This window comes from Streptomyces sp. NPDC057136 (genome assembly GCF_042670885.1).
Taxonomy (GTDB): domain Bacteria; phylum Actinomycetota; class Actinomycetes; order Streptomycetales; family Streptomycetaceae; genus Streptomyces.
In genome coordinates this window covers 283,112-339,004 of the sequence record NZ_JBHUUV010000005.1, presented here as the reverse complement: position 1 = coordinate 339,004, position 55,893 = coordinate 283,112, and the positions used below count along the sequence as shown (strand labels likewise).

Below are 55,893 nucleotides of genomic sequence, written 5' to 3'. Positions count from 1 at the left end.
ATCGCCGCACACGACCGGTCCGTCCGGCTGTTTCCGCCAGGCCGGGCCGTCGCGGGGCAACTGCCCTTGCTCATCCTGATGATCGCGTACACCATCGGAGGGCTGACCCTGCTCATCGCCTGACGGGCCGTAGGTCACCGACTGCCCCGGAGACCCACCGGAGACCGCCCCGGAGAGGAGGCCTCACGGCATCATGGAGCCCGTGCCCCCTGCGAATACCAGCCTCCGCCGCGCCCCCGTGCAGCAGCGCAGCGCCGAACGCCTCGCCCGGATACTCGACGCCTGCGCCCAGCTCCTCGACGAGACGGGTTACGAACAGCTCTCCACCCGGGCCGTCGCCGTGCGCGCCGAGGTGCCCATCGGCTCCGTCTACCGGTTCTTCTCGAACAAGCGGGCCCTGGTCGACGCCCTCGCCCACCGCAACCTGGACAGCTATGCCGAGCGCATCACCTCCCGGCTCTCGGCCATCCCGGCCGACGACTGGCGCGCCGCCATCGATGCCGTGCTCGACGAGTACCTGGCCATGAAGCGTTCGGTCCCCGGCTTCACCCTCGTCGATTTCGGGGCCCCGGCGCCCGCCCAGGACCCTGGCGGCGACGCCAACGTCCGGGTCGCCGGACGGCTGGCCGAACTGCTCGGCGCCCACCTCGGCCGCATCCCGGACGAGGACCTGCTCCGCATGATCCTCGTCTGTGTCGAGGCCGCCGACGCGCTGTTCCAGCTGGCCTTCCGTATCGAACCGACCGGCGATCCGGCCATCGTCGATGAGACGCGTCACCTGCTCCGCTCGTACCTCGCCCCCGCCCTCGACCGACAGGGCCCCGAGCCCCAGGGGCACCCGACGGGGTAGACGAACCGAGCACGTCCGCAGGATTGGTGCCGCCGACACCTCCCCACCATCCGTACCGGTCGGTATGCTCACCCCTGTCCGTGTGCCGCCATTGCTCACCGGGGAGGACCCATGTCCACCAACTCCCGTACCGCTCTGCGTATCTGCCCCCTCTGTGAGGCCACCTGCGGACTCACCCTCACGATCGAGGGGACCTCCGTCACCGGCGCCAGAGGTGACCGGGACGATGTCTTCAGCCAGGGGTTCATCTGCCCCAAGGGAGCCGCCTTCGGCGGGCTCGACGCCGACCCCGACCGGCTGCGCACACCCCTGGTCCGTAGCGACGGGGTTCTGCGGGAGGCGAGCTGGGAAGAGGCGTTCGACGCGATCGCCGCCCACATCCCGGCGCTGATCGAGGAGTACGGGCCGCAGGGTGTCGGAGTCGTCCTCGGCAACCCCAATGTGCACACGATGGCCGGCGCGCTATACCCGCCCGTCCTGCTCAAGACGCTCCGCACGCGCAACGTCTTCACCGCGAGCACGCTCGACCAGATGCCCAAGCACGTCGCCTCCGGACTGCTCTTCGGTGACGCCAACGCCATCGCGGTGCCGGACCTCGACCGCACCGACCATCTGCTGCTCATCGGCGCCAACCCGCTCGAATCCAACGGCAGCCTCTGCACCGCTCCCGACTTCCCGGGCAGGCTCAAGGCCTTGCGGCGGCGTGGCGGCACCCTCACCGTCATCGACCCGCGCCGCACCAGGACCGCGCGGCTCGCCGACCGTCACCTCGCGATCCGGCCAGGCGCCGACGCGCTGTTCCTCGCCGCACTCGCCCACGTCCTCGTCGAGGAGAAGCTCGCCCACCCCGGCCCGCTCACCGAGCACCTCGAAGGCCTCGGTGAACTCACCGAAGCCCTCAAGGACTTCACCCCGGAAGCGGTCACCGCGGTCTGCGACATCGACGCCGCCACCATCCGTACGATCGCCCGCGAACTGGCCGCCGCCCCCACCGCCGCCGTGTACGGGCGCATCGGGAGCTGCACCGTCGAGCACGGCACCCTCGCCAGCTGGCTCGTCGACGTCCTCAACATCCTCACCGGCAACCTCGACCGCCCCGGCGGCGCACTCTTCCCCCTCGCCGCCACCGCCCGGGCGCCCCGCCCCGCCGCGCCCGGCAAAGGCTTTGCCCTCGGCCGCTGGGCGAGCCGGGTCTCCGGGCACCCCGAGGCCAAGGGTGAACTCCCCATCGCCGCACTCTCCGAGGAGATCGAGACCCCGGGGGAGGGCCGTATCCGCGCCCTGCTCGTGCTCGCCGCCAACCCCGTCCTCTCCGCCCCCGACGGCAACCGCCTCGACCGGGCGCTCGCCGAGGGGCTCGACTTCATGGTCAGCGTCGACCCGTATCTCAACGAGACCTCGCGCCACGCGGATGTCGTACTGCCGCCGCCCCCGCCCTCGCAGAGCGCCCATTTCGACTTCGCGTTCAACTCCTTCGCGGTGCGCAACCAGGTCCGCTACACCCGCCCGGCCGTTCCCCTGGAGGCGGACCGGATGGACGAGAGCGAGATCCTTGCCCGGCTCGTGCTCGCCGTCGGCGGGATGCACGGCGCTCCGCCCCACGCGGTCGACGACCTGGTCATTGACACCGCCCTTGCCGCGGCCGGGGCGCCGAAGGAACTCGCGGGCGACCTGTCCGGATCGACCGGACCCGAACGGCGCCTCGATCTGATGCTGCGCCTCGGCCCGTACGACCTCACCCTGGACCAGCTCCTCGCCCATCCGCACGGCATCGACCTCGGCCCCCTGGAGCCCCGCGTTCCGCAGCTCCTGAAGACCCGCAGCGGGCGCATCGAGCTGTTCCCGGCGCCGATCGCCGCCGATCTGCCCCGGCTCCGGCGGGCGCTGGACCAGGAACCGGCCGGGCTCGTCCTCATCGGCCGCCGTCATCTGCGCTCCAACAACAGCTGGATGCACAACGTCGCCGCCCTGAGCGGTGGCTCGAACGTCTGCACGCTTCAGATCCACCCCGACGACGCGGCCCGCATCGGCCTCGTGGACGGCGCCACCGCCCGTATCACGGCGGCCGGAGGCGAGATCGAGGCGCCGACGGAGATCACGGACGCGGTACGGGCGGGTGTGGTGAGCCTGCCGCACGGCTGGGGGCACAACCGGCCCGGCACCCGGATGTCCGTCGCCTCGGCCGCCCCCGGCGTCAATGTGAACCAGCTGCTCGACGGCACGCTCCTCGACCCGCTGTCCGGCACCGCCGTACTCAACGCCATACCGGTGTCCGTGACCCCCATTGCCTAGCATCAAGTCGTTGACCTGGGGTTTTGCTCGTATTGCTCACACGTCAACATCTTGTTAACGCCGTAACGGGAGCCCTAACGTCATCCGAACCGCCGACTCCGGTGGGAGTTCAAAGGTGAACGTGAGGTACCCCACATGCTGACAATCCTCGGATTTGCCATGATCGCGACCTTCCTGGTCCTGATCATGACGAAGAAGATGTCGCCGATCGCGGCGCTGGTTCTGATCCCCGCACTGTTCTGCGTCGCCGTCGGACAGGGAGCGAAGCTCGGCGACTACGTCATCGAAGGCGTCGGAAATCTCGCGCCGACCGCGGCGATGCTCATGTTCGCCATCGTCTACTTCGGCGTGATGATCGACGTCGGCCTCTTCGATCCGATCGTCCGGGGCATCCTGCGGTTCTGCAAGGCGGACCCGCTTCGGATCGTCGTCGGTACGGCGGTGCTGGCGGCGATCGTCTCGCTGGACGGCGACGGCTCCACCACGTTCATGATCACCGTCTCGGCGATGTATCCGCTCTACAAGCGCCTCAAGATGAGCCTGGTCGTGATGACCGGTGTGGCGGCCACCGCGAACGGTGTCATGAACACCCTTCCCTGGGGCGGGCCCACCGCCCGCGCCGCGACCGCCCTCAAGCTGGACGCGGGCGACATCTTCGTGCCGATGATTCCGGCGCTCGCCGTCGGACTGCTCGCCGTCTTCATCCTGGCGTTCGTGCTCGGACGCCGTGAGCGCAAGCGGCTCGGCACGCTCTCCCTCGACGACGTGCTCGTCACGGAATCCGAGACCGTGCTGGTCGGTGCGGGCGGCGGCAGCGACCGGCTCAGCAAGGGCTCCGAATCGGGCTCCGGCGGTACGGACGCGGAGCTGCCGGCCACCGGCGCGGCAGACGAGGGCAGTGAGGACGAGGACGACGAGGAGTTCAAGGGCCTCGATCCCAACCGCGCCACGCTGCGCCCCAAGCTCTACTGGTTCAACGCCGGTCTCACCGTCGCCCTGCTGACCGCGATGATCATGGAACTGATGCCGATCCCGGTGCTCTTCCTGCTGGGCGCGGCGCTCGCCCTCACGGTCAACTTCCCCCACATGCCCGACCAGCGGGCCCGCATCGCCGCCCACGCCGACAACGTCCTCAACGTCGCCGGCATGGTCTTCGCCGCCGCCGTCTTCACCGGCGTCCTCACCGGCACCGGCATGGTCGAGCACATGGCCGACTGGCTCGTCAGCGCCATCCCCGAGGGCATGGGCCCGCACATGGCCATCGTCACCGGTGTACTGAGCCTTCCGCTGACGTACTTCATGTCCAACGACGGCTTCTACTTCGGCGTCGTCCCCGTCCTCGCCGAGGCGGGTGCCGCCCACGGCGTCTCCCCGCTGGAGATCGCCCGCGCCTCCCTGGTCGGCCAGGCACTCCACATGTCGTCCCCGCTCGTCCCGGCCGTCTATGTCCTCGTCGGCATGGCGAAGGTCGAGTTCGGCGACCACACCAAGTTCACCGTCAAGTGGGCCGCGCTCACCTCGCTGGTGGTGCTCGGCGCCGGAATCCTCTTCGGCATCATCTGATGGACGCCCGATCCGGGCCCGGCAGGAGCTGGCTGCTGCGCCTCGTCATCGCCTTCTCGTTCGCGCAGGGGGCCGTGTCGATGGCGCGGCCCGCCGTCTCCTACCGGGCCCTTTCGCTCGGTGCGGACGAGCGGGCGATCGGCGTGATCACGGGCGTGTACGCGCTGCTTCCGCTCTTCGCCGCCGTACCCCTGGGCCGCCGCACGGACCACGGCCGGTGCGCCCCGCTGCTGCCGGTCGGCGTGATCCTGATCGCGGGCGGCTGCGCGCTCAGCGGTACGGCGGGCTCCCTCACGGCGATGGCGGCCTGGAGCGGGGTGATGGGGCTCGGTCATCTCTGTTTCGTGATCGGCGCGCAGTCGATCGTCGCCCGGCAGTCGGCCCCCGCCGAGCAGGACCGCAACTTCGGGCACTTCACCATCGGGGCCTCGCTCGGCCAGCTCATCGGCCCGATCGCCGCCGGTTACGTCATCTCCGCGGGCGACGGCGTCATGGCCCGTACCAGCGCACTCGCTCTCGTCGTCTCGGCGGCCGTGGCCACCCTCTCCTTCGTCTCCCTCTGGCGCATCGAACACCGCGCCCCCTCCCGGCCCCCCGAGGACCGGGCGGCGAAGGTACCCGTCGGCCGCATCCTGCGTACGCGAGGGGTTCCCGCGGGCATCTTCATCAGCCTCGCCGTGCTCTCCGCCACCGACATCCTCACGGCCTATCTGCCCGTCGTCGGCGAGCAACGCTCCATCGCGCCCGCCACCATCGGCCTGCTCCTCAGCCTCCGGGCCGCCGCCACGATCGCGTGCCGTCTGGTGATGACGCCGATGCTCCGGCTCCTCGGCCGCACGGCCCTGCTCACCACGACCTGTCTGCTCGCCGGACTTCTCTGCGCGGGCATCGCCCTGCCCGTCCCGGTGTGGGTGCTCGCCGTGATGCTCGCCGTACTCGGCTTCTGCCTCGGTGTCGGACAGCCCCTGTCGATGACCACGGTCGTCCAGGCCGCCCCGGAGCGGGCCCGCTCCACCGCGCTCGCCCTGCGGCTGACCGGAAACCGGCTGGGGCAGGTGGCGGCCCCGGCGTCCGCCGGGCTGGTCGCGGGATTCGCGGGCACCGCGGCGCCGTTCGTGATGCTCGGAGCGCTGCTCCTCGGAGCGGCGGGCCTCGGTGTACGGGGCGGTGGCGGCCGGTCCGCCGGTGGGGAGCCCGCCGGGCCCGTACGGCACACCGCGCACACCCCCACGAACCGGAACCCCATCTGACACTTGCGGCCCGCCGGATCACGCTTGCCCCAACCTTCGCGCGAGTCATTCCCACACCCCGTCCAGTGGGCTAACTTCAGGCCACGCAGCCGCTCTCTGCCGCGCGTTCCCTTCACCCTGCCGGGCGGACAACCCATGACTCGCGCCATCTCCCTGCACCATGTCAGCAAGGCCTACGGACGGGCTCCGCGCGCCGTCGACAACCTCTCGCTCTCCATCGAGCCCGGGGAGTTCGTGGTGCTGCTGGGCCCCTCGGGCTGCGGGAAATCGACCGTGCTCCGCATGATCGCGGGCCTGGAGGAGGTCACCGACGGAGAGCTGCTGCTCGACGGTGAACCGGCGAACGACATGCCCCCGAGCGAGCGCGGCATGGCCATGGTGTTCCAGAACTTCGCGCTCTACCCGAGCATGACCAATCGAGCCAACATCGGCTTCCCGCTGAAGCTGGAGCATCCCCGCCAGGACCACAGCGAACGCATCGAGTCCACGGCCCGCATGCTGGGCATCGAGAGCGTGCTGGACCGTTACCCGGCCCAGCTCTCCGGTGGTGAGCGCCAGCGCGTCGCCATGGGGCGGGCCATCTCGCGCAGACCGTCCGCCTTCCTGATGGACGAGCCGCTCTCCAATCTCGACGCCAAGCTGCGCAACCATCTGCGGGCCGAAATATCGCAGCTGACAGCCGAGTTGGGTGTCACCACGGTGTACGTGACGCACGACCAGGCGGAGGCGATGTCGCTCGGGCACCGGGTGGCCGTGATGCGCGGGGGAGTGCTCCAGCAGGTGAGCACACCGCGCGAGGTCTACGCCCTGCCGGAGAACGTGTTCGTCGCCGCGTTCATCGGCACCCCGCGCATCAATCTGCTCCGCGCCGTGGTCCACGCCCCGCTGGAGGGGCGCATGTCGATCGATCTCGGCCGGCAGCGGCTCGCGCTGCCCGAACCGCTCAGTGCCGACCATCAGTTGCTCCGCATCCAGCAGGGCCGCGACATCATTGTGGGGCTGCGCTCCGAGGCGGTGCGGATCGCGCCGCCCAGCCATGCCCGTCCCGGCGAGGTCGCCCTCAGCGGCATCGTCGAGCATGTGGAGTACCAGGGGCACGAGGCGCTCGTCCACCTCAACACCGGATCGCAGCCGGCCGTGGTGCCCGAGCTGGAATCGGCCCGGCCGCAGCCGAGTGTGCGGCGGCGTCGTGCGGGTGGCGGTGGCGGTACGGGCGTGGGAGTTCTGGAGCGGCTTCGGGAGCGGGCCACCGGGCACGTCAGCGGGCCCGTTGTCGTCCTCGACGAGCCGGAGCCCGAGCGGCAGGCTCCGCGCAGCCCCGACCGGCCGGCGCTCGCGGCCGGCGACCTCGTGGTCCGTACGGGGCCCGATATGCGGTTGCGGCGGGGTGGGCAGGTGCCGCTGCTGGTCGACCTGGCGCACCTGTACGTCTTCGATCAGCAGGGGCGACGGATCTGTCCGTTGCCGCGGGATGTGCCGGGACTGGACGTGTAGGGCGGGTGTGGCGCGGCCCGTGGCCGGCCGTTGTTGTCGCACGGGGGCCGGGAGTGACGGGCGTCTCCGGCGGGTCCCTGGCGCCCAAAAACTAACGGCGCTAGTTTGGGGTCGGACGGCGGCCGTACGACGGACGACTTCGGCGGTACGCGGCGCGAACCCGGGAGGAAACCCATGAAGGCCCATGACGGGATGTACATCGGCGGCCAGTGGCGCCCGGCCGAGGGGCCGGACACGATCGCGGTCGTGAATCCGGCGGACGAGCAGGTCATCGGCCATGTCCCGGCGGGCACGGCGGCGGACGTCGACGCTGCGGTACGTGCCGCCCGCGCGGCATTCCCCGCCTGGGCCGCCACCCCGCCCACCGAGCGCGCCGCACGGATCGCCGCCCTGCGCGACGTCCTGGCCGCCCGGAAGGACGAGATCGCCGAGACCGTCACCGCGGAGCTCGGCGCACCGCTCGCCCTCTCGCAGGCGGTGCACGCGGGGGTACCGGTCCTGGTCGCCGGTTCGTACGCCGAGCTGGCCGCCACGTACTCCTTCGAGGAGAAGCTGGGCAACTCCACCGTCCTGCTGGAGCCCGTCGGCGTCGTCGGCGCCATCACCCCCTGGAACTACCCCCTCCACCAGATCGTCGCCAAGGTCGCCCCCGCGCTCGCGGCAGGCTGCACGGTCGTCCTCAAGCCCGCCGAGGACACCCCGCTCACCGCCCAGCTCTTCGCCGAGGCCATCGAGGAGGCCGGGCTGCCCGCCGGTGTCTTCAACCTCGTCACCGGTCTCGGCCCGGTCGCCGGCCAGGCGCTCGCCGAGCACGAGGGCGTCGACCTGGTCTCGTTCACCGGGTCCACGGCCGTCGGCCGGCAGATCGGTGCCACCGCGGGCGCCGCGGTCAAGCGCGTCGCGCTGGAGCTCGGCGGCAAGTCGGCCAACGTGATCCTGCCGGGCGCCGACCTCGCCAAGGCGGTCAACGTGGGCGTCGCCAACGTGATGTCCAACTCCGGCCAGACGTGCAGCGCGTGGACCCGGATGCTCGTCGACGGCGAGCGGTACGAGGAGGCCGTCGCCCTCGCGGCGGCAGCGGTCGCCAAGTACGTCCCCGGTGAGCGGGTCGGACCGCTCGTCAACGCCAAGCAGCAGGCCCGGGTGCGGGGCTACATCGAGAAGGGCATCGAGGAGGGCGCCAGGCTCGTAGCCGGCGGCCCCGAAGCGCCGCACGCGAGGGGCTACTACGTCAGCCCCACCGTGTTCGCCGATGTCACTACCGAGATGACCATCGCCCAGGAGGAGATCTTCGGCCCGGTCCTCTCGATCCTGAAGTACGAGGACGTCGACGACGCCCTCCGTATCGCCAACGACACCGTGTACGGGCTGGCCGGGGCCGTCTGGGCCGCCGACGACGCCGAAGCCATCGCCTTCGCCCGCCGGATGGACACCGGGCAGGTCGACGTCAACGGCGGCAGGTTCAACCCGCTGGCCCCGTTCGGTGGTTACAAGCAGTCCGGCGTCGGTCGCGAGCTGGGCCCGCACGGTCTTGCCGAGTACCTCCAGACCAAGTCCCTCCAGTTCTGACCTGTCCGTCCGCCCGCCCTCCCGATCATCGAGGAGACTGTTCGTGGTCCGCGCCGCTGTACTGCCCGCCGTCGGAGCTCCGCTGGAGATCACCGACATCGAACTCCCGGAGCCCGGCCCCGGCCAGGTGCGGGTGCGCCTCGCCGCCGCCGGGGTCTGCCACTCCGACCTGTCCCTCTCCAACGGCACGATGCGGGTCCCGGTCCCCGCCGTCCTCGGCCATGAGGGCGCCGGAACGGTCGTCGCGGTCGGCGAGGACGTCACGCATGTCGCACCCGGCGACGGTGTCGTCCTCAACTGGGCGCCGTCCTGCGGGAGCTGCCACCACTGCGGGATCGGCGAGGTCTGGCTCTGCGCCAACGCCCTGAAGGGCGCGGCGAACATCCACGCGCGCACCGCCGACGGCACGGAACTCCACCCGGGCCTGAACGTGGCGGCCTTCGCCGAGGAGACCGTCGTCGCCGCGAACTGCGTCCTGCCGTCCCCGGCCGGGATTCCGCTCACCGACGCGGCCCTGCTCGGCTGCGCGGTCCTCACCGGATACGGGGCGGTCCACCACTCCGCCCGGGTCCGCGCGGGCGAGAGCGTCGTCGTGTTGGGGATCGGCGGGGTCGGTCTCGCTGTGCTCCAGGCCGCCCGGATCGCCGGAGCGTCGAAGATCATCGCCGTCGACGTCTCGCCGGAGAAGGAGGACCTGGCCCGGCGGGCCGGAGCCACGGACTACGTCATCGCGTCCGACCGGACCGCGAAGGAGATCCGTGGCCTCACCGCCGGGCAGGGCGCGGACGTCGCGGTGGAGTGCGTCGGCCGCCCGGCCACCATCCGCGCCGCCTGGGACTCCACCCGCCGCGGCGGCCGGACCACGGTCGTCGGCATCGGCGGCAAGGACCAGGAGGTGACCTTCAACGCGCTGGAGATCTTCCACTGGGGCCGGTCACTGACAGGCTGCGTGTACGGGAACAGCGACCCGGAGCGCGACCTGCCCGTCCTCGCCGAACACATCCGCGCGGGCCGCTTCGACCTCTCCATGATGGTCACCGAACGGATCGCCCTGGACGGCATCCCGGCGGCCTTCGACAACATGATCGCGGGCAAGGGCGGCCGGGCCCTGGTGGTGTTCTAGACCTGCCCGGTCCGGGCCCTCAGGAGCCTTGCCCCACCTCGGCCAGGCCAGGGGTGAGCAGCCGTGCGTCCATCTCGCCCTGCTCGAAGAGCCGGGAGGCCGGGCCCACGATCAGCGGGTCCGGCACGCCGATCGCGGACACGTCCCTGCCCGGGTAGTCGAAGCGGGCCAGGACGTGCCGCATCGCTTCGAGCCGGGCGCGCTTCTTGTCGTTGCTCTTCACCACGGTCCACGGGGAGTCCGCCGTGTCCGTGTGGAAGAGCATCAGCTCCTTGGCCTCCGTGTAGGCGTCCCACTTGTCCAGCGAGGCGAGGTCGACCGGGCTCAGCTTCCACCGCCGTACCGGGTCGCTCTGACGGACCATGAACCGCTTGCGCTGCTCGTTGCGGGAGACCGAGAACCAGAACTTCACCAGGCGGATGCCGTCGCGCGCGAGCATGCGCTCGAAGCCCGGTGCCTGGTGCATGAATTCCAGGTACTCGCGGGTGGTGCAGAACCCCAGCACCCGTTCCACACCTGCCCGGTTGTACCAGGAGCGGTCGAACAGCACGATCTCCCCGGCGCTCGGCAGATGCGCCACATAGCGCTGGAAGTACCACTGGGTCCGCTCGCGCTCCGTGGGCTTCTCCAGTGCCACCACGCGCGCCCCACGAGGGTTGAGGTTCTCGGTGAACCGCTTGATCGTGCCGCCCTTGCCCGCCGCGTCACGCCCCTCGAAGAGGATCACGAGCCGTTCGTCGTGTTCCTTCACCCAGTGCTGGAGCTTGAGCAGCTCGATCTGCAGGACGCGCTTGGTCTTCTCGTAGTCCCGCCGGGTCAGTTTGCGGTCGTACGGATAGTTCTCGCGCCAGGCGTCCCTGTCGGGCCCGTCGGGTGTCACCAGCGCCGCCGGGCTACGGCCGGTCGGCTTGCTCTCGCTCGGCGTCATGACGAGATCCCTCCACCGGCCGGGCCGGATTCGACGGCTTCAGGCCAGTCTGCGGACGCCGCCGGGAGACCGCCACCCCGGCCAGGCAGAGAAGGCCGCCGCCGATGGTGAGGAGCGCGGGCACCTCGTCGAGGAGCAGCCACGCCATGAGCACCACGAGCGCGGGCACCGCGTAGGTCGTCGCGCCCATCCGCCCTGCGGTGGTGCGGGCCAGCGCGTAGGCCCAGGTGGTGAAGGCCAGCGCGGTCGGGAAGACACCCAGATACACCATGTTCAGGGTTGCCGACAGGGGGGCGTCGGCGGCCTCGGAGACCAGCACACCGGAGAACGGCAGACAGGCGACCGTACCGATCAGACAGCCGAAGGTGGTGACCTGGAGGGCGGTGCCGTGCCGGAGCGCGGGCTTCTGACTCACCACACCACCCGCGTACGCCACGGCGGCCAGCAGACAGAGCAGCACCCCGAGCACCGACGAACGACCGTGCCCCGACATGGAGAGCCCGACGACCGCGGCCCCCGCGAACGACACGCCCATGCCGACCAGCAGGCGGCGCGGCAGCCCCTCACCGAGCAGCCGGGCACCCAGCAGCGCGATCAGGATCGGCCCGATGTTGACCACCATCGCGGCGGTCCCGGCGTCGACCTCCTGCTCGCCCCAGTTGAGCACCACCATGTACAGCCCGAACCAGAGCAGTCCGGACCCGATGATCCCGGGCCACGCGGCACGGGAGGGCAGCCCCTCGCGGCGTACGAGACAGATCGCACCCAGCACCAGCGTGCCCGCGAGCAGCCGGCCGAGCGCCAGCGCGCCGGGCGAGTACGCCTCGCCCGCGCTGCGGATGGAGACGAAGGCGGACGCCCAGAGCAGCACCGTGGTGCAGGCCGCGGCGGGGGCGCGCCAGTCGCGGGCGGATATCGTCCCGGCGGTCGGCGGCGCGGTCGGTGTCGTTGTCATGCGCTCGACGGTAAGGCCCGGACGCTTCGGCACCTACCGAATAGTTGCCGCCTCGATCCCGAGCAGCTCGGCCAGGGCCCGTTCCCCGTCCGGCGTCGCCTTCACGGCGCGCCCCGAGCCGATCCGTACGCACCAGCCGGTGTCCAGCGCGTGCCGGCACAGGGCGGCGCCCGCGATACCGGCCAGATGCGGCCTGCGCTCCGTCCAGTCCAGGCAGGCCCGTACGAGCGGCCGACGCGTCCCCGACTCCAGGCCGATACCCAGGGAGCCGAACCAGCCGAGCCCTTCGTCGGTCAGCGCGAACCCGGTGTCCTGCCGCAGCAGCCCCCGTACGGTCATCGCTTCGGTGATCCTGATGCCGAGCCGCCCCGCGAGATGGTCGTAACAGGTGCGGCCCCGGGCCAGCGCGCTGCTGACACTCGCGGCGCGCAGGGTACGCGGCCGTTCCCGGCCGTCAGGGACGACCTGGGCGGCGAGCTCCTCGACGAGGTGCGCGACGCGTTCGTCGGCCAGGCGCACATAGCGGTGGCGGCCCTGCCGCTCCTCGGCCAGCAGTCCGCCCGCGACCAGTTTCCCCAGGTGCTCGCTGGTGGTGGACGGTGCCACTCCGGCGTGGCGGGCCAGCTCACCGGCGGTCCAGGCGCGCCCGTCGAGCAGGGCGAGGCAGAACGAGGCGCGGGTCTCGTCGGCGAGCAGCGCGGCGAGCGCCGCCAGCCGGGGCGCGGCCGGATCGGGGGGTGTCATGCGTGCCATACGACCAGGATGCGTCAGCCGCGGTTCGGTGAGCGCCGAACCGTGCCACCGCCCTGCACCATCTGCTCGTACTGGAGGGCGAGACCGTCGAGCAGCGCCCGCAGACCGGTCTCGAAGGCGCCCTCGTCGACCTGCTGGCGGCGGTCGGCCAGCAGGTGGGCCTGGCCCAGGTGCGGATAGTCGGTGGGGTCGTACGCCGTCTCGTCGTCGACGAATCCGCGGGCGAACGAACCGAGCGCCGAGCCGGTCACGAAGTACCGCGTCAGCGCGCCGATGTACGTCGCCTGGGCGGGCGGCCAGCCCGCGCGGACCATGCCGCCGAAGGCGGCGTCGGCGACCCGCAGACCGGCCGGGCGGCGGCCGGGGCCCTGGGCGAGTACCGGGACGATGTGCGGATGCGCGGCGAGGGCCGCGCGGTAGGAGACCGCCCAGTCGTGCAGCGCGGCGGCCCAGTCGCGGGGATCGGACTCGTCGAACATCGACAGATCGACCTGCGCGGAGACGCTGTCGGCCACCGCGTCGAGGATCTCGTCCTTGTTGCGGAAGTGGTTGTAGAGCGAGGGCCCGCTGACCCCGAGTTCGGCGGCGAGGCGTCGTGTCGAGACGGCGTCGAGCCCCTCGGAGTCCACGAGAGCGCCCGCGGCTTCGATGATGCGTTCTCTGCTGAGGAGGGGCTTGCGCGGTCGGGCCATGCGGCACATAGTAGGGCCTGCAAGCAAGAAACTAGCAGTGCTAATTAAAAGTGGAGTGGCGCAGGATGAACCTGGAGCTGAGCGAGGAGCAGGAAGCGGTCAGGCAGCTCGCCGTGGACTTCGTGGCGCGCGAGATCACCCCGCACGTCGTCGAGTGGGACCGGGCCGAGAATGTCGACAGGTCGATCGTGAAGAAGCTGGGCGCCCTCGGCTTCCTCGGGCTGACCGTCCCGGAGGAGTACGGCGGCTCGGGCGGCGACCACCTGGCGTACTGCCTGGTCACCGAGGAGCTCGGACGCGGCGACTCCTCGGTGCGCGGCATCGTCTCCGTCTCGCTGGGCCTGGTCGCCAAGACCATCGCCTCCTGGGGTGACGAGGAGCAGAAGCGGCAGTGGCTGCCGCGGCTCACGTCGGGCGAGGCGATCGGCTGCTTCGGCCTCACCGAGCCGGGCACGGGCTCCGACGCCGGAAACCTGGCGACGAAGGCCGTGTTCGATGGAGGGGGCACCTCCCGCTCGAGCGGAGCCGGGAGTGGGGGAGACTACGTCATCAACGGCACCAAGATGTTCATCACCAACGGCACCTGGGCCGACGTGGTGCTCCTCTTCGCCCGCACCAACGACACCCCCGGCCACAAGGGCGTCTCCGCCTTCCTCGTACCCACCGACACCCCCGGGCTGAGCCGTCGCACCATCCACGGCAAGCTCGGCCTGCGCGGCCAGGCCACCGCCGAAGTGGTGCTGGAGGACGTCCGGGTGCCCGCGTCCGCACTCATGGGCCCCGAGGGCAAGGGCTTCTCGATCGCCATGAGCGCGCTGACCAAGGGCCGGATGTCGGTCGCCGCGGGCTGTGTGGGCATCGCCCAGGCCGCCCTGGACGCGGCCGTGCGCTACGCGGGCGAGCGCGAGCAGTTCGGCAAGCCCATCGCGGGCTACCAGCTGGTCCAGGAGCTGATCAGCGACATCTCCGTGGACGTCGACGCGGCCCGCATGCTGACCTGGCGGGTCGCCGACCTCGTCGACCGCGGCCAGGACTTCGCGACCGCGGCGTCCACGGCCAAGCTCTTCGCCTCCGAGGCGGCCGTCCGGGCGGCCAACAACGCCCTCCAGGTCTTCGGGGGTTACGGCTACATCGACGAGTACCCGGTCGGCAAGCTGGTCCGGGACGCCCGGGTGATGACGCTCTACGAGGGCACCAGCCAGATTCAGAAGCTCATCATCGGCCGCGCTCTGACAGGGGTCTCCGCCTTCTGACCGCCGTATACGCCGGCGCGCCACTCGAACGGCCGTCTGAGTACCGGGCTGAGTATCCGGACCGATGTGGTCCGTGTCACCGCCCCCGAAGCTGGGGCACATGAGTGAGACAACTTCGGTCAAGCAGCAGGGCACCGCGGCCTTCTACGGTCAGGCCGTCGCCTCCTTCGGGGTGGCGATGGGTTCGGTGGCCCTCGGAATCTTCTTCCTCGACGCGGACGGCTGGGTGCGCGGCTTCCTCGCCATCGGCGTCCTCTACCTCGTCACTTCGTGCTTCACTCTGGCCAAGGTCATCAGGGACCGCCAGGAGGCGGGTCAGCTGGTCAGCCGGGTCGACCAGGCCAGGCTGGAGAAGATCCTCGCCGAACACGACCCCTTCCAGAAGCTCTGACACTCCAGACCCCTAAGCGCTTGCTCAGGATCGGGGTATGGTGTTCGTCCTGCCGATGGAAGGGGCAAGTGACGATGAGCACGGCGGAGGACACCGGCGACGAAACGCCGTGGGGCGAGGTCACGCCCGAGGCGGCGCGGCGACTTCTCGTCGCCGCCGTCGAAGCCTTTGCCGAGCGCGGGTACCACGCGACGACCACCCGTGACATCGCCGGCCGGGCGGGAATGAGCCCGGCCGCCCTCTACATCCACTACAAGACCAAGGAAGAGCTGCTCCACCGGATCAGCAGGATCGGTCACGACCGCGCCCTGGCTCTCCTGGAGGTCGAGGCCGGCAGTGACGGTTCGGCGGCGGAGCGGCTCGCAGGCGCCGTACGGTCCTTCGTCCGGTGGCACGCCGAGCGGTACACCACGGCGCGCGTCGTGCAGTACGAACTCGACGCGCTGGCCGACGAGCACCGCACCGAGATCATCGAACTGCGCAGGCAGAGCGACGCCGTGGTGCGCCGGATCATCAGCGAAGGCGTGGCGGCGGGGGAGTTCGACGTCCCCGACGTCCCCGGCACCACGCTCGCCGTGCTGTCCCTCTGCATCGACGTGGCGCGCTGGTTCAACGCTCAGGGCAGCCGGACGCCCGACGAGGTCGGCGCACTCTACGCCGACCTCGTCCTGCGGATGGTCGCGGCTCAGAAGTAGTAGCGGGACACCGACTCCGCGACACAGGCGGGCTTGTCGCCGCCCTCGCGCTCGATCGTGACCACGGCGGTGACCTGCACGCCGCCGCCCGCCTCCTCGACGCTCTTGAGCACGGCGGTGGCGCGCAGGCGCGAACCCACCGGGACGGTCGAGGGGAAGCGCACCTTGTTGCTGCCGTAGTTGATGCCCATCTTCATGCCCTCGACACGCATGACCTGCGGGACGAGCGCGGGCAGGAGCGAGAGCGTCAGATAACCGTGCGCGATCGTCGTACCGAAGGGCCCGGCGGCCGCGCGCTCGGGGTCCACGTGAATCCACTGGTGGTCGCCGGTGGCCTCGGCGAACTGGTCGATCCGCTTCTGCTCGATCTCCAGCCACTCACTGTGGCCCAGCTGCTCACCCACTCCGTCGCGCAGCTCCTGTGCGGACGTGAAGATCTTCGGCTCTGCCATGTTCCTGGTCCCTGCCTTCCGGCTCACTCGCCCTGGACGGGCGCCCTGATGTCTAAGCGCTTGCTCAGCATCCTTGGGTGAGTGCTGTCCTGTCAACGGACGACCAGTAGGGTTCGAGAGGTGCCACAGATCCCGCAGACACTCCACGAACTCACGGTCGGCCAGCTCTCCGCACGTAGCGGCGCCGCCGTCTCGGCCCTGCACTTCTACGAGGCCAAGGGCCTGATCAGCAGCCGGCGCACCAGCGGCAACCAGCGCCGCTACACCAGGGACGCTCTGCGCCGCGTCGCGTTCGTACGCGCGGCCCAGCGCGTCGGCATTCCGCTGGCCACCATCCGGGACGCGCTCGCCGAACTGCCCGAGGAGCGCACCCCCAACCGTGACGACTGGGCGCGGCTCTCCGAGGCGTGGCGCACCGAACTGGACGAACGCATCAAGCAGTTGGGCCAGTTGCGCGACCACCTCACCGACTGCATCGGCTGCGGCTGCCTCTCGCTGGAGGCCTGTGTGCTCTCCAACCCGAACGACATCTCCGGCGAGCGGATGACGGGCTCGCGCCTGATGTCCGAGCGCAGGAAGCCGCAGCCCGCGAAGGGTGCGGGGGAGGCGTGCGCATAGGGGGTCACGACGCCCTCTGGTAGCGTCGTGCTCTTCGGTCGGCGGCAGTCGTGTCCGGAGTCCCGTCAGGACAACTCCTGTGTCCTCGCACTCCCTTGACCGGGCCATCGCCCGCGTACGCACCGTTTTCGCCGGAATGACGAGCCCGACGGAGACCGGCTGCGGCCGGTGCCACCTGCCGTCGGAGACCGAGCTGCTGCGCACCCCGGACGTGCCGGTGCCGCCCGATGTGCTGGCGATGTTCGGCAGGGAGGTGGCCGATCACTTCGACGACCGGGACGCGTCGATACGCAGACTGCTGCCCGATCTTGTCGTGCTGATCGCGAGCGGGGAGATCGACAGTGACTACGGTGGCCTGAACTCGATGGGCGGTATCCGCTGGAGCGAATGGCCCGTCGAGCAGCGCGAGGCCGTCTTCGGCTTCTTCGAGGCGTGGTTCACGCAAGCGCTGCGTACGCCGCCGGAGGCTTCGGCGGCCGGTGTGTCCGTTGCAGGACCCGCCTTCGACCAGGTGCTCCAGACGTGTGTCTCGGCCCTCAGCACCGCCACCCCATTTCTCGCGCTCTGGGCCGCGGAGCCCCTTGGTTCCGTCGCCGACGCCCACCTGGAGTCATGGGTGGAGCTGAATACCTACGACATCATCAACGACGAGTGGCCGTTCGGCTGGTGGTGCGACTACAGCCGCGACAAGCCGGTCGCCGAGGTGCAGGCATGGCTGCGCGAGCACGCTTCCACTCGGCTGCGTGCCCAGGGCGCGGACCCCGGGCTGCTCTTCCCGATCGACCTGCTGGACCTGCCCTACGACGACCGCCGGCCCGCGTTGGAGGCCCGGGACGAAGCCCTCGCCTCCGAGGCCGGCTGAGCGTCGGACGTGGCGGGCCGGGCTGGTGGCCCCTCCGGTGCGCTGCCGCCCCCCGCGTCAGGCCGCCGAGGCCAGATCGCGCAGCCGTATCCGCCGGGCCTTCGCCAGTGCCCCCGGCGTCAGTACGTGCTGTGGCACCACGATTCCGCAGCCGCTGCACACCGGGCCCGACCACGGTTCCTGCTCCAGCTCCTGCCGCCAGGCGATGCCGTTCTCCGCGCAGACCGGACAGGCGGTCCCCGGCTCCGATCCCAGGGCCGAGATCAGCCGCCCCAGCACCTCGGCGAGCGGTGCGGAGGGGTGTATGCCCGGGTTCTCGCAGCGTGCGATCCCGTTGCCGCCCCAGGTCCGCCGGTGCCAGTCGTCGAAGGATGCGGGGCGGCGTAGCCCGTCGCGCTTCTCGCGTCGCCGCCGCTCGGCGAATCCCGACTCGTACGCGAGCCAGACGGCCCGCGCCTGCTCCAGTTCCTTCAGCGCGCCCACCAGGCGCGCCGGGTCGGGTGCCCTGTCCTCGGGCTCGATCCCGTGCCGGGCGCACAGATGGTCCCAGGTCGCCCGGTGCCCGTAAGGGGCGAATCGTTCGAGGCACTTGCGGAGCGAATACCTCCGCAATGCCAGATCGCCCCGCGGATCGCGGACCTGTCTCGCAAGACTCCGGAAACCGGCCATGTCACTGCCACCTCCGTCGCTCGTACTTCGGCGTCACGTAATGGGACGTACGGCTGCCCGATTCGGCTCCATTCAAAAGTGACGCGTCCAGAGCCTGAGACGGCCCAGGTGAAGCGGTACGTGTCAGGAAGGCAGCGATGGTCGCGGGGGGCCCGGGGGGGGGGCCCCCCCCCCCGGTGGGGGCAGCGCGGAAGGGGGTTGAGGGTACGGAGAGCCCCGCACCTAGCCACCGGCGCGGGCCCGGGAGGCGGGCCCGCGCGACGGGTTCGGCTCAGCGGTACTGGAGGTACTGCTTCCGGATCGCCCGGAACTTCGCCAGGTCCGCTTCCCAGGCTCCGACGACCTCATCCGTACCGGCGCCCGCGTCGATCATCGTGCGGACCCGGGTGTTGCCGGTCAGCTTGTCGATCCAGTTGTCCGCGCGCCACGCGAAGCCGCTCCAGGACTGCTTCGCCGTCACGAGCAGCGCGATGCCGGTACGGACCGGGTCGAAGACCGCCCGGTCCTGGACGTGCACCTGTACGCCGCCGACCGTCTTCCCCTGGAACTTGGAGAACGTCGGCGCGAAGTACGCCTCGCGGAACGCCACCCCGGGCAGATCCATCGCGTTGGCGGCGGCCGCCCAGCGGCGGTCGATGCCCTCGGCGCCGAGCAGTTCGAACGGACGGGTCGTGCCCCGCCCCTCCGAGAGGTTCGTGCCCTCGAAGAGGCATGTCCCCGAGTAGACGAGCGCCGTCTCCGGCGTCGGCATATTGGGGCTCGGCGGCACCCACGGCAGCCCGGTCTCGTCGAAGAAGTCCGAGCGCCGCCACCCCGACATCGTGACGATGTCCAGCTCCACCGGCCGTTCGGCCAGGAACTCCGCGTTGAACAGCAGGGCCAGCTCGGTCACCGTCATGCCGTGCGCCTGGGCGATCTCCCGGCGGCCCACGAACGTCGCGAACGCCGGTTCCAGGACAGGCCCGAGCGCGGCCCGGCCGGTCACCGGATTCGGCCGGTCGAGCACGACGAACCGCTTGCCCGCGAGCGCCGCCGCCTGCATGCAGTCGTACAGCGTCCAGATGTACGTGTAGAAGCGGGCGCCCGCGTCCTGGATGTCGAAGACGACCGTGTCCACGCCCGAGGCGGTGAAGATGTCGGCGAGTGCCTGACCGCTCTTCAGATACGTGTCGTAGACCGGCAGTCCGGTCGCAGGATCGTCGTAGCGGCCCTCGGAGCCGCCCGCCTGCGCGGTGCCGCGGAAACCGTGCTCGGGGCCGAAGACCGCCGTCAGGTTCACCCGGTCGTCGGGGTGCATCACATCGACGACATGGCGCACATCGGAGGTGATCCCGGTCGGGTTGGTGACGAGGCCGGCCTTCTGCCCCTTCAGTAGTCGGTAGCCGTCGGCGGCCAGCCGGTCGAAACCGGTACGGACACCGCCGCGCCCGGAACCCTGTCCCGTGAGGGCGGCCGCGTTCCCGGTTCCGGCCGCTGTGACCGCGAGGGCTCCCACGGCACCGCCGGCCGCCAGCAAACCACGTCTGGACAGGTTCATTCGTCAACCTCCATGATCGCGCCGACTGTCATGGTCACGCACGCTAGCGCGGGCGCGGGCCGCACGGAACGACCCGGACCCGCGTAGATTCCCCGCCGTTGTGCGTACCCCTTCCCGGATCACATACCGACTGGTTAGTCTGCCGGTGCAGTCGGCTGAGAGAGGCGGGATCCGATGAGTACGGTGCAGGGCGCTGGCGTAGTGGTCACAGGAGCCGGAGGCGGCATCGGGGCCGCCCTGGCCCGCAGATTCGCCGCGGAGGGTGCGCGGGTCGTCGTCAACGACCTCGACATCGCCCGGATCAAGGCGCTCGCCGAGGAGATCGGGGGCACCGCGGTCGCGGGCGACGCCTCGCAGATCGTGGACGCCGCCCGCGACGCGCTCGACGGCACCGTGGACGTCTACTGCGCCAACGCGGGCCTGGCCTCGCCCGGCGACGTCTTCGCGGACGAGAAGGTCTGGGCCGCGGCCTGGGACGTCAACGTCATGGCCCACGTACGCGCGGCGAAGGCGCTGCTCCCGGACTGGCTGGAGCGCGGCAGCGGCCGTTTCGTGTCCACCGCTTCCGCCGCGGGACTGCTCACGATGATCGGCGCGGCGCCGTACAGCGTCACCAAGCACGGCGCGGTCGCCTTTGCCGAGTGGCTCTCGCTGACCTACCGGCACCGCGGTGTCAAGGTCCACGCGATCTGCCCCCAGGGCGTCCGTACGGACATGCTGACCGCCGCTGGCTCGGCCGGCGAGCTCGTGCTCGCGCCCAGTGCGATCGAGCCGGAGGCCGTCGCCGACGCGCTCTTCGACGCCATCGAGCAGGACCGCTTCCTCGTCCTGCCGCACCCCGAGGTCGCCGGGTACTACCGGGCCCGCGCCAAGGACCCCGACCACTGGCTCGGCAATATGAACCACCTCCAGCAGAAGTGGGAGGAGACCGGCGCATGACCGAGTCGATCTACGCGGCCAAGCCGTGGCTGGCCCTGCTCAGCGAGGCCCAGCGCGCCCCCGTGACCCCGGCCGAGACGCTGGTGCACGCGTTCCGCGCGGCCGTCTCCCGCGCGCCCGGGCACCCGGCCCTCGCCTACTTCGACGGGCGCCTCGACTACCGCGAGACGGACGCGCTCTCGGACTCCGTGGCCGGGCACCTCGCGGCCCGGGGGCTGGTACGCGGCGACCGCGTCGCGATCATGCTCCAGAACACACCGCAGTTCGTCATCGCGCTGCTCGGCGCGTGGAAGGCCGGCGCCACCGTCGTCCCCCTCAACCCGATGTACAAGTCCGGCGAGGTCGGCCACGTACTGAAGGACGCGGAGGTGACCGCGCTGGTCTGCTCGGACCGCGCCTGGGACTCCTATCTGCGGGCCACCGCGGAGGCGGCCCCGAGCGTACGGATCGCCGTCACCGCCTGCGAGCTGGACCTCCAGACGAAGAACGACCCCCGCGTCCTGGGCTTCGAGCGCCTTCCCGCACCGGGCGCCGACGACTGGGCCGACGACCTGGTGACCGTCGCCCGCCAGGGGCTCGCCGCCCCCGCGGACCGGGAGCTCGGTGCCGCCGACGTGGCGCTGATCAGCTACACCTCGGGGACCAGTGGCACTCCCAAGGGGGCCATGAACTCCCACGGCAACATCATGGTCAACGCCGAGCGGCAGCGCACCGGCCACCCCGTCGCCGAGGGCTCCGCATACTTCGCGCTCGCCCCGCTCTTCCACATCACGGGCATGGTGTGCCAGCTCGCCGCCTGCATCGCCAACGCGGGCACCCTGATCCTCGCCTACCGCTTCGAGACGAGCGTCGTGCTGGAAGCGTTCGCCGAGCACCGCCCCGCCTACACCGTCGGCCCGTCGACCGCCTTCATGGCGCTCGCCGCCCACCCCGACGTCACACCCGATCACTTCGCGTCGTTCCAGGTGATCTCCTCGGGCGGTGCGCCTCTGCCGCCCGCCCTCGTCGAGAAATTCCGGGCGGGTTTCGGCCCGTACATCCGCAACGGCTACGGACTCACCGAGTGCACGGCCCCCTGCGCCTCCGTACCGCCGGAGCGGGAAGCCCCCGTCGACCCGGTGTCCGGCACGCTCTCGGTCGGCGTCCCGGGACCGGACACGGCCGTCCGGATCATCGACGAGATCGGCCAGGAGGTGCCCTTCGGGGAGCAGGGCGAGATCGCCGTGCGCGGGCCCCAGGTCGTCCGGGGTTACTGGAACCTGCCCGAGGCCACGGCCGCGGCCTTCCCGGACGGCGAGCTGCGCACCGGCGACATCGGCTTCATGGACGCGTCGGGCTGGCTCTACGTCGTCGACCGCAAGAAGGACATGATCAACGCCTCGGGCTTCAAGGTGTGGCCGCGCGAGGTCGAGGACGTGCTCTACACCCATCCGGCGGTCCGAGAGGCGGCCGTCGTTGGCGTCCCCGATCCGTACCGCGGTGAGACCGTCCGGGCGTACGTCAGCCTGCGGCCCGGCGCCACGGTCGAGCCCGGCGAACTGGGCGCGTACTGCAAGGAACGGCTCGCCGCGTACAAGTACCCGCGCGAGGTGGAGATCCTGACGGAGCTCCCCAAGACGGCTAGTGGGAAGATCCTCAGGCGGGAACTGCGTTCCCCCCGCTAGAACAGTTCACGCATCGTACGAAAGGCAGGTGGCGGCAATGGCCAAGGCGACGACGGACGGGAACGGCACTCCCGTCCCTCAGAGGCTGCTGGCCGCCGCCACCCGGCTCTTCGCCGAGCGCGGCTACGACCGCACCTCGGTCCAGGAGATCGTCGAGGCGGCGGGAGTCACCAAGGGCGCGCTCTACCACTACTTCGGCTCCAAGGAAGACCTCCTCCACGAGGTGTACGCCCGGGTGCTGCGGCTCCAGCAGGAGCGGCTCGACGCCTACGCGAACGCCGACGCGCCGATCGAGCGGCGGCTGCGGGACGCGGCGGCGGACGTGGTCGTGACAACCATCGAGAATCTCGACGACGCCTCGATCTTCTTCCGCTCTATGCACCATCTGAGCCCCGAGAAGAACAAGCAGGTACGCGTGGAGCGGCGCCGCTACCACGAGCGTTTCCGGGCCCTGATCGAGGAGGGGCAGAAGACCGGGGTGTTCTCCACGGCGACTCCCGCGGACCTCGTGGTCGACTACCACTTCGGCTCCGTCCACCATCTGTCCACCTGGTACCGCCCCGACGGCCCGCTCAGCCAGCAGGAGGTCGCCGACCATCTGGCGGACCTGCTGCTGCGCGCCCTGCGCCCGTAGCACCTCTCGTACGCGTCCCCCGGGTACCGCCCGGGGGACGCTGTCCGTTTATAGAACGGCCATGTCCGGTTCCCGCTCTTGACGGTGCACGGTCATCCAGTTGACCATCGGTCACGCACATCGCACCAGTAGCTCCAGGACCCGGTCGGGCACGGCGCGGCCGGGTCGCCCCCCGCACGTTCCGTCAGTCCCCGAACGGAATCCGGAGCCCCGACATGATCCCCAACCGCTTTGCGCTGCGCAGATCCCAGGCAGCGGCCGCACTCGCCTTCGTCGCCCTGCTCGCCACCGCCGCCCCGGCGGCGCAGGCGGCGGACCCGAGCGGGGCCGCGGCCCCGCAGGTCGCTGCCGCCCCCGACATCCCGCTCGCCAACGTCAAGGCCCACCTCACCCAGTTGCAGTCGATAGCCACCGCCAACGGCGGCAACAGGGCGCACGGCAGGGCGGGTTACAAGGCGTCCATCGACTATGTGAAGGCCAAGCTCGACGCGGCCGGATACACCACGGCCCTCCAGCAGTTCACCTCAGGCGGTGCCATCGGCTACAACCTGATCGCCGACTGGCCCGGCGGAGACCCCAACCAGGTCCTGATGGCCGGCTCGCACCTCGATTCCGTGTCCTCGGGCGCAGGGATCAACGACAACGGCTCGGGCTCCGCCGCCGTGCTCGAAACCGCGCTCGCCGTCTCCCGCGCCCAGCTCGCACCGGACAAGCACCTCCGGTTCGCCTGGTGGGGCGCCGAGGAGCTGGGGCTCATCGGGTCCAAGTACTACGTCAACAACCTGCCGACGACGGAGCGTTCCAAGCTCAGCGGCTATCTCAACTTCGACATGATCGGCTCGCCGAACCCCGGCTACTTCGTCTACGACGACGACCCGGTCATCGAGCAGACGTTCAAGGACTACTACGCGGCCCTGTCCGTACCCACCGAGATCGAGACGGAGGGCGACGGGCGCTCCGACCACGCCCCGTTCAAGAACGTGGGCGTGCCGGTCGGAGGTCTGTTCTCCGGGGCGGACTACACCAAGACGTCCGCGCAGGCCCAGAAGTGGGGCGGCACGGCGGGGCAGGCGTTCGACCGCTGCTACCACTCCTCGTGCGACACCACGGCCAACATCAACGACACCGCCCTGGACCGCAACAGCGACGCCGTCGCCCACGCGATCTGGACCCTCTCCGCCGGTACGGTCACCCCGCCTGCCGGTGACGTCTACTCGACGACCACCGATGTGAGCGTGCCCGACAACGGGGCAGCGGTGACCTCGTCGCTCGCGGTGTCCGGCCGCACAGGCAACGCCCCCACCGCCCTTCAGGTCGGCGTGGACATCAAGCACACCTACCGGGGTGACCTGGTCATCGACCTGCTCGCCCCCGACGGCACCGCCTACCGGCTGAAGAATTCGAGCAGCAGCGACTCGGCCGACAACGTGATCACGACCTACACGGTCAACGCCTCGGCCGAGGTGGCGAACGGCACCTGGAAGCTCCGGGTGCAGGACGTGGCCGCGCAGGACACCGGCTACGTCGACAGCTGGAAGCTCACCTTCTGAGCTGTCCGGGGAGGCGCGCACCACGCGCCTCCCCGAACAGGCCTGCCGCCCCCCATTTGCCGGTCGGTCTTACATGTACTTCTTGATCTCGCGGTGCGCCAGCGACCGCTGGTGCACCTCGTCCGGGCCGTCCGCCAGGCGCAACGTCCGTGCCGCCGCCCAAAGTTCGGCGATCGGGTAGTCCTGGCTGACCCCGCCCGCGCCGTGCAGCTGCACCGCCTGGTCGAGGATGCCGACCACTGCGCGCGGGGTGGCGATCTTGATGGACTGGATCTCGGTGTGCGCCCCGCGGTTGCCCACGGTGTCCATCAGCCAGGCCGTCTTCAGGACGAGCAGCCGCAGCTGTTCCACCGTGACCCGGGCGTCCGCGATCCAGTTCTGGACGACGCCCTGCTGGGCGAGCGGCTTGCCGAAGGCCGTACGGGACACGGCCCGCCGGCACATCAGCTCGATGGCCCGCTCGGCCATCCCGATGAGCCGCATGCAGTGGTGGATGCGGCCCGGGCCCAGCCGTGCCTGGGCGATGGCGAAGCCGCCGCCCTCCTCGCCGATCAGATTCGTCACGGGCACCCGCACATCGCTGAACACGACCTCGGCGTGACCGCCGTGGGAGTGGTCCTCGTAGCCGTACACCTGCATGGCGCGCCGCACTTCGAGCCCCGGGGTGTCGCGCGGGACGAGGATCTGCGACTGCTGGCGCCGGATGTCCGCGCCGTCGGGGTCCGTCTTGCCCATCACGATGAAGATCTTGCAGTCGGGGTTCATCGCCCCCGAGATGTACCACTTGCGGCCGTTGATGACGTAGTTGTCACCGTCCCGCGTGATCCGGGTCTCGATGTTCGTCGCGTCCGACGAGGCCACCTCCGGCTCGGTCATAGCGAACGCGGACCGGATCTCCCCGGCGAGCAGCGGCTCGAGCCACTGCTTCTTCTGCTCGTCCGTGCCGAACTGGAAGAGCACCTCCATGTTCCCGGTGTCCGGCGCCGCGCAGTTCAGCGCGGTCGGCGCCAACTGCGGGCTGCGGCCCAGGATTTCGGCGAGCGGGGCGTACTGGAGATTCGTCAGCCCGGCACCGTACCCGGCATCGGGAAGGAAGAGGTTCCACAGGCCCTGCCTGCGTGCCTCGGCCTTCAGATCCTCGACGATCTGCGGGGTGTCCCACGGCGACGCGAGGTCCTTGCGCTGCTCCTCGGCGGTCTCCTCGGCCGGGTACACATGCTCGTCCATGAAGGTGAGCAGCTTGGTGCGCAGCTCTTCGGTACGGGCGTCGAATGCGAAGTCCATGGGGTAACTCAGCCTTCCTGGAGGGTGGTGAGGCCGTGCTCGATGAAGACGGGGACGAGATCGCCGATGTGGTCGAAACCGGCGCCGACGGTCTGGCCCAGGGTGTAGCGGTAGTGGATGCCCTCCAGGATCACGGCGAGCTTGAACCAGGCGAACGCCGTGTACCAGGAGATGGCGGAGGTGTCGCGGCCGGAGCGGGCGGCGTAGCGCTCGATCAGCTCCGCGGGGGTGGGATGACCGGCCGCACCGCTCGTGGTGGACACGGGGGACTTGGGCAGACCGAGGTCGGAGCTGTACATCACCAGCAGGCCGAGGTCGGTCAGCGGGTCGCCGAGGGTCGACATCTCCCAGTCCAGGACGGCCTTGATCTCGTCGTCCGGGCCGATCAGGACGTTGTCCAGGCGATAGTCGCCGTGGACGACGGTCGGCGCGGGGGAGTCGGGCAGTGCGCGGCCGAGCGCCGCGTGCAGCTCGCCGATCCCGGCGAGTTCGCGGTTGCGGGAGGCATCCAGCTGCTTGCCCCAGCGGCGCAACTGCCGGTCGAGGAAGCCCTCCGGGCGGCCGAAGTCGCCGAGCCCGACGGACCCGGGGTCCACGGCGTGGAGGTCCACCAGGGTGTCGACGAGGCCGAGGACCGCGGCCCGGGTACGGGCGGCGCCGAGCGGAGCGAGCTGCTCGGCCGTACGGAACGGGGTCCCCTCGACGTACTCCATGACGTAGAAGGGTGACCCGATGACCGAGTCGTCCTCGCAGAGCAGCACCGGCTCCGGCACCGGCACGGCGGTCGGATGCAGGGCGCTGATCACCCGGTGCTCACGCTTCATGTCGTGCGCGGTGGCCAGGACATGGCCGAGCGGAGGTCGGCGGACGACCCACCGGCGGGTGCCGTCGCTGACGATGTACGTGAGGTTCGAGCGCCCGCCCTCGATCAGCTGGGCGTCGAGCGGTCCGCTCACCAGCCCCGGCCGCTCGCGGTCGAGGTAGCCGCGCAGCAGGTCGGGGTCGAGACCTGGCGGGTGGACTGAGCTCATGGTGGGCACCTCCGGGGTGGTAGGACGGTCGGTGCCCATGATGCCGACCAGTCGGTATGTCGTCCAGTGAACTCCCGGAATCGGTGAGCCCGAACTGGCCCGGAATCTGACGGACTCTGGTGCGCAGCCGTATGCATGAATAGAGTTCACGTATGGATACAGCCCTGCTGATCGACGAAGTCCGTCTCACTCCGATCCTCATAGCCGATCCGCCGCTCCTCAACACTCAGGGCGTCCACCAGCCGTACACCCCGCGTCTCATCGTGGAAGTCGTCACCCGCGGCGGTGTGACCGGCATCGGGGAGACCTACGGCGACGGCAAGTACCTCGAACTCGCCCGGCCGCTCGCCGAGGCCCTGCCCGGCCGCCCGGTCAGCGATGTGAACGGTCTGTTCGCCCTCGCCGACGAGGTGTGCGGAGATTCACGGGCCGCCGACGAGCGGGTGGACGCGGGCGGCCTGCGCGGCGTCCAGACCGTGGACAAGCTGCGGCTCTCCGTCGTCTCCGGCTTCGAGGTCGCCTGCCTGGACGCGCTCGGCAAGACCCTCTGCCTGCCCGTGCACGCCCTGCTCGGCGGCAAGGTCCGTGACACCGTCGAGTACAGCGCCTATCTCTTCTACCGCTGGGCCGCCCGCCCCGGGGCCGGTGAGCGGGACGACTGGGACGCGGCACTCGACCCGGCGGGAGTCGTCGGCCAGGCACGGCGCTTCGCCCGCGAGCACGGTTTCTCCTCCTTCAAGCTCAAGGGCGGCGTCTTCGAGCCGGACCAGGAGATCGCCGCGATCCAGGCGCTCGCCGAGGCGTTCCCCGGGCAGCCGCTGCGCCTGGACCCCAACGGGGCGTGGTCCGTCGAGACCTCGCTGTACGTCGCGGACCGGCTCAAGGGCGTACTCGAATATCTGGAGGACCCGGCGAGCGGTACGGATGCCATGGCCGCCGTCTCCGCGGGCACGGATGTCCCACTGGCCACGAACATGTGCGTCACGACGCTCGCGGAACTCCCCGATGCCTTCGCCCGCGACGCGGTGCAGGTCGTCCTCTCCGACCACCACTACTGGGGCGGACTGCACCGCACCCGGGAGCTCGCCGCGATCTGCCGCACGTTCGGCGTCGGCCTGTCCATGCACTCCAACACCCACCTGGGCATCAGCCTCGCCGCGATGACCCAGGTCGCGGCCACCGTGCCCAACCTCGACTACGCCTGCGACAGCCACTACCCGTGGCAGACCGAGGACGTCATCACCACCCGCCATGTCTTCGAGGGCGGCCGGCTGACGGTCTCCGACGCCCCGGGCCTCGGCGTCGAACTGGACCGCGAGCGCCTTGCCGTCCTGCACAGGCGCTGGCTCGACGACGACGGCAGGATGCGTGAGCGCGACGACGCCGCGGCGATGCGCGAGGCCGAACCGGAGTGGAGGGCGCCGGTGGTCCCACGCTGGTGAGGTCCGAGTTGCGGCAACCCTGACCTGCGCTGATGGTCATTAGATGAAGGCGATCAGCTACAGCAGGTACGGCTCGGCCGACGTCATGGAGTACGGCGAGCGGCCCGACCCGAAGGTCGGCCCCGACACGGTGCTGGTGAAGGTGCGGGCCGCGTCCGTCAACCCGGTCGACTGGAAGGCCCGCGAAGGCTATCTCCAGTCCGGCCTCGAAGCCGTCTTCCCGGTGATCCCCGGCTGGGACGTCTCCGGAGTGGTCGTCCAGCCCGGCGTCGCCGTCGACGAGTTCGCGGTGGGCGACGAGGTCATCGGGTACGTACGGGAGGACTTCCTCTCCCGCGGTACGTTCGCCGAGTACGTCGCCGCCCCCGTGCGCACCCTGGCCCGCAAGCCGCTGAGCCTGAGCTTCGAGGAGGCCGCGGGCCTGCCGCTGACCGGCCTCACCGCGTACCAGGTCCTGCACCGCACGCTGAAGATCCGCAGTGGGGAGACGGTGCTCGTCCACGCGGCGGCCGGCGGCGTCGGCTCGATGGCCGTGCAGCTCGCCCGGCACGCGGGCTGCCGGGTCATCGGTACGGCCGGTCCGCACAACCACGACCATGTGCGGCAGCTGGGTGCGGAACCCGTCGAGTACGGCGAAGGGCTCACCGACCGGCTGCGGGCCCTGGCCCCCGAGGGCATCGACGCGGCCTTCGACACCGTCGGCGGCGACGCGCTGCGGGCCTCCGCCGACACGCTCGGGCCCGACGGCCGCCTCGTCTCCATCGCGGACGCCGAGGTCTTCTCCTACGGAGGCAAGTACGCCTTCGTACGGCCCGACGCCACGGACCTGGCCCACCTGGCGGAGCTGGCCGAACAGGGCATCGTCCGGGTCCATGTGGACCGGGTCTTCCCGCTCGAACTGGCCGCGGACGCCTACCGGCTCAACGAGGAGGGCCGCACCCGCGGAAAGATCATCGTCGCCGTGGAATGGGGCACCGAATCAAGCCTGTCCGGCGATTGAGGACAAAACGGCAACCCGGCGCACCCGGTGAACACATGCGTTCAGAACAGCATCGCCGCGGCGAACACCGCCAGCGCGACCGTGCACGCGGCCGACGTCAGTGCGCTGCGCGGCGACATCGGCCGCGGCCTGGCCGTCACCATGGCCGTCACCCGCAGATGCGCCACCCGCAGAAACCCCAGCCAGGCCAGCACGCTCAGAGCCACCGCGATCAGCGCCGCCGGACCCGTCCCGCCGTGCAGCGCCTGCCGGCCCGCCAGGATGGCGACCACCGTGCAGGACAGGGTGGTGCGGCGCCAGGCCAGCCTGGTCCGCTCCGGCTGGAGGCCGGGGTCGCGCGCGGCGTCCGGCATCAGGACTCCCAGCCGAAGACGACCACCACCACCATCGCCAGGGCGACGGCGGCGATCGCGAGACTCAGCAGGGTCGGAAAGCGGGAGACCGGTAGATCCTCGCCCCGGCGCATGGCCCGCTCGCACCGGACCCAGTGGTTGACCGCGCGCAGCGCACAGAGCACACCGGAGGCGAGCAGCGCGAGCGCCAGACACGTCCGTACGCCCCAGGTCAGATCCGGAAGGAACTGGTCGACGGCGAAACCTCCGCCGATCAGCGCGAGGGCCGTACGAAGCCAGGCGAGGAAGGTGCGCTCGTTGGCGAGGGAGAAGCGGTAGTCGGGGGTGGCACCCTCTTCGCGGAGCCGCTGCGGCGCGAACCACAGCCGCAGACCCCGCACGAATTCGTTCACGCCGGGAACCCTATCTTTCGTGATGCCGACGCTCCGGGCACGGCTCAGCGCGCCCGGAAGTCCCGCAGTCGCCGGTACGTCTCCAGCCCGTCCGGGACCCACGTCCAGTCGCCGAACCGCTGCTCCACTTCCGCATCGGTCAGGAAGGTGTGCCAGGCGACCTCCTCGGCCTGCGGACGCACCGGCAGCTCGCACCGCACCTGATAGACGTACGACCACCAGGTGTGGTGGCCCCCCTCGTACAGGAACTTGAACAGCGGTTCGGGGCGGGGAAGTCCGGTGACGCCCAGCTCCTCCTCGGCCTCGCGCAGGGCCGCTTCGTCGTAGGACTCGCCCGCGCCCACGACCCCGCCGACGAACATGTCGTAGTGCGAGGGGAAGACCAGCTTGGTGGCGGTCCTGCGGTGCACGAACAGCCGGCCCTCCGCGTCCCGCGCCTCGATGAAGACGCAGCGGTGACGCAGGCCGAGCGCGGTCGCTTCGCCGCGCGGGGCCTGTCCGACGACCTCGTCGTTCTCGTCGACGATGTCCAGGATCTCGTCAGCAGCAGTCATGCCGTCCTCATTGCGCTGTCCTTCTGGGCGGGTACGGGAGCGGGGGTGGGGGCGTGGAGGAACGCGGTGGTGGTCTCGACGAGATCGGCGCGGAAGAGCTCTTCGCCGGTCAGTGGCTCGGTGCCGTCGAGGTACTGGCGGGCGCGGTCGGCCAGCGCCGCGCCGATCAGGGTGAGCGCCAGATCGAGCCGCTCCAACCGTACGGGCCGGGGCAGGGCCTCCAGGCGCTCCCCGATCCGGGCGGTCAGCCGCCCGTAGGCGGTGGCGTCGAGCGCCGGATGCGGGACTCCCGTACGCAGCCCGGTCTCATGACTGAGCTGCGCCGAGACGCGCAGACAGCGCCGGCCCCGGTCGTCGGCCAGCAGACCGGCCTCGGAGGTCACCAGCACCGTCAGCAGCTCCCGTACGCCGGCGTCCTCGTCCAGCTCCGCGAGGAGCGGGGCCAGCACCTGCTCGGCGCGCTCCTGGCGGCCCGCCGTCACCGCGTCGAGCAGTCCGGCCCGTGAGCCGAAGTGGTACTGCACGGCGGACGGGTTGCTCTGTCCGGCCAGCCGCACGATGTCCCGTATCTGTGCCCCGTGGATTCCCTGCGCCGCGAAGAGCTCCTCGGCGGCGCGGAGCAGCTTGACCCTGGTGTCGGTTCCCGACGTTCTCGCCATGACTCCACTGTAATGCTGGCCATTATTAATAATCCAGCGCCAGGCCCCCGGCATCACCGCCGCAGGCGGGAGGCGCGGGACGGTTGACGTGGCAGCGGCCCGAACCCAAGATCTGACGCACGAGTAACTTGGTGACAAGGACGGAATCCCATGGCGTACGACGCTGATGTGATCGTGATCGGGGCAGGGCTCGCGGGGCTGGTGGCGACCGCCGAGCTCGTCGACGCGGGACGTTCGGTGATCCTGCTCGACCAGGAACCCGAGCAGTCCATCGGCGGTCAGGCGCACTGGTCCTTCGGTGGCCTCTTCCTCGTCGACTCGCCCGAGCAGCGCCGGGTGCGCATCAAGGACAGCCACGACCTGGCCCTCCAGGACTGGTACGGCACCGCGGGCTTCGACCGCGAGGAGGACCACTGGCCGCGCAAGTGGGCGGAGGCGTACGTCGACTTCGCGGCCGGCGAGAAGCGGTCCTGGCTGCACGCCCAGGGCATGCGGTTCTTCCCCGTCGTGGGCTGGGCGGAACGCGGCGGATACGACGCCACGGGCCACGGCAACTCCGTCCCCCGCTTCCACATCACCTGGGGTACGGGCCCCGGCGTCGTCGCCCCCTTCGAGCGGCGGGTGCGCGAGGGCGTCGCCAAGGGTCTCGTCCGTTTCGCCTTCCGCCACCGGGTCACCGGCCTCGGCCGGTCGGCGGGCACGGTCGACACGGTCACCGGCGAGATCCTCGAACCGAGCGGCGCCGAACGTGGCACCGCGAGCAGCCGCGAGGCCACCGGAACCTTCGAACTGAAGGCCCAGGCCGTGATCGTCACCTCCGGCGGCATCGGCGGCAACCACGACCTCGTACGGTCCCAGTGGCCCGAGCGGCTCGGCACCCCGCCCGAGAAGATGCTCTCCGGCGTCCCGGCCCACGTCGACGGGCTGATGCTCGGGATCGCGGAGGAGGCGGGCGCGCACCACATCAACCGCGACCGGATGTGGCACTACACCGAGGGCATCGAGAACTGGAACCCGATCTGGGCCAGGCACGGCATCCGGATCCTCCCCGGCCCCTCGTCCCTCTGGCTGGACGCCCGCGGCAAGCGGCTCCCGGTCCCGCTCTTCCCCGGCTTCGACACGCTAGGCACCCTCGACCACATCATGAAGTCGGGTTACGGCTACACGTGGTTCGTCCTCGACCAGCGGATCATCGGCAAGGAGTTCGCACTCTCCGGCTCCGAGCAGAATCCGGACCTCACCGGCAAGTCGATCCGCGACGTGATCGGCCGCGCCCGCGCCGACGTACCGGCGCCCGTCAAGGCGTTCATGGACAAGGGCGTGGACTTCGTCGTCGAGAACGACCTCGGTGCCCTCGTACGCGGAATGAACGCGCTGACCGGCGACAGCCTCATCGACGAGGACGAGCTGCGCCGCGAAATCACCGCACGCGACCGCGAGATCGCCAACCCGTTCACCAAGGACCTTCAGGTCACGGCGATCCACGGGGCTCGCGCCTACCTCGGCGACAAGCTGATCCGTACGGCGAAGCCGCACCGCATCCTCGACCCGAAGGCGGGCCCGCTGATCGCGGTGCGCCTCAACATCCTCACCCGTAAATCGCTGGGCGGCCTGGAGACGGACCTGTCCTCACGCGTCCTCGCGGCGGACGGCAGCCCGCTGCCAGGGGTGTACGCGGCGGGGGAGGCGGCAGGCTTCGGCGGCGGCGGAGTCCACGGCTACCGGTCGCTGGAGGGCACGTTCCTCGGCGGCTGCATCTTCTCGGGCCGGGCGGCGGGACGGGCGGCGGCCCAGGCGGTGGGCTAACTCCCCAAGTCCCTCCGGCGTTTGAGGAGCGGGGTCCGGGGCGGAGCCCCGGTTTCGCCCCCCGCCCCTCACCCCCGCGGATCCAGCACCTCCACCACCCGGAACCGCTCGGCCACGATCATCGTGTCGTCGTCGACCGTGAACTCCGGATCGCCGAGCGCCTCCCGCATTTCCTCGCTGTGCCAGAACCGTTCGTGCGAGGCCCGCCACTCGGCGACCGTCGTGCAGCCCTCGCCCTCGTCGATCGCGTGCTGGAGCCCGATGTCTCCGAGCCGCACCACCCGGACGTCCGTCACCTCCACCACTGCGACCTCCCGCCCGTCCGAGTCGATCAGCGCGGACCGCTCACCCACCGGAGGCAACTCCTCCTTCTCCACCTCGTATTCGGCCAGCAGACCGGACGTGGACACCTTCGCACCGGCGAGCACCGCGGCGACCAACTGGTCGCGCAGCGGCCCCGGGAAGACGAAGAGGAGTGGTTTGAGAGGTTCACGATTCTCCATGGCGTCAGTGTGGCACGCGTCACTCCGCGCACCCCCGACACCCGCGGTGAGCTGCACGAACCTCTCCCGACCGGGACGCTCCCGGCCAACTGTGGCGGAAGCGAGAGGAGTTGGAGAAGGTCGCCCCTTGACTCGGAGTGTTGCCTACCGCTTTGCTGTGCGCGATCATTTGCTCGCACATCGCATCGAAAGAAGTCTGCGGATGTCCCCGCCTCCGCCGCCCCTGGGCCGCTCCCGCCGAAGGGGCGGTCGTCCGGGCCACCCGTTCGACCCGGCGCTCGACGACAGCGAACTCATCGACGCGCGAGGCCAGTTCGAGCAGGGCCGGTGGACCAGGGTGCGTACGCTCCTCGCCGCGACCGGCACGGACTGGGACCGCAGGGGCCACCGCGTCGTCGCACTCGCCGCGGCACCGTCCGCCCACGGCTGGGCCGAGGACTGGCTCCTCGCCGAACCGGACAGCACCGACGCGACCACGCTCCTCGCCTGCGCCGCGGTCGCCCGCGCCCTGCGCCCCAAGGCGTCCGCCGGAGCACCCGACCGGGCCCGCGAAGCCTGCCTCGCCGCCACCCGGCTCGACCCGGCCGACCCGACGCCCTGGCTGGCCCTGCTGATGCTCGACGGCGCACGCGGCTCGCAGGGAGAGGACGGCGCACGGGAGGAGGCCGCCCGGCACTTCGAGGAGATCCGCGCCCGCCACCCCGAGCACCATCAGGCGCACCACCTGATGACCGCCCAGCTCGCCGAGAGCCACCCCGAGAGCGGCCAGGACCCCCTGCACGAGGTCTACGACTTCGCCGCCTGGGCCGCCGAGCAGGCCCCCGCCGACTCACCGCTCGCCGTGCTCCCCGTGGTCGCGCACGCCGAGCGTTACCGCGTCCTCGTCGCCGCGGGCAGCGAGTCCGCCGACCCGGCCGGCTCCGGCCACTGGTCGGGACGGCGGGCCAGACAAGTCATGAAGGCCGCCTTCGACTGGTGGCTGGAATGGGAGCGCGAGGACCACCCCCGCCACCGAGCCGACCTCAACTTCCTCGCCCACGCCAAGGTGTGCGAAGGGCGGCAGGCCGAGGCCGCGGCCCTCTTCCACCGCATCGGCCCGCACCTCACCGCGGCTCCCTGGTCGTACTCGGGCCGCGATCCGTACCCCGAGTTCCTCGCCGCGCGCCGCTTCGCGCTCGGTGCCCCGTGACCTGCACCGCATCGCACTCAACGAAGGGACCAACCCTGCCATGTCGACGGGCAGTTCAGATACCAGACGGGCCGGTGCCGCGAAGGTGACCGGCGACACCGGCGGGATCAACACCTACAAGGGTGAGGAACGCGCACTGCGGGCCGACCGGCTCGGCACCCCGGGACTGCTGCTCTCGGTCCTCGCTGCCAGCGCCCCGCTGATGGTCGTCGCCGGTGTGATGCCCACGGTCTTCGGCGTGATGGGCATCGTCGGCCAGCCGCTGCTCTACGTCATCCTCGGCATCGTCCTCATGCTGTTCAGCGTCGGCTACGCGGAGATGAGCCGGCATGTGCACAACGCCGGTGCCTTCTACGCGTACATCGCGCGCGGGCTCGGCCCGACGGCCGGCGCGAGCGCCTCGCTCGTCGCCCTGGTCGCGTACAGCGCCATGCAGGTCGGCATCTACGGCATCCTCGGCTTCGAGGTCTCCGGGCTCTTCGCCACGTATCTCGACATCGAGATCACCTGGTGGATGCCGGCGCTCGTGGCCGTCGTGGTCGTCGGCGCCCTCGGCTGGCTCAAGATCGACCTCAACGCCAAGGTGCTCGGCGTGCTGCTGGTCGTCGAATGCGCCCTCGTCGTGATCTTCGACATCGCCGCCGTCAGCCAGCCGGGCCCCGAGGGCCTGTCGCTGCACGCGTTCAACCCCGACACGCTCACCGGGGCGGGGCTCGGCACCGCGCTCTGCTTCTGCATCGCGGCGTTCGTCGGCTTCGAACAGGCCCCCGTCTATGCCGAGGAGACCAGCCGCCCGCAGATCGTCGTGTCGCGCGTGATGTTCCTGGCCGTCGGGTACGCGGCCCTGTTCCTCGCCGTCAGCTCCTGGGCGGTGACCGTCGCCACCGGCCCCGGCTTCGTCGCGGCCACCTCGCTGAAGGAGGGCCCGGGCATGCTCTTCGGCCTCACCGAGGAGCGGCTCGGCGGCACGTTCACCGACGTACTCCACGTCCTCTTCGTCACCGGCATGTTCGCCGCGCTCCTCAGCTTCCACAACGTCGTCGCCCGCTATGCGTTCGCGATGGGCCGCGAGGGCCTGCTGCCCGCCGCCTTCGGCCGTACGAACAAGAAGAGCGGCGCCCCCGCCACCGGCTCGCTCCTCCAGTCCGGGCTCTCCCTCGTCATCGTGCTGGCCTTCGCCCTCACCGACGACTACCCGGTCGGCGACCCCACCGTGCCGGTGCTGCAGCTGTTCACCTGGATGGGCAACGTCGGCGCGCTGGGCGTCATCCTGCTGATGGCCGCCGCCGCGTTCGCCGTCATCGCCTTCTTCGTGCGGCGCGGCGCGGGCCGGGCGCAGGCGCCCCGCCTGGTGGCCTCGGGCCTGGCCGGCCTCGCCCTGCTGGCCATCGCCGTCCTCACCGTCCGGGACTTCGACGTGCTGGTCGGCTCCGGCCCCGGCTCGTCCCTCACCTGGCTGCTGCCCGGCATCATCGGCGCCGCCCTCGTCGGCGGCCTGGTGTACGGCGCCGTGCTGCGCTCCACCAAGCCGGAGCTGCACGCCAGGATCGGCCTCGGCAACGAGGCGTTCCAGCTGGAGAAGGCCGCCGAGGCCGAGGCCGACGCCGCCGCGAGCTGAGGGACCTTCTTACCGAAGAGTGACGGACACCCGCGGCCCCTGGTGAGAGGAGGCCGCGGGTGTTCTATTGGGGGCGTGAACAGTCGCCCTCCCGATGCCCAAGGTCCGCCCGTCGGACGCCGTCTGGTCCTGGCCGTGCTCGGCGCGGGCGCGGCGGCCGTGGTCGCCGCACCGGCACTTCAGCGGGTCATGGAGACCGGCCTCGGGGCGGTCGCCGACAAGGACCCCACAGGACTGACCGGCCTCCTGCCCAACGGCGGAGGCTTCCGCTACTACTCGGTGGCCTCCTCCGTACCGCGCAAGAGCGCCGCCGAATACCGCCTCACCGTGGACGGGCTCGTGGACCGGCCCACCACGTACACCCTGGACTCCCTCAAGGCACTGCCGCAGACCCGACTGGTCCGCGATGTCCAGTGCGTCACCGGCTGGCGGGTCCCCGAGACCCCCTTCGAGGGGGTGCGGCTCTCCGCTCTGCTGGACGCGGCGGGTGTACGGCCCGGGGCGAAGGCCATCCGTTTCACCTGCTTCGACGGTGCCTACAGCGAAAGCCTCACGATCGAGCAGGCCAGGCGCGACGACGTACTGGTCGCGCTGCGGATGCAGGACCAGCCGCTCGGCCACTCCCACGGCGGGCCGGTCCGGCTGTACGTGGCCCCCATGTACTTCTACAAGTCGGCGAAATGGCTTTCCGGGATCACCGTCACCGATTCCGTGCGCCCCGGATACTGGGAGGAGCTCGGATATGACGTCGACGCCTGGGTCGGCCGGTCCAACGGCCGCGACGACGCCCCCACCGTCTGAATCCTCCGCGCGGGTGGGCCGGTTCACCCCGGCCCAGCGCTGGACGCACCGCATCACGGCCTGGCTGACGCTCCTGTGCGTGGCCACCGCCGCCTTCCTGTACGTTCCCCAGCTCGCCGAACTCGTCGGCCGCCGCCACCTCGTGGTCACCGTCCACGAATGGTCCGGGCTGCTGATCCCCGTACCGCTGCTCGTGGGCCTCGCGTCGCGGGCGCTGCGTGCCGATCTCTCCCGGCTCAACCGCTTCGCCCCGTACGACAGGCAGTGGCTGCGCGCGGCCCTGCGCCGCGACCACCGGGCCGCTTCCCGGCCCGCCGGGAAGTTCAACGCGGGCCAGAAGCTCTATGCCGCCTGGATCGCGGGCGCCCTGCTCGTGATGCTCGGTACCGGGCTGCTGATGTGGTTCACCGGCCTCGCGCCGCTGGTGTGGCGCACGAGTGCGACGTTCGTACACGACTGGCTGGCGCTGGCGATCGGCATCGTGCTGGCTGCACACATGGCGATGGCGCTCGCCGACCCGGAGGCACGCAGTGGCATGCGTACCGGGTCGGTCGAGCGCCAGTGGGCCCGCCGTCGGCACCCGCAGTGGCGGGAGCCGGAGGACTGACTACAGGACGAGCGACAACAGCATGATGAAGCCCAGGGCGACGACGGAGATGATGGTCTCCATCACCGACCAGGTCTTGACCGTCTGGCCGACGTCCATGCCGAAGTACTCCTTCACCAGCCAGAAACCCGCGTCGTTGACGTGGCTGAAGAAGAGCGAACCGGCACCGATGGCGAGGACGAGCAGCGCCGCGTGGGACGTCGACATGTCGGCTGCCAGCGGGGCGACCAGACCGGCCGCCGAGATGGTGGCCACCGTGGCCGAACCGGTCGCGAGGCGGATCGCGACGGCGATCAGCCAGCCGAGCAGCAGGGCCGGGATCGACCAGTTCTCGGAGAACTCCAGGATCATCTGGCCGACACCGGCGTCGATCAGGGTGGTCTTGAAGCCACCGCCCGCACCGACGATCAGCAGCACACCGGCGATCGGCGCGAGGGACTTCTCGACGGTGGTGGAGAGCCGTGCCTTGGTGAATCCGGCGGCCCGGCCGAGCGTGAACATTCCGAGGATCACGGCGGCGAGCAGCGCGATGAGCGGCGAGCCGATCACATCGGTGACCCGCTGGATCTGGTTCTCCGGGTTGTCCACGACGATGTCGACGAAGGCCTTGACCAGCATCAGCACGACGGGCAGCAGCACGGTCGCCAGCGTGGCGCCGAAGCCCGGACGACGGTCCAGGTCCTCGGAGGGACGCTGCGGAATCATCTTCTCGGGCGCCTGGATGTCGACCCAGCGGGCCGCGTAACGGGAGAAGACCGGGCCTGCGATGATCACCGTGGGAATCGCGACGAGCACACCCAGCGCCAGCGTGACGCCGAGATTGGCGTCCAGGGCGTCGATGGCGACGAGCGGACCGGGGTGCGGCGGGATCAGCCCGTGCATCACGGAGAGTCCGGCGAGCGCCGGGATACCGATCCGCATCAGGGAGTAGTTGCCGCGCTTGGCGACCAGCAGCACCACCGGGATCAGCAGCACGATGCCGACCTCGAAGAACAGCGGCAGACCGATGATCGAGGCGATCAGCACCATCGCCCACGGCATGGCACGCCCGCTCGCCTTCGCGAGGATCGTGTCGACGATCTGGTCCGCGCCGCCGGAATCTGCGAGCAGCTTGCCCAGGATCGCGCCGAGCGCGATGAGAACACCGACACTGGCCACGGTCGAGCCGAGGCCGGTGGAGAAGCTGGTGATCGTCTTGTCCAGCGGAGCCCCGGCGAAGGCGCCGAGCGCCAGTGAGCCGATGGTCAGGGCCAGGAAGGCGTGCATCTTGAACTTGGTGATGAGCAGAACGATGACGGCGATGCCCGCCAGGACTGCGATGCCCAACTGCGCGTTGCCTGCCGAAGTGATGGGTTCGACGGCGTCCGCTGCCAGCATCTCGACACTGAGACCGGTCACGGTGGTGATCCTTAGCTTTGGCTATCGAGCCGGCGCAGTGCGGCGACGGCTCGGTCGGATATTTCTTCGGGGGTGCCGGACACGTCGACAGCGACGCCCGCCTCGTCCTCCTGCAGCGGCTGCAGGGTGGCGAACTGGGAGTCGAGCAGTGCGGTCGGCATGAAGTGGCCCTTGCGGTCCGCCATCCGGCGCTCGATGAGGTCCCGGTCACCGGTCAGGTGAAGGAAGACGACACCGGGTGCCTCGGCCCGCAGACGGTCGCGGTAGGAGCGCTTGAGCGCCGAGCTGCTGACGACGCCGCCGAGACCGGCCCGGCTGTGCGCCCACTGCCCGATCGCGTCGAGCCAGGGCATGCGGTCCGAGTCGTCCAGCGGGGTACCGGCCGACATCTTGGCGATGTTCGCCGCGGGATGGAAGTCGTCGCCCTCCGCGTACGGAACGCCGAGTTCGGCGGCGAGCAGAGGTCCGATCGTGGTCTTGCCGGTCCCTGCTACGCCCATCGCCACAACGACGTGGGGGGTGCTCATTTGGTGCCTCGCTGTCTTCTTCGACATCGGTCCGTCGCGCTACTGAAACCTATTACGTACGACTTATTCAAGAGGCTGTGACATAAACGTCGTACTTTTTGTTCCCGAAGTGTGCCCCGTAGGCTTGTGGCCATGACCACACAGGGCCAGGGGCTGCATACACACGTGCTGGACACCCTGGGCCTGGAGATCGCCGCGGGTGAGTTCCCGCCCGGCAGCGTGCTGCGCACGGACGAGCTGGCCCAGCGCTTCGAGGTCTCCCGCACGGTCGTACGCGAAGTGGTCCGCGTCCTCGAATCCATGCACCTCGTCGAGTCGCGGCGCCGGGTCGGCGTGACCGTACGGCCGACCGAGGCATGGAATGTCTACGATCCGCAGGTCATCCGGTGGCGGCTGGCGGGCTCCGACCGCCCGCGCCAGCTGCGTTCCCTCACGGTGCTGCGGTCGGCGATCGAACCGGTCGCCGCGGGCCTTGCCGCGACGAACGCCACTCCGGAACAGTGCGCCGCCCTCACGGAGTGCGCACTCGGCATGGTCGCCACCTCACGCGGTCAGCAGCTGGAGGGCTATCTGCGGCACGACATCGCGTTCCACCGGATCGTGCTCAACGCCTCGGGCAACGAGATGTTCGCGCGGCTCGGCGACGTGGTGGCCGAGGTCCTGGCGGGCCGCACCCACCACCAGGTCATGTTCGAGGACCCGGACCCGGCCGCCGTCACGCTGCACGTCCGCCTGGCCGAAGCGGTCCGCGAGGCCGACGCGGAGGCAGCGGAACGCCTCACCAAGGAAATCGCACTGGGTGCCCTCCATGAACTGGACGTACTGGCCCCGTAGCGATCAAGCCCACGCGCCACGATCAAGCCCACGCGGCCAAACCGAGCCCGTCCGGCGATTGAGGACAAAGCGGCGCCCGGACGCCTCCGGCGCCTACAACCCCCCGCCCCCCACCCCCCGTACATGCGCCAACCGCCCCGCAGCCGCCGCCAGCACCATCTCCAGCGCAGCCGGATACCCACTGCGGCTCATCTCCGCGACCAGCACTCCCGCCGTCGCAGCAATGTGCGGATACGTACCGGCCGAGACCTCCGCGTACGTCTCACGCCACGTCCGCACCTCCAACTCCTGGGCCCGCACCGGCAGCACCAGCGTCGACGCGTCCAGCGCGGCGAACGACAGCGTCTGGTCGACGAACACGTGGTAGATCCGCACCGCCTCAGCATCCGGGAACCCCGCCCCGCGCAGCACCCCGAGAATCGCGTCCACCGACCGCATCTCGTGCGTCCGCCCCGTCACCCGGGAGCAGGCCAGCATCGCCGCCTGCGGATGCGCCATGTAGTCCGCGTGCATCTTCAGCCCCAGCGCCCGAAGATCGGCACGCCAGTCCCCGGTAGGACGCCAGTTGTTCAACGTACGGCCGATCAACTCGTCGGCCACCGCCAGCAACAGCTCGTCCGTGTCCCTGAAGTACCGGTAGACGGCGCTCGGATCGCACCCCAGTGCGGCGCCGAGCCGGCGTACCGTCAGCGCCGCCGCCCCGTGCTCGCCGATCAGCCGCAGCGTCGTCTCCACGATCAGCTGCTCGGACAGCACCGTGCCCTGCTTGGTGGGACGCCTGCGCCGCCGCGCCCCCTCCGGCACCACCCGCTCGCTCGCGCTCATGGCCCGCACCTTATGACAACAGCGTTGACGTGTGAACCCGTCGCGGAGTTCGATGTGCCGCCATCGGGGCCCGAACGGCGCCCCCCGGCGAAGGAGTGAACGTGACCGTCCCACGCACCCCGTACGGCAACGACCCACCGGCCCCGCAGCCCTCGCAGACCCTGCGCAAGAGCCTCGGTGTCGTCGACGGCGTGGCCATCGCCGCCTCCTCCACGGCCGCCACCACCAGCATCGGCATCGGCCTCGGTGTCACCGCGGGCGCCGTCGGCCTGCACCTGCCGATCATCATGCTGCTCGGGTTCCTGCCGATCCTCGGCATCGCGTGCGCCTACTCCCGGCTCAACAGGGTCGAGCCGAACATGGGCAGCGGCTACGTCTGGGTGGGCCGCTCCCTCAGCCCCTGGCTCGGCTTCCTCGTCGGCTGGATCGGCATCGCCTCCACGGTCGTCTTCCTCTCGTACACCACGACCGTCACCGGCTCCGCCCTCCTCCAGCTCGTGGGAGAGGCCGGCCTGCACGAGCTCGCCGGCCTCCGCCTCGACCCCGACTCCACGGCTCAGGCGACCGCCCTCGGAATCTTCGTCCTGGTGGCGGTCACCTTTACCGCCATCGTCGGCACCCGTTCGGCCGCCAACCTCCAGAAGTACCTGCTGGTCTTCGAGTACGTCGTACTCCTCGGCTTCTGCGGATACGGACTCGTCGTCGGCCCGCACCCCTTCAGCCTGGACTGGCTCAACCCGTTCACCATCCCCTCGGGTCAGCAACTCGCCCAAGGACTCCTGCTGTCCGTCTTCTGCTACTGGGGCTTCGACTCCTCGTTCAGCGTCAACGAGGAGGTCCGCGACCCCGAGGACGCCTCCCGGGCCGGGTTCATCACCCTCTTCACCATGCTCGGCCTCTTCCTGCTCGGCTCCTTCGCCTTCCAGCGCGTGCTCTCGCTCGACGAGCTGACCGGCCACGGCGCCCAGGGCCTCACCTACTTCGGCGACCGGCTCGCCGACCAGCCGCTCGCCGCGCTCCCGCTGATCGCCCTCACCTTCTCCGCCGTCGCATCCCTCCAGTCCGGGGTGATCCCTACCGTCCGCGGAATGTTCGCGATGGGCCGCGACCGTACGCTCGGCCCGCTCTGGACGAAGATCAGCCCCCGCTACGGGACTCCGGCGGCCGGCACCGTCGCGATCGGCTGCGTCGCCGCCGCCGTGGCCGTCCTCTCGCTGGTCATCCCCAAGGTCGGCGACCTCATCCTGGCCTCCGTCAACGCGATCGGTGTCGTCGTCTCCCTCTACTACGCGCTGACCGCCCTGGCCGCCGCCACCCGCTTCCGCGGCGCCCTGAGCGAGAGCTGGTCCGAGGCCCTGCGGGCCGTGGTCCTCCCTGTCCTCAGCGCGCTCTTCCTGCTCGGCCTCGGCGGATATCTGTGCTGGACCTTCTACACCTCCGCCGACCACTTCGAAATCAGCCCGGACAACGGCTGGTTCATGCTCCTCTGTCCCGCTGTCATGCTGCTGACCGGCGTCATCGCGGCGGCCTGGGCCAAGTGGGTAAGGAAGTCCCCGTACTTCGTCACCGGACGCTCCACCGCACCGGCCGAACCGCAGATCACCGAAGCGGCCTGACGGTTCACCACACGCCACCCCCGCACGGAAACGGAACGCAACCACCCATGCACCACGCACCCGCCGACCTCGTCTTCACCGGCGGCCCCGTCCTCACCCTGGACGCCGCCCGCACCCGCGCCACCACCCTCGCCGTCACCGGCGACCGCATCACCGCCGTCGGCCACGACGAGGTCCGCGAGCTGATCGGCCCGAAGACCGAGGTCGTCGACCTCGCCGGACGACTGCTCGTCCCCGGATTCCAGGACGCCCACATCCACCCGGTCGGTGCCGGTCTCGAACTCGCCCAGTGCGACCTCACGGAATCCCGTACGGCAACGGACACCGTCGCCGCCGTACGCACCTACGCCACCCGTCACCCCGACCAGGAGTGGATCACCGGCGGTGGCTGGTCCATGGAGGCCTTCGACGGCGGCGCCCCCACCCGCGACCTGCTCGACGCCGTCGTACCGGACCGGCCCGTCTACCTGGTCAACCGCGACCACCACGGCGCCTGGGTCAACACCCGAGCCCTGGAACTCGCCGGCCTCACCCGGGACACCCCCGAACCCGCCGACGGCCGCATCGAGCGCGACGAGCGGGGCGAGCCCACCGGTCTCCTCCAGGAGGGCGCCATGGACCTGGTCGCCCGGCTCACCCCCAGGTCCACCCCCGCCGACCGCCTCGCCGCCCTGCTGCGTGCCCAGCGGATTCTCCACGCCTACGGCATCACCGCCTGGCAGGACGCCATCGTCGGCTCCTACAGCTCCATGGACGATCCCTCCGACGCCTATCTCACCGCCGCCCGCGACGGATCACTCACCGCCCGGGTCGTCGGCGCCCTCTGGTGGGACCGCGACCGGGGCGCCGAGCAGATACCCGAACTGGTCGCCAGGCGCGCCGAGCTGAGCACCGGCCCCTTCCGGGCCGGGTCCGTGAAGATCATGCAGGACGGCGTCGCCGAGACCGGCACCGCCGCACTCCTCACCCCGTACCTCGATGCCTGCGGCTGCGTCACCGCGAACAGCGGCACCAGCTTCGTCGACCCGGTGGAGCTGCGCCGGTACGTCACCGAACTGGACGCCCTCGGCTTCCAGGCACACTTCCACGCCCTCGGCGACCGCGCGGTACGCGAGGCCCTGGACGCGATCCAGGCCGCCCGCACCGCCAACGGACGCACCGACACCCGCCCCCACCTCGCCCACCTCCAGGTCGTCCACCCCGACGACATCCCCCGGTTCCGCGAACTCGGCGCCACGGCCAACATCCAGCCGCTGTGGGCCGCCCACGAACCGCAGATGGACGAGCTGACCATCCCCTTCCTCGGCGCCGAGCGGGCCGCCCTGCAGTATCCGTTCGGCGCACTCCTGCGGTCCGGCGCCACCGTCGCCGCGGGCAGCGACTGGCCGGTCTCCAGCGCCGACCCGCTGCACGGCATCCACACCGCCGTCAACCGGATCACTCCCGACTCCGAGGGCCCGGCCTTCCTCCCCGGGCAGCGCATCTCGCTGACCGCCGCCATCGCCGCGTACACGGCGGGCTCGGCCCATGTGAACCACCTCGACGACACCGGCTCCCTGCGCGCCGGGGCCCTCGCCGACCTGGTGGTCCTGGACCGCGACCCGTACGCGGGCCCGGCCGGGGAGATCGGTTCCACACGCGTCCTGCGGACCTATGTCGGCGGCCGGAAGGTCCACGACTCCGAGGACTGAGCACGACGCGCGGCCCCCGCGGAACGGCACGCGCCGCGGGGGCCGGCGGTACATTCCCCTGGGCGTACGGTTGTCCGTGATCGATCTTCACACCAGTCGGAAACAGGGAGACCACGGTATGGCGCAGCAGGTGCAAGGGGTCATCGCACCGGGGAAGAACGAGCCGGTACGGGTCGAGACCATCGTGATCCCGGACCCCGGTCCCGGCGAGGCCGTGGTGAAGATCCAGGCGTGCGGTGTCTGCCACACCGACCTGCACTACAAGCAGGGCGGCATCAACGACGACTTCCCGTTCCTGCTCGGCCACGAGGCCGCAGGGATCGTCGAGTCCGTCGGCGAGGGCGTCACGGACGTCGAGCCCGGCGACTTCGTCGTCCTCAACTGGCGTGCCGTGTGCGGTCAGTGCCGCGCCTGTCTGCGCGGCCGGCCCTGGTACTGCTTCGACACCCACAACGCCACGCAGAAGATGACGCTGCTCGACGGCACCGAGCTCTCGCCCGCGCTGGGCATCGGCGCGTTCGCCGAGAAGACTCTCGTCGCCGCGGGCCAGTGCACCAAGGTCGACCCGGAGGTCTCCCCGGCCGTCGCCGGGCTCCTCGGCTGCGGCGTCATGGCGGGCATCGGCGCCGCCGTCAACACCGGCCAGGTCGGCCGCGGCGACTCGGTCGCCGTGATCGGCTGCGGCGGCGTCGGTGACGCGGCCATCGCCGGTGCGCGGCTGGCGGGCGCGGCGAAGATCATCGCGGTAGACATCGACGACCGGAAGCTGGAGACGGCGAAGACGATGGGTGCCACGCACACCGTCAACTCCCGTTCCACCGACCCGGTCGAGGCGATCCGCGCCCTGACCGGTGGCAACGGCGCGGACGTCGTCATCGAGGCGGTCGGCCGCCCGGAGACGTACAAGCAGGCGTTCTACGCCCGCGACCTCGCCGGCACGGTCGTCCTCGTCGGCGTCCCCACCCCCGAGATGCAGCTCGAACTCCCGCTGCTCGACGTGTTCGGCCGCGGCGGCTCGCTCAAGTCCTCCTGGTACGGGGACTGCCTGCCCTCGCGCGACTTCCCGATGCTCATCGACCTGCACCAGCAGGGCCGGATCGACCTCGGCGCGTTCGTCACCGAGACCATCGGCCTCGGCGACATCGAGCAGGCGTTCGCCCGGATGCACGACGGCGACGTCCTGCGCTCGGTGGTGGTTTTCTGTTGACATCCTCCCCCTCGTGATCGAGGGGGATTCCTCACTTCGCAGTGAGGGTTTCCTGCTTCGCGGCAGGTTGCCCCGTCCGGGAGGACTCCCGTTGAGGTCTTACACCCGCTCCACAGGCTGTAACCGCCAGTCCGGCGGCCAGAATGTTGCGTGCCGCGTTCACGTCGCGGTCATGCGTCGTACCGCAGCCGCACGTCCATTCGCGGACGTTCAGCGGCAGCTTGTCCAGGACGGTGCCGCATGCGGAGCACAGCTTGGAGGAGGGGAACCAGCGGTCGATGGCGACCAGGTTCCTGCCGTACCACGTGCACTTGTACTCCAGCATGGACCGCATGTCCGTCCAGGCCGCGTCCGAGATGGCGCGAGCCAGACTCTTGTTCCTGACCATGTTGCGCACGGTCAGGTCCTCGATCACGATCGTTTGGTTCTCACGAACGAGCCGAGTGGTGAGCTGGTGCAGGAAGTCCCGGCGCCGGTCGGCGATCCGGGCGTGCACCTTGGCGACCTTGACGCGGGCCTTGTCCCGGTTCCGGGAGCCCTTCTCCTTCTTCGCCAGGACCCGCTGAGCCCTGGCCAGGCGCGCGCGGTCCCGGCGTTCATGCCGGGGGTTGGTGATCTTCTCTCCGGTGGACAGTGTCACCAGAGTGGTGATCCCTGCGTCGATGCCCACAGCGGTGTCAAGGACCGGCAGGGGCCCGACGGAGGCATCTTCACACAGCATGGACACGAACCAGCGGCCCGCACTGTCCTGGGACACGGTCACCATGGACGGCTCCGCACCCTGAGGGAGAGGCCGGGACCACGCGATCGCGAGAGGACTCCTCATCTTCGCGAGCGTCAGCGCACCATCTCGGTAGGTGAACGCCGACTTGGTGTACTCCGCACAACGGCGCGTCTTCTTCTTCGACTTGAACCGGGGATACTTCGCCCGGCCCTCGAAGAAGTTCGAGAACGCCCCTTGCAGATGCCGCAGCGTCTGCTGCAACGGCACCGACGACACCTCGCGGAGAAAGGCCAGCTCCTCGGTCTTCTTCCACTGCGTCAGCATCGCCGACGTGGCGTTGTAGTTCACCCGTTCCTGACGCTGGAACCACGCAACCGTGCGGGCTTCCAACGCCAGGTTGTAGACCTTGCGGACACACCCGAACGTGCGCGACAGCTCCGCTGCCTGCTCGTTCGTGGGGTGGAAGCGGTACTTGAACGCCCGCTTCACCAGCTCGGTCTTCGCATCTCACAAACTATCAGGTCTGTTCGTGAAGGCCGACGGCCAGAACGGATACACACCCGGGGCTCCGCCGCTTCGCGGCTCCGGGCCAAGAATGCGATTCCTCCCCGAGCTGAAGCACGGGGTATCCACGCAAGGAGTTCGGGATGACCGCACGCATCGACCACCTGGTGACCTCCGGCACCTTCGCCCTCGACGGCGGCGAGTGGGACGTCGACAACAACGTCTGGATCGTCGGCGACGACACCGAGGCCGTCGTCATCGACGCCGCCCACGACGCGGCGGCCATCGAGGCCGCGCTCGACGGCCGTACGCTGCGGGCGATCATCTGCACCCACGCCCACAACGACCACATCGACGCGGCGCCGGCCCTCGCCGCCGCCACCGGCGCGCCGATTCTGCTGCACCCCGACGACCTGCCGCTGTGGAAGCAGACCCATCCGGGCCGCGCACCCGACGGCGAGCTCGCCGACGGCCAGGAACTGGAGATCGCCGGCCTCCGCCTCCAGGTCCTGCACACCCCCGGTCACGCACCGGGCGCGGTCTGCCTGTACGCCCCCGAGCTGGGCACCGTCTTCACCGGTGACACGCTCTTCCAGGGCGGCCCCGGCGCCACCGGCCGGTCGTTCTCCGACTTCCCGACGATCGTCACCTCGATCCGGGACCGGCTGCTCGCCCTGCCGGCGGAGACCACCGTCCGTACCGGACACGGCGACACCACCACCATCGGCGCGGAGGCCCCGCACCTCCAGGAGTGGATCACCCGCGGCCACTAGGCCCTGTCGTCATAGTTCCGCCTGCCGCGCGGCGTCTGGCACGCACGCTCGCTGCGTTGCCGAAATGCCCGAGTAGCTCCGCTACAAGGGCATCCCGGCGCCTTGCGATCGCACGCACCAGACGCCGCGCGGCCCGCCCTCCGGGCGGACGACGGCACTTTGACGACAGGACCTAGGCCCGCGCTCACCGGTCCGGCCACGCGGAGAGCCGCAGCCCGCTCTCGAAGCGGCGCGGCTCGCCCGTGACCGGATCGGTGAACTCCAGTACGCGGGCCAGCAGTTGAAGAGGCCGCGTGTAGTCGTCGGCGCCGCTCTCCTCCTCCACCACCGGGTAGACCGGGTCATGGACGAGCGGCAGCCCCAGGGCGTTCATATGGACCCGCAGCTGATGGGTCCGCCCGGTCGCCGGCAGCAGCCGGTAGCGCCCGAGCCCCTCCCGGTGCTCCAGCAGCTCGATCCGGCTCTCGCTGTTCGGCTCACCGGGCTCCTCACGGGCGGCAATCACCCCCCGATCCTTCACGATCCGGCTGCGCACGGTGCGCGGGAAGGCGAGACGCGGATCGTACGGTGCCACCGCCTCGTACTCCTTGCGTACGAGCCGGTCCCGGAACAGCGTCTGGTAAGCCCCTCGCTCCTCGGGCCGTACGACGAACAGGACGAGGCCCGCGGTCAGCCGGTCCAGCCGGTGCGCGGGCTGCAGCTGCCCGGCCCCCAGCTCGCGGCGCAGCCGGGCGACCGCCGTCTCGGTGATGTGCCGGCCGCGCGGGGTGGTCGCGAGGAAGTGCGGCTTGTCGGCGACGACGAGGTGCGCGTCCCGGTACACCACACGCACCGGGAACGGCACCGGCTCCTCCGGCGCGAAGTCCCGGTGGAACCAGAGGTACCGGCCGGCCGTGTACGGCTCGTCGGGCCCCACCGCGGCGCCGTCGGCACCGACGAACCGCCCCTCGGCGAACATCGCGTCCACGCGCTCCGCCCCGATCGCGGCCCCGAACCGCTCCAGCAGATGATCCCGGACCGTCCCCCGTCCGGCCTCGGGATCATCCGGCAGCCGGAGCCGCACCGGATCGATGCCGTCCCGCTGCGGCAGCGGCGCCGCGGGCGGCTTCGCGCGCCCCCTCACCGGCCGGTTCCGGCACGCTCGCGGTACGGACTCCGGTCGGCTGTGGCGGTCACTGATCTGTCCCTCTCGTGGGTGGGGGCGGGACGCTGCGGACACCCCCTGCGGCCCATCATCTCAATGGGCCACCGGTCTCAGTGCACGTCCACCGAGTACGCGCTGGTGTCCAGGCGGCCCTTGCCCTTGAAGACCTCGGTGCCCGCCTCAGATACCCGACAGATACTTGTCGTTGGTCAGCAGGTTGCGGCGGACCAGGGCCTGCGTCCACTGGCGATCTTGCCGGTGCGGGAGAGCCGGGGGCGTCGGTGCTGCATGGTGGTGGGCCTTCCGTCTGGGGGGCTGGAGAGGGGGGACTGCTACTTCGTGCCGAGGTAGTAGCTGACCTGCGGCGGCTGGTTGTATCCGGTGTTCTGCCAGGCCACGCCGAGCCGGTAGACCGGGTCGCTCATCAGCGTCGGCAGGCGGAACTCCGTGGGGTGCGGGGTGGAGTACAGCCGAAGCGCCGTGGAGTCGTTGTTGCGCCACAGCATCTCCTCGCGCCAGTCGCCGAGGAGGTCGGCGCTCAGCGCGGGGCTGCCCTTGGTCCAGTTGTTGGACTTGGCGTCCTGGTCGTACCAGATGCGGCTGAGCTCCGGCACGCCGTTGTACTTCAGTACCTGGGCGTAGCCGACACCCGCCGTGCCCGACCAGCGGTGGTCGAGGAGTTCACGGTTGGCGTCGCCGTCCCACCAGATGGCGGAGTTGTACGAGGCTCCGCCGCCGAAGGTCGGGACCGCATCACTGATCTTGGTGCCGTCGGCCGCGAACAGTCCGCCACCGCTCGACCAGCACTCGGCACCGGCGTAACTGCGCGTCAGGTCTGCGCAGATGCCGCGGCCGACGTCGGTGCCCGTCTTGGTTCCCCAGAGGATCGCGCCGGTCTTCGCGTCGTGCATCTCGTAGCCGTACGCGGAGTCGGTGTGCTCGTGCACATTGAAGGACTCCAGGCCGGGGCGGGCCGGGTTCAGATCGCCCACGTGCAGCGCGTCGCCGTGCCCCAGCCTGGTGGTCCACAGCCCGTTGCCGTTGTCGTCGACGGCCATGGCGCCGTAGATGATCTCGTCCTTGCCGTCCGCGTCCACGTCGGCGACCGCGAGGTTGTGGTTGCCCTGCTGGTCGTAACCCTTGCCGGCGTTGGTGGAGCTGTTGGTGTCGAACTTCCAGCGGCGGTTGAGGTCGGTGCCGTTCCAGTCGTACGCGGCGATCGCGATGCGCTCGTAGATGCCCCGGCTGAAGATCATGCTGGGTGCCGAACCGTTGAGGTACGCGGTGGCGGAGAGCAGCCGGCCTTCCCGGTTGCCCCAGGTGTCGCCCCAGTCGGAGACCGCGCCGCGGGCGGGCTCGAAGGGAACGGAGTCCATCACCCTGCCGGTCTGCCCGTTGAAGACGGACAGATACTCGGGTCCGCTCAGCACCGCGCAGTTGGCGGCGAGATGCGAGGCCGTCGCGTCACCGACGACGGTGCCCGCGGAGTCCTTGGAGCCGTCGGAGGTGCGCACGGCCATCTCGGCCTTGCCGTCGCCGTCGTAGTCGTACACCTGGAACGAGTCGTAGTGCGAGCCGCTGCGCACATTCGTCCCCAGGTCGACCCGCCACAGCCGCTTGCCGCTCAGCTCGTAAGCGTCGTAGACCGTCGGCCCGGTACAGGTACCGGAGTTGGCCACATCGGTGGCGTTGGACGGCACCCACTTCAGCACCAGTTCATAGGCGCCGTCGCCGTCCAGGTCTGCGGTGGAGGCGTCATTGGCGGCGTAGGTGTAGGCGACGCCGTCCCGGGTGGTTCCGCCCGCCGGTTTGTCGAGGGGAATGTCGAGACGGCCCGAGGCCCAGACGCCCGACTTCTCGCCGGGCTGTTCGACACCGTTCACGATGGCCCGGATCTCGTACGAGGAGCTGGAACTGCTGTCCGGATCGAGGAAGTTGGTCTTCTTGGTCTCCGTGATCAGTGTGGAGCCGCGGTACAGCTTGAAGGACACGCTCTCGGCGTCGCTGCCGAGCATGCGCCAGGTGACCATCACACCACCGCTCGCGGGCACGGCGACCAGACCGCGGTCCAGCTTCTCGGCCACGCGCGCGGCGGCCAGTGCAGCGGTGGCCTTGTTGGCGGGCGCGGAGATCTCCTCGGCCGCCCCGGCCGACTGACCGACCGACAGAACACCCGCGGTCACGGTGAGCGCGGCGGCGAGTGCCCCTCCGGCGAGCGCGCGCCCTCGGCGGCGGCGGCGGTGGGAGACGTGCGGGGATCGGGACATGGGGGACCTCGTCGTCGTCGTAGAGGGACCGATACGTCTCCTGGTCGCCGCAGGTCCCCGGAAGGTTGCCGCCTCCGCGGAGTCCGTTCCCGGCGGAAAGCAGGGCCTCCGTCGGCCGTTTGACCTCTCGTGTGCCCGCCTCTATCGTTCGGCGTTCGGCATTCCAGATGTTGTACGAAATTGCGAACAACGCATGTTCGGGTCGGTGAGCGAGGTGCCCATGTGTGCGGCCGTTGATGACGCAACCAGGGAGTTCGATGCCTTCTTCGAGGCGCATTTCGCCGAACTCTCGCGCCTCGCTCACCTGCTGACCGGCGACTCCACCGGAGCGGACGACCTGGCGGCGGATGCCCTGCTCGCGCTCTGGCGGCGCTGGGACCGGATGCGCGCAGCCGAATACCCCGTCGCGTACGCCCGTGGAGTGGTGGCCAACATGGCGCGCAGCCGTATCCGCAGCGCGGTGCGCGAGCGCAGAAGGATCACACTGTTCTGGTCGAGCCAGAGCGAGGTGACGGACGGCCCGGACGTGCCTGCCGTGATCGACGTACAGGAGGCGCTGAGCAGACTGCCGTTCCGCAAGCGGGCCTGTGTGGTGCTGCGGCACGCCTTCGATCTCTCCGAGAGGGACACGGCCCTCGCCCTGGGGATCTCGGTGGGTACGGTGAAGAGCCAGACGTCGAAGGGAATGGCCGAACTGCAACGGCAGTTGACCCCGCTCCCCGGAGTGGAACGGGTGCAGGCCGCGGCCCCGGGAGGGAGGACAGCATGAAGGACGACGACCTGCGCCGCCGGCTGCGGGGCGCTGCGCACACGCACACGCCCGACCGGGAGCGCATGCGTGCCCGCGTGGAGCGGGGCATGGGCGGCCATGAGGCCGCGGCGGCGCACCGGGCCCCCGGGCCTGCGATGTCCTGGCTGCGCGTCGTGAGCGCGACCGCGTCCGTGGCCGGCGTCTTCGCCGTCGGCGGGTACGCCGTCGCTTCCTCCGTGAGCGATGAGGACCCACTCCCGCAGACCGTGGCGACGACCTCCGCACCCGTGGTCACACCGACCACCCCGTCGGCGACCCCCGAGCCGCTCCGTACGTCCGCATTGCCCACCCCGTCCGCACCGCGACCGACCGGGACTCCGCACACGCAGCGCCCGTCCGACCCGCCGGAGAGCGAGCCCTCGCAGAGCCCGTCCGCAGCGGACCTGCTCTGGGCGGACGGCTCGATCGACCCGGGCAGCAGCACCCACTGGGCGCAGAGCAATGTCACCGTCAAGGCGAAGAAGCCGCTGACCTCGCTCACCGTCGAACTGCGCGTCGCGCTGACCGGCGAGGTCGCGGACACCGGCAACTGGCGCTCGCTGCCCGCCGAGGACTTCGAGGTCTCGGTGGACAAGGACGACGGCTTCCTCGTCTACCGCTGGACCCTCGGAGCGGGACGGACCGTCCCGGTCGGTACGTATGTGTTCGCGGGCCAGTACAACCACGCCGAGGGGAAGCGGGACGCGGGCGACGACGTGTACTCGGTCGAGGCCGGCACCTCGGGCACGCCGGGGGAACGGGACGACGTACGGGGCGACTTCGCGCCGACCTCGGACTGAGGCCCCCGGCATCTCCGTCAGGAATTTTCGATTCCGCGGCAACCCCGGGCCGGGCGGCGGCGACCAGTGAATGAAAGGTCACCCCGACACCCCGAGGAATGGAACACATGAGTCAACTGAGTGGACGATCCGAACTGCGCAAGGGGCGCAAGCGGCGCCTGACACGGCGCCGTGCCATTGGCGCGCTGACCGCCGCGGTCGCACTCACCGGGGCCGCCGTCGCCACCAACGTCATGCTGTCGCCGGCCGGTGCCGCCGCTGCCTGGCCGACCCCCAAGGGCCAGCAGGCGGTGCCCGCCACCATCGAGGTGTCGGGCACGTACGACGGCGGCCTCAAGCGCTTCTACGGCAGCGGAGAACTGGGCGGCGACGGCCAGGACGAGGGCCAGGACCCCATATTCGAGCTGAAGGACGGCGCGGTCCTGAAGAACGTCGTCCTCGGCTCCCCGGCCGCCGACGGCGTTCACTGCGCGGGCAGCTGCACGCTGCAGAACGTCTGGTGGGAGGACGTCGGCGAGGACGCCGCGACCTTCAAGGGCAAGTCGGCCGGCTCCGTCTACACGGTGTACGGCGGCGGCGCCAGGAAGGCGTCCGACAAGGTCTTCCAGTTCAACGGAGCCGGCAAGCTCGTCATCACCAAGTTCCAGGTGTCCGAGTTCGGCAAGCTGGTCCGTTCCTGCGGCAACTGCTCGACGCAGTACAAGCGGGCGATCATCGTGAACGACGTCGACATCACCGCTCCCGGCAAGTCGATCGTCGGGATCAACACCAATTACGGTGACACCGCGGCGCTGCGCAACATCCGTATCCACGGCGACAGCGGCAAGAAGATCGCCACCTGTGACCGGTTCACCGGCAACAACACGGGTGCCGAGCCGCCGAAAACGGGCACGGGCCCCGACGGGACGTACTGCCGCTTCACGGCCTCGGACATCAGCTACCAGTAACCGCACCACGCGCGCGCCCCCGCCGGTCGGATCCGGCGGGGGCGCCGCTGTGCGTGCCGCTCAGTTCATGGTCGAGCCGATCGTGCTGCTGCCCGTGGTCAGGAAGACCGTCGCGGGGAGCGAACCGTCCGCACCGCGGGCGCCGTACACGGTGGTGGCATCGGTGGACCTGAAGGCGGGCGTCGCCACTCCGCTGTCCCAGTTGTTGGCGGCCGAGACGGTGGAACTGCCGAGCTTGGCGAGGCCGTTGCCGTTGGCCACGGCGAGGTTCCTGGCGAGCCGGGCCGTGCCGGTGGCGAAGTAGTAGCCGGACTCCTTGTTGGCGTACGCGGTGTTGCGGTTGAGGAGGATCTGGCCCGGGTTGCTGTTCTCGGTGAAGCCGTGGAGCGTGTTGTCCCAGGCCGCGTTGTTGTTCACCACGTGCGCGGCGACCGCACCGCCGCCGCCGAGCTTGAAGCCGTTGCCGTTGCCCTCGAAGGCGGAATCGTTCCAGCGGTTCTTTCCGTTGCCGAACGCCCAGGTGTGCTCGACGGTGACGGGGCCCGCGAACTGCCACAGGTCCATGCCGTCGTCCGCGTTGTTGTAGAGACGCGCCCCGGTGATCCTGTTGCCCGTGCCGGAACCGAACTTCACGGCGAGTCCGTCGGCGTTCTGGCCGTGGTTCGCGGCGTCGTAGTTTCCGTAACTGTCCAGATTCTGCACGAGGTTGTCGGTCGTGCCGTCGCCGCGCAGGGTGAATCCGGAGTCGCCGTTGTTCGCGGTGACCACGTTCTTGAAGATGCCGCCGACGGACGAGGTCGCGACGAAGCCCTGGGCGGGGGAGTTCTGGAAGGTGACGTTCTGGACGGTCCAGTAGTCGCCGTAGATCCCGGCCAGCCAGGACCCGGCGGCCAGCTTCGAGCCGTCGATCCGCACCTTCTCGCTGCCGTACGCGACGAGGGTGATCCGCGCGGCGGAGGTGCCGTTCGCCGTGCTCTTCAACGTGACGGCCGGGTAGTACGTACCGCCGCGCACCTGGATGACGGTGCCGGCCGTGGCCTCGGCAACCGCACTCTGCAGCGCCGCGGTCGTCGATACGACCACGGTGCTGCCGCCGGCATCGGCATCATCCGGGGCGAGACCCAGAAAGACGCCTCCCGCGCCCGCCGTGACGGCGACAGCGGCGGCGATGGTGAGAGTACGGGTCCTGCGGTGGCGTCCGGTGCTGCTCACAGCAGTTGGTCCTTTCCTGGAGGTGCTGGTAAGGGGACGGCCCGGCATCCCGCATCCGCGGGGCCGCCTCCACCCCCTTGTCGCCACCGGCCACGTGATGAGTTGCCGCGGCACAAGTGCGGCCAACCCGGACGGCTTCGCGTCACCCCGTAGATAGCGCTTACCAACTCATCGTAAGGTCCTGCGACTGAATCCATTCAATCGCGTTCGATCCGAGGAGTGCTCCATGCGCCGAGCCGCTACCGTCCTGTTGGCCGCCTGCACCACAGCCGCCGCCCTGACCGGCCTGACCGCGGCTCCCGCATGGGCGGACGGTGACCCGACAGGTCTCGGTCACTGCACCGGCACCGCGCCTTTCGTCTGCCACTTCGACGTCGCCCCCGGCGCCTACCGTGTCTCGGCACTCCTCGGCGGCGGCGTGGAGCCCGGTTCCACGGACGTCACCGCCGAGACGCGCAGAACCATGCTCGCCGAGACCCCGAACGCCGCCGGCCGGACCGTGCGCCGCACCTTCACCGTGGATGTGCGCGACCCGGAGGGCGAACCGACCGGCGCCACCGGAACCCGTGGCCTCGACCTCACCTTCGGCGGTACGGCCCCTCACCTCGCCGCGCTCCGCGTCACTCCGGTCCGTACTCCCCAGATACTCCTCGCGGGCGACT

Annotated in this window: 54 protein-coding genes (2 of these 54 only partly in view); 33 read left to right on the top strand and 21 right to left on the bottom strand. The window is 70.4% G+C overall.

Annotation, left to right across the window (positions count from 1 at the left end):
- The 8 genes from ACFT7S_RS09715 to ACFT7S_RS09680 form a co-directional block, all read left to right on the top strand.
- Positions 1-123, top strand: part of the annotated coding region (locus tag ACFT7S_RS09715) for a hypothetical protein (protein WP_382729211.1) (this coding region is incomplete at its 5' end). Its footprint begins 814 nt before the window's first position; 123 of its 937 annotated nt are in view.
- A gap of 70 nt (positions 124-193) precedes the next feature.
- Positions 194-850, top strand: coding sequence for a TetR/AcrR family transcriptional regulator (locus tag ACFT7S_RS09710; protein ID WP_382729209.1), 657 nt, complete (start codon positions 194-196; stop codon positions 848-850).
- Between the two features lie 111 nt (positions 851-961).
- Positions 962-3,142, top strand: a complete 2,181-nt coding sequence (locus ACFT7S_RS09705; RefSeq protein WP_382729206.1) for a molybdopterin oxidoreductase family protein — start codon at positions 962-964, stop codon at positions 3,140-3,142.
- 135 nt (positions 3,143-3,277) lie between these two features.
- Entirely contained in the window at positions 3,278-4,705 is a 1,428-nt protein-coding gene (locus tag ACFT7S_RS09700) for a CitMHS family transporter (RefSeq protein ID WP_382729204.1), read from the top strand.
- Positions 4,705-5,955, top strand: a complete 1,251-nt coding sequence (locus ACFT7S_RS09695; protein ID WP_382729202.1) for an MFS transporter — start codon at positions 4,705-4,707, stop codon at positions 5,953-5,955. Before ACFT7S_RS09700 ends, ACFT7S_RS09695 begins: the two co-directional genes overlap by 1 nt.
- 135 nt (positions 5,956-6,090) lie before the next feature.
- Positions 6,091-7,449, top strand: coding sequence for an ABC transporter ATP-binding protein (locus tag ACFT7S_RS09690; RefSeq protein ID WP_382729200.1), 1,359 nt, complete (start codon positions 6,091-6,093; stop codon positions 7,447-7,449).
- A gap of 174 nt (positions 7,450-7,623) precedes the next feature.
- Complete coding sequence (locus ACFT7S_RS09685; protein WP_382729198.1) at positions 7,624-9,018, top strand: aldehyde dehydrogenase family protein; 1,395 nt, start codon at positions 7,624-7,626, stop codon at positions 9,016-9,018.
- Positions 9,019-9,061: 43 nt separating this feature from the next.
- Entirely contained in the window at positions 9,062-10,141 is a 1,080-nt protein-coding gene (locus ACFT7S_RS09680) for a Zn-dependent alcohol dehydrogenase (RefSeq protein WP_382729196.1), read from the top strand.
- A 19-nt stretch (positions 10,142-10,160) separates the two neighbouring features.
- On the opposite strand, the gene ppk2 is transcribed toward ACFT7S_RS09680, so the two are convergent.
- From ppk2 to ACFT7S_RS09660, 4 genes are read right to left on the bottom strand one after another with little or no spacing between them, the layout of a single operon-like run.
- The gene (gene ppk2 / locus ACFT7S_RS09675; RefSeq protein ID WP_382729194.1) at positions 10,161-11,069 is read right to left on the bottom strand and encodes a polyphosphate kinase 2; all 909 of its coding nucleotides are present in this window, start codon (positions 11,067-11,069) and stop codon (positions 10,161-10,163) included.
- Positions 11,035-12,024, bottom strand: coding sequence for a DMT family transporter (locus tag ACFT7S_RS09670; RefSeq protein WP_382729193.1), 990 nt, complete (start codon positions 12,022-12,024; stop codon positions 11,035-11,037). Before ACFT7S_RS09670 ends, ppk2 begins: the two co-directional genes overlap by 35 nt.
- A 33-nt stretch (positions 12,025-12,057) precedes the next feature.
- Positions 12,058-12,768: an ArsR/SmtB family transcription factor gene (locus ACFT7S_RS09665; protein ID WP_382729239.1), complete on the bottom strand. Its 711-nt coding sequence runs from the start codon at positions 12,766-12,768 to the stop codon at positions 12,058-12,060.
- 23 nt (positions 12,769-12,791) lie between these two features.
- Positions 12,792-13,469: a TetR/AcrR family transcriptional regulator gene (locus tag ACFT7S_RS09660; RefSeq protein WP_382729191.1), complete on the bottom strand. Its 678-nt coding sequence runs from the start codon at positions 13,467-13,469 to the stop codon at positions 12,792-12,794.
- 65 nt (positions 13,470-13,534) lie between these two features.
- Between ACFT7S_RS09660 and ACFT7S_RS09655 the strand changes: the two genes are divergently transcribed.
- The 3 genes from ACFT7S_RS09655 (at position 13,535) to ACFT7S_RS09645 (ending at position 15,808) form a co-directional block, all read left to right on the top strand.
- Entirely contained in the window at positions 13,535-14,722 is a 1,188-nt protein-coding gene (locus ACFT7S_RS09655; protein ID WP_382729189.1) for an acyl-CoA dehydrogenase family protein, read from the top strand.
- 100 nt (positions 14,723-14,822) lie between these two features.
- Positions 14,823-15,113 (top strand): YiaA/YiaB family inner membrane protein, encoded by a 291-nt coding sequence (locus ACFT7S_RS09650; RefSeq protein WP_382729187.1) that lies wholly within the window; start codon positions 14,823-14,825, stop codon positions 15,111-15,113.
- Between the two features lie 74 nt (positions 15,114-15,187).
- Complete coding sequence (locus ACFT7S_RS09645; protein ID WP_382729185.1) at positions 15,188-15,808, top strand: TetR/AcrR family transcriptional regulator; 621 nt, start codon at positions 15,188-15,190, stop codon at positions 15,806-15,808.
- Here the strand turns inward: ACFT7S_RS09645 and ACFT7S_RS09640 are convergent.
- Positions 15,799-16,260 (bottom strand): MaoC family dehydratase, encoded by a 462-nt coding sequence (locus ACFT7S_RS09640; protein WP_382729184.1) that lies wholly within the window; start codon positions 16,258-16,260, stop codon positions 15,799-15,801. The genes ACFT7S_RS09645 and ACFT7S_RS09640 overlap by 10 nt on opposite strands.
- A gap of 120 nt (positions 16,261-16,380) precedes the next feature.
- Here ACFT7S_RS09640 and soxR point away from each other — a divergent pair, with 120 nt between their 5' ends.
- Positions 16,381-16,878 carry a redox-sensitive transcriptional activator SoxR gene (soxR, locus tag ACFT7S_RS09635; RefSeq protein ID WP_382729182.1) on the top strand — a complete coding sequence of 166 codons (498 nt, stop codon included), beginning with the start codon at positions 16,381-16,383 and terminating at the stop codon, positions 16,876-16,878.
- A gap of 79 nt (positions 16,879-16,957) precedes the next feature.
- Entirely contained in the window at positions 16,958-17,740 is a 783-nt protein-coding gene (locus ACFT7S_RS09630; RefSeq protein WP_382729180.1) for a hypothetical protein, read from the top strand.
- A 57-nt stretch (positions 17,741-17,797) separates the two neighbouring features.
- Here the strand turns inward: ACFT7S_RS09630 and ACFT7S_RS09625 are convergent, their stop codons facing one another.
- Together ACFT7S_RS09625 and ACFT7S_RS09620 are read right to left on the bottom strand one after the other, a co-directional pair.
- Positions 17,798-18,409, bottom strand: a complete 612-nt coding sequence (locus tag ACFT7S_RS09625) for a hypothetical protein (RefSeq protein WP_382729178.1) — start codon at positions 18,407-18,409, stop codon at positions 17,798-17,800.
- 271 nt (positions 18,410-18,680) lie between these two features.
- Positions 18,681-19,946, bottom strand: a complete 1,266-nt coding sequence (locus ACFT7S_RS09620; protein WP_382729176.1) for an exo-beta-N-acetylmuramidase NamZ domain-containing protein — start codon at positions 19,944-19,946, stop codon at positions 18,681-18,683.
- Between the two features lie 174 nt (positions 19,947-20,120).
- Between ACFT7S_RS09620 and ACFT7S_RS09615 the strand changes: the two genes are divergently transcribed.
- The 4 genes from ACFT7S_RS09615 (at position 20,121) to ACFT7S_RS09600 (ending at position 24,733) form a co-directional block, all read left to right on the top strand.
- The gene (locus tag ACFT7S_RS09615) at positions 20,121-20,885 is read left to right on the top strand and encodes an SDR family oxidoreductase (RefSeq protein WP_382729174.1); all 765 of its coding nucleotides are present in this window, start codon (positions 20,121-20,123) and stop codon (positions 20,883-20,885) included.
- Positions 20,882-22,549: an AMP-binding protein gene (locus ACFT7S_RS09610; RefSeq protein WP_382729172.1), complete on the top strand. Its 1,668-nt coding sequence runs from the start codon at positions 20,882-20,884 to the stop codon at positions 22,547-22,549. Before ACFT7S_RS09615 ends, ACFT7S_RS09610 begins: the two co-directional genes overlap by 4 nt.
- 37 nt (positions 22,550-22,586) lie before the next feature.
- Positions 22,587-23,183: a TetR/AcrR family transcriptional regulator gene (locus ACFT7S_RS09605; RefSeq protein WP_382729170.1), complete on the top strand. Its 597-nt coding sequence runs from the start codon at positions 22,587-22,589 to the stop codon at positions 23,181-23,183.
- Positions 23,184-23,398: 215 nt separating this feature from the next.
- The gene (locus ACFT7S_RS09600; RefSeq protein WP_382729168.1) at positions 23,399-24,733 is read left to right on the top strand and encodes a M28 family metallopeptidase; all 1,335 of its coding nucleotides are present in this window, start codon (positions 23,399-23,401) and stop codon (positions 24,731-24,733) included.
- A gap of 69 nt (positions 24,734-24,802) precedes the next feature.
- Here the strand turns inward: ACFT7S_RS09600 and ACFT7S_RS09595 are convergent, their stop codons facing one another.
- Both ACFT7S_RS09595 and ACFT7S_RS09590 read right to left on the bottom strand, forming a co-directional pair.
- On the bottom strand, positions 24,803-26,017 hold the full coding sequence (locus ACFT7S_RS09595; RefSeq protein ID WP_382729167.1) for an acyl-CoA dehydrogenase family protein: 1,215 nt from the start codon (positions 26,015-26,017) through the stop codon (positions 24,803-24,805).
- A gap of 8 nt (positions 26,018-26,025) precedes the next feature.
- The gene (locus ACFT7S_RS09590) at positions 26,026-27,048 is read right to left on the bottom strand and encodes a phosphotransferase family protein (protein ID WP_382729165.1); all 1,023 of its coding nucleotides are present in this window, start codon (positions 27,046-27,048) and stop codon (positions 26,026-26,028) included.
- A gap of 152 nt (positions 27,049-27,200) precedes the next feature.
- On the opposite strand from ACFT7S_RS09590, the gene ACFT7S_RS09585 reads away from it, so the two are divergent.
- Positions 27,201-28,490 carry an enolase C-terminal domain-like protein gene (locus ACFT7S_RS09585; RefSeq protein ID WP_382729163.1) on the top strand — a complete coding sequence of 430 codons (1,290 nt, stop codon included), beginning with the start codon at positions 27,201-27,203 and terminating at the stop codon, positions 28,488-28,490.
- A gap of 43 nt (positions 28,491-28,533) precedes the next feature.
- Positions 28,534-29,490, top strand: a complete 957-nt coding sequence (locus ACFT7S_RS09580) for an NADP-dependent oxidoreductase (protein WP_382729161.1) — start codon at positions 28,534-28,536, stop codon at positions 29,488-29,490.
- 41 nt (positions 29,491-29,531) lie between these two features.
- Here ACFT7S_RS09580 and ACFT7S_RS09575 read toward each other — a convergent pair whose 3' ends face one another.
- Genes ACFT7S_RS09575 through ACFT7S_RS09560 form a run of 4 tightly spaced genes read right to left on the bottom strand, consistent with a single transcriptional unit; the run spans position 29,532 to position 31,448 of the window.
- Positions 29,532-29,843, bottom strand: coding sequence for a DUF202 domain-containing protein (locus ACFT7S_RS09575; protein ID WP_382729158.1), 312 nt, complete (start codon positions 29,841-29,843; stop codon positions 29,532-29,534).
- A complete protein-coding gene (locus ACFT7S_RS09570; RefSeq protein WP_382729157.1) occupies positions 29,843-30,235 on the bottom strand; it encodes a YidH family protein in 393 nt (130 codons plus the stop codon). The genes ACFT7S_RS09575 and ACFT7S_RS09570 overlap by 1 nt, the downstream gene beginning before the upstream one ends.
- Before the next feature lie 44 nt (positions 30,236-30,279).
- The gene (locus ACFT7S_RS09565; RefSeq protein ID WP_382729155.1) at positions 30,280-30,789 is read right to left on the bottom strand and encodes an NUDIX domain-containing protein; all 510 of its coding nucleotides are present in this window, start codon (positions 30,787-30,789) and stop codon (positions 30,280-30,282) included.
- Positions 30,786-31,448 carry a TetR/AcrR family transcriptional regulator gene (locus tag ACFT7S_RS09560; RefSeq protein WP_382729153.1) on the bottom strand — a complete coding sequence of 221 codons (663 nt, stop codon included), beginning with the start codon at positions 31,446-31,448 and terminating at the stop codon, positions 30,786-30,788. The genes ACFT7S_RS09565 and ACFT7S_RS09560 overlap by 4 nt, the downstream gene beginning before the upstream one ends.
- 150 nt (positions 31,449-31,598) lie before the next feature.
- Between ACFT7S_RS09560 and ACFT7S_RS09555 the strand changes: the two genes are divergently transcribed.
- Positions 31,599-33,254: an FAD-binding dehydrogenase gene (locus tag ACFT7S_RS09555; RefSeq protein WP_382729151.1), complete on the top strand. Its 1,656-nt coding sequence runs from the start codon at positions 31,599-31,601 to the stop codon at positions 33,252-33,254.
- Positions 33,255-33,322: 68 nt separating this feature from the next.
- Here ACFT7S_RS09555 and ACFT7S_RS09550 read toward each other — a convergent pair whose 3' ends face one another.
- On the bottom strand, positions 33,323-33,757 hold the full coding sequence (locus ACFT7S_RS09550) for an ASCH domain-containing protein (RefSeq protein ID WP_382729149.1): 435 nt from the start codon (positions 33,755-33,757) through the stop codon (positions 33,323-33,325).
- Between the two features lie 202 nt (positions 33,758-33,959).
- Between ACFT7S_RS09550 and ACFT7S_RS09545 the strand changes: the two genes are divergently transcribed.
- From ACFT7S_RS09545 to ACFT7S_RS09530, 4 genes are all read left to right on the top strand, one after another.
- The gene (locus tag ACFT7S_RS09545) at positions 33,960-34,946 is read left to right on the top strand and encodes a hypothetical protein (protein WP_382729147.1); all 987 of its coding nucleotides are present in this window, start codon (positions 33,960-33,962) and stop codon (positions 34,944-34,946) included.
- A gap of 40 nt (positions 34,947-34,986) precedes the next feature.
- The gene (locus ACFT7S_RS09540; RefSeq protein ID WP_382729145.1) at positions 34,987-36,564 is read left to right on the top strand and encodes an APC family permease; all 1,578 of its coding nucleotides are present in this window, start codon (positions 34,987-34,989) and stop codon (positions 36,562-36,564) included.
- A gap of 75 nt (positions 36,565-36,639) precedes the next feature.
- Positions 36,640-37,365 (top strand): molybdopterin-dependent oxidoreductase, encoded by a 726-nt coding sequence (locus tag ACFT7S_RS09535; RefSeq protein ID WP_382729143.1) that lies wholly within the window; start codon positions 36,640-36,642, stop codon positions 37,363-37,365.
- On the top strand, positions 37,307-37,972 hold the full coding sequence (locus ACFT7S_RS09530; RefSeq protein ID WP_382729141.1) for a cytochrome b/b6 domain-containing protein: 666 nt from the start codon (positions 37,307-37,309) through the stop codon (positions 37,970-37,972). Before ACFT7S_RS09535 ends, ACFT7S_RS09530 begins: the two co-directional genes overlap by 59 nt.
- Here the strand turns inward: ACFT7S_RS09530 and ACFT7S_RS09525 are convergent, their stop codons facing one another.
- Complete coding sequence (locus ACFT7S_RS09525; RefSeq protein ID WP_382729139.1) at positions 37,973-39,370, bottom strand: GntP family permease; 1,398 nt, start codon at positions 39,368-39,370, stop codon at positions 37,973-37,975.
- Positions 39,371-39,381: 11 nt separating this feature from the next.
- Entirely contained in the window at positions 39,382-39,897 is a 516-nt protein-coding gene (locus ACFT7S_RS09520) for a gluconokinase (RefSeq protein ID WP_382729137.1), read from the bottom strand.
- 132 nt (positions 39,898-40,029) lie between these two features.
- Here ACFT7S_RS09520 and ACFT7S_RS09515 point away from each other — a divergent pair, with 132 nt between their 5' ends.
- The gene (locus ACFT7S_RS09515) at positions 40,030-40,731 is read left to right on the top strand and encodes a FadR/GntR family transcriptional regulator (protein WP_382729135.1); all 702 of its coding nucleotides are present in this window, start codon (positions 40,030-40,032) and stop codon (positions 40,729-40,731) included.
- Between the two features lie 93 nt (positions 40,732-40,824).
- Here the strand turns inward: ACFT7S_RS09515 and ACFT7S_RS09510 are convergent, their stop codons facing one another.
- Positions 40,825-41,556 (bottom strand): TetR/AcrR family transcriptional regulator, encoded by a 732-nt coding sequence (locus ACFT7S_RS09510; RefSeq protein WP_382729133.1) that lies wholly within the window; start codon positions 41,554-41,556, stop codon positions 40,825-40,827.
- A 101-nt stretch (positions 41,557-41,657) separates the two neighbouring features.
- Here ACFT7S_RS09510 and ACFT7S_RS09505 point away from each other — a divergent pair, with 101 nt between their 5' ends.
- From ACFT7S_RS09505 to ACFT7S_RS09495, 3 genes are all read left to right on the top strand, one after another.
- Positions 41,658-43,172 carry an APC family permease gene (locus ACFT7S_RS09505; RefSeq protein WP_382729131.1) on the top strand — a complete coding sequence of 505 codons (1,515 nt, stop codon included), beginning with the start codon at positions 41,658-41,660 and terminating at the stop codon, positions 43,170-43,172.
- Between the two features lie 47 nt (positions 43,173-43,219).
- Complete coding sequence (locus ACFT7S_RS09500; protein ID WP_382729129.1) at positions 43,220-44,863, top strand: amidohydrolase; 1,644 nt, start codon at positions 43,220-43,222, stop codon at positions 44,861-44,863.
- Between the two features lie 118 nt (positions 44,864-44,981).
- Complete coding sequence (locus tag ACFT7S_RS09495; protein ID WP_382729127.1) at positions 44,982-46,070, top strand: S-(hydroxymethyl)mycothiol dehydrogenase; 1,089 nt, start codon at positions 44,982-44,984, stop codon at positions 46,068-46,070.
- Positions 46,071-46,101: 31 nt separating this feature from the next.
- On the opposite strand, the gene ACFT7S_RS09490 is transcribed toward ACFT7S_RS09495, so the two are convergent.
- The gene (locus ACFT7S_RS09490) at positions 46,102-47,283 is read right to left on the bottom strand and encodes an RNA-guided endonuclease InsQ/TnpB family protein (RefSeq protein WP_382729125.1); all 1,182 of its coding nucleotides are present in this window, start codon (positions 47,281-47,283) and stop codon (positions 46,102-46,104) included.
- Positions 47,284-47,441: 158 nt separating this feature from the next.
- On the opposite strand from ACFT7S_RS09490, the gene ACFT7S_RS09485 reads away from it, so the two are divergent.
- Positions 47,442-48,071: an MBL fold metallo-hydrolase gene (locus tag ACFT7S_RS09485; protein WP_382729123.1), complete on the top strand. Its 630-nt coding sequence runs from the start codon at positions 47,442-47,444 to the stop codon at positions 48,069-48,071.
- A 184-nt stretch (positions 48,072-48,255) separates the two neighbouring features.
- Here the strand turns inward: ACFT7S_RS09485 and ACFT7S_RS09480 are convergent, their stop codons facing one another.
- Both ACFT7S_RS09480 and ACFT7S_RS09475 read right to left on the bottom strand, forming a co-directional pair.
- Positions 48,256-49,194: an RluA family pseudouridine synthase gene (locus ACFT7S_RS09480; protein WP_382729121.1), complete on the bottom strand. Its 939-nt coding sequence runs from the start codon at positions 49,192-49,194 to the stop codon at positions 48,256-48,258.
- Positions 49,195-49,547: 353 nt separating this feature from the next.
- Positions 49,548-51,482 carry a rhamnogalacturonan lyase gene (locus ACFT7S_RS09475; protein WP_382729119.1) on the bottom strand — a complete coding sequence of 645 codons (1,935 nt, stop codon included), beginning with the start codon at positions 51,480-51,482 and terminating at the stop codon, positions 49,548-49,550.
- 220 nt (positions 51,483-51,702) lie between these two features.
- Between ACFT7S_RS09475 and ACFT7S_RS09470 the strand changes: the two genes are divergently transcribed.
- The 3 genes from ACFT7S_RS09470 (at position 51,703) to ACFT7S_RS09460 (ending at position 54,019) form a co-directional block, all read left to right on the top strand.
- Positions 51,703-52,251, top strand: a complete 549-nt coding sequence (locus ACFT7S_RS09470) for a SigE family RNA polymerase sigma factor (RefSeq protein ID WP_382729237.1) — start codon at positions 51,703-51,705, stop codon at positions 52,249-52,251.
- Positions 52,248-53,072 (top strand): hypothetical protein, encoded by an 825-nt coding sequence (locus ACFT7S_RS09465; protein WP_382729117.1) that lies wholly within the window; start codon positions 52,248-52,250, stop codon positions 53,070-53,072. Before ACFT7S_RS09470 ends, ACFT7S_RS09465 begins: the two co-directional genes overlap by 4 nt.
- A gap of 107 nt (positions 53,073-53,179) precedes the next feature.
- Entirely contained in the window at positions 53,180-54,019 is an 840-nt protein-coding gene (locus ACFT7S_RS09460) for a pectate lyase (protein ID WP_382729115.1), read from the top strand.
- A gap of 60 nt (positions 54,020-54,079) precedes the next feature.
- Here the strand turns inward: ACFT7S_RS09460 and ACFT7S_RS09455 are convergent, their stop codons facing one another.
- On the bottom strand, positions 54,080-55,231 hold the full coding sequence (locus ACFT7S_RS09455) for a pectate lyase (RefSeq protein WP_382729113.1): 1,152 nt from the start codon (positions 55,229-55,231) through the stop codon (positions 54,080-54,082).
- 226 nt (positions 55,232-55,457) lie between these two features.
- Between ACFT7S_RS09455 and ACFT7S_RS09450 the strand changes: the two genes are divergently transcribed.
- Positions 55,458-55,893, top strand: partial view of a rhamnogalacturonan acetylesterase gene (locus ACFT7S_RS09450; RefSeq protein ID WP_382729111.1) — the 5' portion only. Its footprint extends 614 nt past the window's final position; the window shows 436 of its 1,050 coding nt (coding positions 1-436); the start codon lies at positions 55,458-55,460; its stop codon lies beyond the right edge, outside the window.

Coding starts and splice junctions, on each gene's coding strand:
- ACFT7S_RS09510 (WP_382729133.1), bottom strand. CDS start 41,556: ATGAGCGCGAGCGAGCGGGTGGTGCCGGAGGGGGCGCGGCGGCGCAGG.
- ACFT7S_RS09545 (WP_382729147.1), top strand. CDS start 33,960: ATGTCCCCGCCTCCGCCGCCCCTGGGCCGCTCCCGCCGAAGGGGCGGT.
- ACFT7S_RS09705 (WP_382729206.1), top strand. CDS start 962: ATGTCCACCAACTCCCGTACCGCTCTGCGTATCTGCCCCCTCTGTGAG.
- ACFT7S_RS09625 (WP_382729178.1), bottom strand. CDS start 18,409: ATGGCCGGTTTCCGGAGTCTTGCGAGACAGGTCCGCGATCCGCGGGGC.
- ACFT7S_RS09605 (WP_382729170.1), top strand. CDS start 22,587: ATGGCCAAGGCGACGACGGACGGGAACGGCACTCCCGTCCCTCAGAGG.
- ppk2 (WP_382729194.1), bottom strand. CDS start 11,069: ATGACGCCGAGCGAGAGCAAGCCGACCGGCCGTAGCCCGGCGGCGCTG.
- ACFT7S_RS09550 (WP_382729149.1), bottom strand. CDS start 33,757: ATGGAGAATCGTGAACCTCTCAAACCACTCCTCTTCGTCTTCCCGGGG.
- ACFT7S_RS09600 (WP_382729168.1), top strand. CDS start 23,399: ATGATCCCCAACCGCTTTGCGCTGCGCAGATCCCAGGCAGCGGCCGCA.
- ACFT7S_RS09465 (WP_382729117.1), top strand. CDS start 52,248: ATGAAGGACGACGACCTGCGCCGCCGGCTGCGGGGCGCTGCGCACACG.
- ACFT7S_RS09665 (WP_382729239.1), bottom strand. CDS start 12,768: ATGACACCCCCCGATCCGGCCGCGCCCCGGCTGGCGGCGCTCGCCGCG.
- ACFT7S_RS09520 (WP_382729137.1), bottom strand. CDS start 39,897: ATGAGCACCCCCCACGTCGTTGTGGCGATGGGCGTAGCAGGGACCGGC.
- ACFT7S_RS09690 (WP_382729200.1), top strand. CDS start 6,091: ATGACTCGCGCCATCTCCCTGCACCATGTCAGCAAGGCCTACGGACGG.
- ACFT7S_RS09620 (WP_382729176.1), bottom strand. CDS start 19,946: ATGAACCTGTCCAGACGTGGTTTGCTGGCGGCCGGCGGTGCCGTGGGA.
- ACFT7S_RS09615 (WP_382729174.1), top strand. CDS start 20,121: ATGAGTACGGTGCAGGGCGCTGGCGTAGTGGTCACAGGAGCCGGAGGC.
- ACFT7S_RS09685 (WP_382729198.1), top strand. CDS start 7,624: ATGAAGGCCCATGACGGGATGTACATCGGCGGCCAGTGGCGCCCGGCC.
- ACFT7S_RS09700 (WP_382729204.1), top strand. CDS start 3,278: ATGCTGACAATCCTCGGATTTGCCATGATCGCGACCTTCCTGGTCCTG.
- ACFT7S_RS09485 (WP_382729123.1), top strand. CDS start 47,442: ATGACCGCACGCATCGACCACCTGGTGACCTCCGGCACCTTCGCCCTC.
- ACFT7S_RS09575 (WP_382729158.1), bottom strand. CDS start 29,843: ATGCCGGACGCCGCGCGCGACCCCGGCCTCCAGCCGGAGCGGACCAGG.
- ACFT7S_RS09470 (WP_382729237.1), top strand. CDS start 51,703: ATGTGTGCGGCCGTTGATGACGCAACCAGGGAGTTCGATGCCTTCTTC.
- ACFT7S_RS09655 (WP_382729189.1), top strand. CDS start 13,535: ATGAACCTGGAGCTGAGCGAGGAGCAGGAAGCGGTCAGGCAGCTCGCC.
- ACFT7S_RS09650 (WP_382729187.1), top strand. CDS start 14,823: ATGAGTGAGACAACTTCGGTCAAGCAGCAGGGCACCGCGGCCTTCTAC.
- ACFT7S_RS09660 (WP_382729191.1), bottom strand. CDS start 13,469: ATGGCCCGACCGCGCAAGCCCCTCCTCAGCAGAGAACGCATCATCGAA.
- ACFT7S_RS09500 (WP_382729129.1), top strand. CDS start 43,220: ATGCACCACGCACCCGCCGACCTCGTCTTCACCGGCGGCCCCGTCCTC.
- ACFT7S_RS09710 (WP_382729209.1), top strand. CDS start 194: ATGGAGCCCGTGCCCCCTGCGAATACCAGCCTCCGCCGCGCCCCCGTG.
- ACFT7S_RS09540 (WP_382729145.1), top strand. CDS start 34,987: ATGTCGACGGGCAGTTCAGATACCAGACGGGCCGGTGCCGCGAAGGTG.
- ACFT7S_RS09495 (WP_382729127.1), top strand. CDS start 44,982: ATGGCGCAGCAGGTGCAAGGGGTCATCGCACCGGGGAAGAACGAGCCG.
- ACFT7S_RS09645 (WP_382729185.1), top strand. CDS start 15,188: ATGAGCACGGCGGAGGACACCGGCGACGAAACGCCGTGGGGCGAGGTC.
- ACFT7S_RS09460 (WP_382729115.1), top strand. CDS start 53,180: ATGAGTCAACTGAGTGGACGATCCGAACTGCGCAAGGGGCGCAAGCGG.
- ACFT7S_RS09580 (WP_382729161.1), top strand. CDS start 28,534: ATGAAGGCGATCAGCTACAGCAGGTACGGCTCGGCCGACGTCATGGAG.
- ACFT7S_RS09475 (WP_382729119.1), bottom strand. CDS start 51,482: ATGTCCCGATCCCCGCACGTCTCCCACCGCCGCCGCCGCCGAGGGCGC.
- ACFT7S_RS09670 (WP_382729193.1), bottom strand. CDS start 12,024: ATGACAACGACACCGACCGCGCCGCCGACCGCCGGGACGATATCCGCC.
- ACFT7S_RS09565 (WP_382729155.1), bottom strand. CDS start 30,789: ATGACTGCTGCTGACGAGATCCTGGACATCGTCGACGAGAACGACGAG.
- ACFT7S_RS09560 (WP_382729153.1), bottom strand. CDS start 31,448: ATGGCGAGAACGTCGGGAACCGACACCAGGGTCAAGCTGCTCCGCGCC.
- ACFT7S_RS09585 (WP_382729163.1), top strand. CDS start 27,201: ATGGATACAGCCCTGCTGATCGACGAAGTCCGTCTCACTCCGATCCTC.
- ACFT7S_RS09590 (WP_382729165.1), bottom strand. CDS start 27,048: ATGAGCTCAGTCCACCCGCCAGGTCTCGACCCCGACCTGCTGCGCGGC.
- ACFT7S_RS09530 (WP_382729141.1), top strand. CDS start 37,307: ATGACGTCGACGCCTGGGTCGGCCGGTCCAACGGCCGCGACGACGCCC.
- ACFT7S_RS09640 (WP_382729184.1), bottom strand. CDS start 16,260: ATGGCAGAGCCGAAGATCTTCACGTCCGCACAGGAGCTGCGCGACGGA.
- ACFT7S_RS09555 (WP_382729151.1), top strand. CDS start 31,599: ATGGCGTACGACGCTGATGTGATCGTGATCGGGGCAGGGCTCGCGGGG.
- ACFT7S_RS09695 (WP_382729202.1), top strand. CDS start 4,705: ATGGACGCCCGATCCGGGCCCGGCAGGAGCTGGCTGCTGCGCCTCGTC.
- ACFT7S_RS09515 (WP_382729135.1), top strand. CDS start 40,030: ATGACCACACAGGGCCAGGGGCTGCATACACACGTGCTGGACACCCTG.
- ACFT7S_RS09610 (WP_382729172.1), top strand. CDS start 20,882: ATGACCGAGTCGATCTACGCGGCCAAGCCGTGGCTGGCCCTGCTCAGC.
- ACFT7S_RS09595 (WP_382729167.1), bottom strand. CDS start 26,017: ATGGACTTCGCATTCGACGCCCGTACCGAAGAGCTGCGCACCAAGCTG.